The sequence below is a fragment of the Mesorhizobium ventifaucium genome (assembly GCF_935822925.1).
Classification (GTDB): Bacteria; Pseudomonadota; Alphaproteobacteria; order Rhizobiales; family Rhizobiaceae; genus Mesorhizobium; species Mesorhizobium ventifaucium.
Map to the genome: position 1 here is coordinate 57,026 of NZ_CAKXZS010000002.1, position 53,742 is coordinate 110,767.

Consider the following 53,742-nt stretch of genomic DNA (forward strand, 5'->3'; position numbering starts at 1 on the left):
GGTGTCCGCCAGCGGACACGCGTCGTGAGAGGAAACTTGGGTCTAACATAGGGATGGCGCCCTTCATTGCCAAGCAGAACAGCATGTCGCGGTTAAGCTTTCGCCCATGATCAACCGGCAGTGTGGCCGCCGAAAGGCGGGGCAGGAAGTCGCGGCGCGGAGATCAGCGCGGCGACGGTTCCAGCCGGCGCCAGGTCGAAGGACGGCAGGAAGCGGGCAAAGGGCGCGACGACCGGGCCTACCGCCATTCCCGGCAAGTCCGGGCTGTCCTGCGACGAACTAGAGCATTCGCCGGGATGTTCGCTTGTGCGCCACAGCACCGGCTCGGCCGCCAGAGCCGCGCGGACAAGGCTTGGCGGCGTGCCGTTTTCGGCGATCGCCAGTCTTGCGGCACCAGCCGCGCCGAGCGGCGCGATCAAAAATTCACCCGGTTTGTCGCCCAATGTGATCCTCCGGCGGCCGTCCCAGAGGGCATTGTCCAAAGCAGGAGCAGCGGGCGGCAGGTTGCGGGTTTCGCGGCGCAGGAAGATGCCGGCACGCTGTGCATCGACCACCGTCCGCGACAAAGTAGCGCAAAACGGGGCAGCCAAAAATGGGGTTGTGCCAGGTGGTCCGGGCCTCAGCCGGTTGAGCAGCGCCTCGCTGCGAGCCTGGTCGGGCAGAAAGGCAACGCCGCCGACAGTCGCCAGCAGGACGCGGAGCGCGTAGACGGCCGCCGCCGCCTCGCCGGCCGTCACAAAGCCCGGATCGAGACGGACAAGGCCGGCGGCGGGCCTGCTGGCAAAGCCACGGATCAGCGCGGCGGCGTGATGGCCAAGCTGTTCGCGCTCCACCGCAGCCCGCGTGGCGAGCGCCAACGCGTCCTCCACACGCTGCGCACCATTGCGGTCGGCAAGCGCTGCGCGGATGCGCGGCCTCTCGAAAGCTTCGTCTTCATTGGTCGGGTCTTCGGCCCAGCCGACATTCGCGCGCCGCAGGACTTCGCGCAGCGCAGCACGCCGTGTGCCGAGAAGCGGTCGTGCGATCCAGATTCGCCAGTCATAGAGGGTGGCCGGCGCCATGCCGGCCAGACCTCGCCCATCGTCGCGTACCCTATGGCTGCGTGCTTGCCGCATCAGCACGGTCTCGGCCTGGTCGTCGGCTGTGTGGCCGGTCAGGATAAGGCCGATACCTTCCGCCTGCGACGCGTCGGCCAGCAGCCGGTAGCGTGCCTCCCGCGCGGCAGCCGGCAGGCCGGTCGACGGCTTGCGCCCGGACCAGACCAGGGTGCGGTGGGCAATGCCGCGCCCGGCGCAAAGCCTGGCCACGGCTTGCGCTTCCGCTGCCGAGCCCGGCCGCAGGCCGTGATCGATCGTCACCGCCAACAATTTCGTTGCCGGCGCGGTACGGTCGAGGTGATCTTTGAGGAGAAGGAGAAGGGCGGTCGAGTCGCTGCCGCCGGACACGGCCGCAACAGCGCCGCTGGTAAAGTCGATTTGCGAAAAAACCGAACGGTCAGGCTCGGTATCGGGCGTCAAAGCATGTCGCCCAAAAGTCGCCCCGGGGCAACGACATGCAAGAGAAAAACTAACACGCCGCGAGCGCCCTTTCCTGCTTGACGCGTTCCTTGAGCGCCCCGGAAACGTTGGGGTAGCGCTTGCCGATCTCGCCGAAAGTGGCGCAGGCCACGTCGCGCTGGTTCAATCCGACCAGCGACACACCGAGCTTCAGCAGCATGTCGGGAGCCTTCTTGGCTTTCGGATAATCCTTGCTGGCGGCGAGGAAAGTCTCGGCCGCGTCGCGGTACTTCTGCTGGCCGAGCAGCGACTCACCCAGCCAGTAATGCGCGTCCGCCGTCTTGGCGTCCTTGGGGAAGCGGGCGATGTGGTCGCGAAAACCCTGTTCGGCAGTGCCGTAGTCGCCCGACAGGATGAACTGATAGGAATTGCGGTAAAGCTCCTCCGGGTCGTCGGTGGCGGGCAGCGCCGCGACCACCGTATCGTCGGACTTGCCGGCCTGCGTGCCAGCGGCCGGGTCGCTGGGGGCGGGGGCGGTGTTCTGTGCCGGTGCATGTGCCTGCGTCTTGCCGTCTGCGTCGATCACGTTGCCGTTCTTGTCGACCGTGATGGTGCCGAACGTCTTCGGCGGCGTGCCCGGGATCACCGCGCCGGGTTCGCCTGTCGGTGATTCGACGATGACCTCCTGGCCGCCGGCGGGCGGTGTGCCCGCATCGGCCGGCGCATGCGTCGCCGGAGCCTCGGCGACGCTGCTGTCGGTGTTGGTGGCGTCCGACTTCTTCTGCTCGCGTGGCTGCTGCGCGCCTTGCGAGCCGCCCTCCAGCTGCTGGAAGCGGAACTCGTTGTCTTCCTGCTGTTTGCGGATCTGCTCCTGCATCTGCAGCACCTGGAAGTTGAGCTCCTCGATCTTGCCGTTCATTTGCCGGAGCTGTTCCTGCAGCGCCGTAGAGCCGGTGCCATCCTGTGCATATTGCACCTGATCCGGTTTCTTTTTCTCACCGAAAATGCCCGGCTTTTCACCGAAAATGCCGAGCGTCGGCAGGCGGAAGGAAAAACCGCTCTTTTCCGTGCCTTGCTCATTGCCTACTGCCGGGGCAGCGACGCTTGATACGAGCAGCAGCGCAAGCGTGCCGCCCAAGACCGATCTGAAATGCATGTGCCTCTCGCAGTGGATTGTTTGCCTGTTGCATGCCTTCCGATCGGAGTGGACCGTCAGGCGCCTCGGTTCTTACCAAGGACGCAGGACTTCGGCCAAATTTTGTTTCAAGTCCCACCATCCGGGCACCGGACATGAAAAAGGCGGCCGCAGCCGCCTTTCGCACGTAGGTGTTGCATTTCTGCCGATCGGAAAATTGCCGATCAGGAACCGGCACCGCTGATCGTGGTGACGGCGCGGCGGTTCTGCGACCAGCAGGAGATGTCGTCGCAAACCGCAACCGGACGCTCCTTGCCGTAGGAAATGGTCTTCAGGCGCTGGGCGGAAACACCCCTGGCGACGAGGAAGTCGCGGGTGGCGGCGGCGCGGCGGGCGCCGAGTGCCAGATTGTATTCACGCGTGCCGCGCTCGTCGGCATGGCCTTCGATGACGATGGCATACTGCCTGTACTGGTTCAGCCATTGCGCCTGGCGCGAAAGCGTCGTCTGCGCGTCGGCGCGGATCGAGGACGAATCTGTGTCGAAGAAGATGCGGTCGCCGATGTTGACGGTAAAATCCTGGGCCGATCCGGGCGTTGCCGCCCCGGCACCGCTGAGACCGAGATCGGCGGCGCTGTTCAGGTTCTTCTTCGAGGCGCAACCGGCGATGGCGAGCAACGCCACCAGCGCGATCATCGCCGGGTTTCTGGTAAGTGCTGCGATACGACCCATGCCGCCTCTCCTTCGCAATTCGAGTGATTTCGTTGATCGTCCAGTAACCACGTTTGGGTTAACCGGCGTTCAAGAAACACGGTTAAAATTTGGTTTCGGCTGCCGTCCGCAGCCGTTTTGCCAGAAGTCCCACCAGAGGTGGCCCCCAGAGGGGCAACAATGCGCGCGGACCGTAGGCGGAAATGCGGCTGAAACGCGACCAAGCCGTGGAAAGAGCGAATTGAAGAATTGAGGAATCCCGTTTTCTTCTTCTCTTAAATTCTTCATTTCTCGAATTTCTCCGATTCCCCTCACTCGAGCAGCGGCGACCAGGCCGGGTCCGACGCGAAATTCGCGGTCGGGATCGACTGTTCGTTGCGGCCGGTGAGATCGACTGAAACGAGTTTCGGGCCGCCGGCCGAATCGCGGAAGAACATCAGCACCCGGCCGTTGGGCGCCCAGGTCGGCCCCTCCTGCTGGAAGCCGGTTGAAAGGATGCGCTCGCCCGAACCGTCGACGCGCATGACGCCGATCTGGAACTCGCCGGCAGTCTGCTTGGTGAAGGCGATGAGATCGCCGCGCGGCGACCATACCGGCGTCGAATAGACGCCGTCGCCGAAGGAGATGCGGGTCTGGCCCGAACCGTCGGCGCCCATCACATAGATCTGCGCGCGACCGCCGCGGTCGGAGGTGAACACCACCTTGCTGCCATCCGGTGAATAGGACGGCGAGGTGTCGATGGCCGTCGAGTTGGTGAGCCTGGTCGTCGAGCGGCTTCTCAAATCCATGGCGAAGATATTGGAATTGCCGTCTTCGCGCAGCAGGCTCATGATCACCTTCTGGCCGTCGGGCGAGAAGCGCGGCGCAAAGGTCATGCCGGGAAAGTCGCCGACCAGTTCGCGCTGCCCGGTCTCGATCTGCAGCAGATAGACCTTCGGCTGGCCGCTTTCGTAGGACATGTAGGTGATTTCCTGCCGGTTTGGCGAGAAACGCGGAGTCAGCACGATCGACCTGCCGTCCGACAGATAGCGGATATTGGCGCCGTCCTGGTCCATGATGGCGAGGCGCTTCTTGCGCGCGTTCTTTGCGCCCGATTCGTCGATGAAGACGACGCGCGTGTCGAAATAGCCCTTCTCGCCGGTCAGCCGCTCATAGATGGCGTCGGCGATGATGTGGGCGACGCGCCTGGTGTTGGCGTCGTTGGCGAAGAACTGCTCGCCGGACATCTGCTGGCCGGCAAAGGTGTCCCACAACCGGTACTGGGCGCGGACGCGGCCATCTGCCTCCTTGCTGACGCTGCCGGTGACCAGCGCCTGGGCGTTGATCACCTTCCAGTCCTCGAAGCGGGGCGTGGCATCGGGGTTGGAGATCTTTTCGATGAAGGCGCTCTTGTCGATCGGCGCGAACAGGCCAGAGCGTTTCAGGTCTGCGCTGACGATGCCGGAAATCTCCGCGCCCAACGCATCGCCGCCCTGGAAATCGGTGATGGCGATCGGCAGCGGTTCGACATTGCCTTTGTTGACGTTGAGCTCAACGAGCGCCCGCGCCGGCAAGGTGGCGGCGGCAGTCATGCCCAGCGCCATCGCTACGATCATCAGGAGCGGCTTGAGGATGGATTTCATATCTTCTCGCTTCTCTTCAATGTTTCTACGGGCGACGCCAGGCTCATAAGCCCAGCATCTCCCTCGGATCGAACGTGACCCGGACATCGGCCCAGATGTCTTGTTTGCCTGCGGGAACCTGCAGGCCGGCCACATCGCATTTCTGAACAGCGCGCACGGCACTTTCGTCGAACGGGCGGTTTCCGCTCGACTGTTCGACAGATGGCCGTCCGTCCAGCTTGCCGGAGGCGTCGAGGTTGAACCGAACTACAACGATGAAATTCTCCGAACCCTCGAGCCCTACCGGCAGGGTCCAGCAACCGCCAAGCTGGGCCTCCAACGCACCCTGTTCCGATCTCGAGAGCTTCTGGCCCTGATTCTTGTCGCCGCCGAGCGACGCCTGCTGGGTCGAGCGCTTGGCGCCGCCGCCGGATGGCTTGCGCTTGTCGAGCAGCGCCGAAATCTCGTCGGCGTTGAACTGCTTGTCTTCCGATTTCGGCCTGGACGAGGCTTCCTTCACCGGCTTGTCGGCGTCCTTGCGCTCCGGCGCCTTGGCGCTTTCGGCCTGGGCCGGCTGCGGCTTCGGCCGCGCCTGCGGGGCGGGCGCAGAGTCCGGAAGCTGCGTCTCCTCGGTTGGCGGCTCCTTGGCAATCGCTTCGGCGACGGCATCCGGCTTGACCTCAGGCTTCGGGTCGATGGCGGCGGTCTTGTCCTGCGGCGGCGTCGGCGCCGGCTCCTTGGCCGGTGTCGGTTTTGGCTCCGCCTGCTTGACCGGCTCGGGCTTGACCTCTTCCTTCGGCTGCGGCACCGGTGCGACCTCCGTCGCCGGGACAGGCTTCGGCTGCTCCTTCGGTTTCGGCACGTCCTCGGGCTTCGGCTTTTCCTTCGGCGTCGGCGCGGGCGGCGGCGCCTCAGCCTTATCGACTGGCTGTGGCTTGGGATCCGGCGTCGGCGGCTTGTCGGTATCGACGCTGTTGTCGCCGACCGTCTGCGCATCGGCCACGATGTCCGGGCGCTGGGTCGGCAGTGGCGCCGGCTTTTCGCTCACCGCAGCTTTCTTATCGCCTTTCTGTGTCTGTGCGATCGCCTCCATCGGCACGATTTCGACCGCCAGCGACTCGGCATCGGACGCCGGCAACGCCGCCGGCGCCGACAGCGTGAACAGGCCGAAGCCGATCGCGACCGCATGCAAGATCACCGATGTGGTGAGGCCGGTTCTCATCTAGCGTCTACTGATCCTGTTTCGGCAGTGAAAGCAGCCCGATGTTCTTGTAGCCGGCGTCCTGTATGAGACCCATCACTTCCATCGCGGCGCCATAGTTGGTGGTCCTGTCGCCGCGGATGAAGAGGCGCTCTTCGTAGCCGGTCTTGGAAATCGCCTGCAGCTTGGCGACCAGCTCTTCCTGCGGAATTTCGGTTTCCTGCAGGAAAATCTTGCCCGTGCCGTCGATCGTAATCGTGATCGGCTGGGTATCGGCGTTCATCGCCTTGGCCTTCGTCTCCGGCAGGTCGATCGGCACGCCGACCGTCAGCAAGGGTGCGGCGACCATGAAGATGATCAACAGCACCAGCATCACGTCGACCATCGGCGTGACGTTGATTTCCGATATCATCGCATGATGGCGGCCGCGCCGCCTGTGGCCGCGACCACCGCGTCCTCCGCCACCCGCGCCTACAGACATTCCCATGATTGTTCCTCAGGTCTTCTGCGCGACTTTTTCATCGATTTGGCGCGAGAGTATGGCGGAGAACTCGTCCGCGAACCCTTCCATGCGCACGGCGATCTTGCTCGCGTCCGACGACAGCTTGTTGTAGGCGATGACCGCGGGGATAGCCGCGAGCAGGCCTATTGCCGTGGCCAGCAGCGCCTCGGCAATGCCGGGTGCGACCACCGACAGGCTGGTATTCTTGGATGCGGCGATCGCCTGGAACGAGGTCATGATGCCGATCACGGTGCCGAACAGGCCGATGAAGGGCGCCGCCGAGCCGGTGGTGGCGAGAAAGCCAAGCCGCCCTTCCAGTTTTTCCATTTCGCGGGTCAGCGCCAGGTCCATCGCCTTGTCGATGCGGGTCTGCAGGCCAAGCGGCGATTTCGCCCCCTTCTCGAAGCTCTTCTTCCATTCGCGCATGGCGGCGACGAAAATGGCGCCCATGCCTGACGTCTTGCGGTCGGCGAGCGTGCGGTAGAGCTCTTCCAGCGACTGCCCGGACCAGAACACCTGTTCGAAGCGATTGAGCGCGAGCCGCATGCGGCCATAGGCGACGAGCTTGTCGACGATGATCGCCCAGGTCCAGATCGAGGCGCAGAGCAGCCCGATCATGACCAGCTTGACCACCCAACCGGCCTGCGTGAACAGCGCCCAAATCGACAAATGCGCGCCCGGTTCGGCGAGTGCGATATTTTCCATGGTTACGTCCTTAAGAATTTTCGGGCACGGCTGGCGGCTGGCCCATAGGCATCCCTTGTAGTCCGTTCGCGCAACGCTTGCGGAATAACCCCAAAATGCACCGTTGGCGGCCTTTTCAGGGCAAATCTTGGTGAAAGGAAGGCGCTGGATTCCTCCAATCTTCACCACTCTCTTCATGAACCGTTATGGTTAAGGATGGGTTAGGACGGACAGCGCGGCGCATTGCCGCGCCCTGGGCGAGCCGCCTGGCATCGTCAGCCGATCATTGGGGTCGGCAACTTACCGATTTGAACTATCGATTTGTGTTGGGCATGAAGGCTGCGATCCATTCCTTCGGAAAGCGCCTTGGCCGGCCGTTCTCGCCGATGATCGCCGCCTCGACCCGCGCCTCGACCAGCACCTCGCCGCCGCGCTTCAGCTGCTGCGCCATGATGATGCGGGCGCCCGAAATGTCCTCGGTGCGCGTCTCGATGGTCAGGATGTCGTCCATGCGGGCGGAGCCGCGAAAGTCGATTTCCATGCGCCGCACCACCCAGATTATTCTTTCGCCATGCTTGCCGTCGGCAAGCTCGGTGTGGTGGACGCCGGCAAGCCTGAGATAATCGGAACGGCCGCGCTCGAAGAATTCGAGATAGCGCGCGTGATAGACGACGCCGGAGAAATCGGTGTCGGCATAATAGACCCGCGCCATCAGCCGGTGGCCGAATTCCGTCAGCGCGCCGGAAAGCCCGGCGCAGAGCGCCGCCGATTCACCATGATCGTCCATCGCGCTTTCCTTTTTGGGCCTGATCGGGCACCTGAAGCGCGACGCGCTTCAGGTGGTTGTTTCCGGCGCGTCGTCGTCGCAAGACCGCTGCACAGTTTTGAGCGACACGCATTAACTTGGCGCATGAACCCGATGGCACTGTTGACGGCGATGATCAAGACCTCAATAGCGGCGCTGGTTGTGCTGGCCGCGCTGGTGCTGCCAGGCCAGGCGGCGAGCTTTTCGATGAAGCGCGGCCTCAATCTCGACCAATGGACGACATGGCCGGGCGAGGACAAATGGGGCGACCGGCGGGCAATCCTGCCCTATCCGGAATGGCGCAAATTCCTCAACGACGACGACCTCAAGGCGCTGAAGAGCGCCGGCTTCGATTTCCTGCGCATGCCGGTCGATCCGTCGCCGTTCCTGTCCGGCGAGACGCTGGCACTGCGCGACGAACTCTATGCCAGCGTGCTGGGCTCGGTGCGCACGATCAACCGTGCCGGACTGAAAGTAATCGTGGACATGCATCTGATCCCCAGCGGCAGCAGCCGCAAGATCGGCATGGGCGAGGTGATGGACGATCCACAAATGTTCGACGCCTATGTCGAAATGGTGCGCAAGATGGCGCGCACGCTGGCCGATGAGGATCCGCGCCAGGTCGCTTTCGAGCCGATGAACGAGCCGGTCGTCGACTGCGACGCCGACGGCGCCGACCTGTGGCCGGAGCGCCAGCAGAAACTGTTCGCGGCGGCGCGTTCGTCGGCCACCAAGCTCACCCTGATCCTGACCGGCGCCTGCTATTCCAGTGCGGCATCGCTGGCAAAGATCGATCCAAAGGCGATCGCCGACGACAACATCATCTGGACCTTTCACTCCTACGAGCCATTCCTGCTGACCCATCAGGGCGCGACCTGGGCCGGCGACTTCATCCCCTATGTCACCGGCCTGCCCTATCCGCTCAGCGCCGTCCCGCGCGCCCAGCTGGAGGCGGCGCTCGATACGATCCGCGCAAGGATCAAGGCCGAGGCGCCGTGGGCGCGCCAGAGCGGCCTGCTTGCCTATCTCGACGAGCAGATCACCAGCCTGGACACGGATGAGAAGCTGCGCGAGACGATGGATGCACCGTTCACCAGGGTCCAGGGCTGGGCCAAGGCCAACGGCATCAGGCCGGAGAATATCATGCTTGGCGAATTCGGCATGATCCGCCAGGAATATGGCAATGCCTATGTGATGCCGGCCGAATACCGTGCCGCTTATGTCAGGGACATGATCGCGCGCGCCGAAGCCCATGGCTTCTCTTGGTCGGTCTGGAGCTATGGCGGCGCCTTCGGCATCGTCGATGCGTTTGCTGGCGACAAGGCCGAGCCCGATGTGATGAATGCGATCAGGTCACTTCATTGAAGCGCTGGCCCCAGTTCGATCGAAAGAATCTCTGGGCGCATCCCGAAACGCACCGGCAGGATGCTGAAGCCGAGACCCCCGGAGACGATCAGGTTGCGGTTCTCCTCCACGACATGGCCGTACGCAAAACGGTTGCCGAAGCGGGATGGCACGACCGGAGAATAGCCGAGCAACCGCACCTGTCCGCCATGGGTATGACCTGAAAGCGTCAACGATACCCGTGACGGGACCTTCGGGAATATGTCCGGCTCATGTGCGAGCAGGATAACGGGAGCCTTGTCGCTCACCTTTGCCAGCGTGCCGTGCAGGTCGTCCAGTCCTTTGAACCTGCTGCGGCCCCAGGCCTTGCCCGGCCGCAGCGCAAGTTGGTCGGCAAGTCCGGCGACCCAGAAGCCATGCCCGTCTTTTTCCAGGCGCACCGCATCGTTTTCCAGGACCGGTATGCCGGCGCTCTCGAGCGCCCGGCGCGCCACCGTCGGCCCCAACCCGGCCTTCTGCGCGGAAAGGTCCTCCCACCAGTCGTGATTGCCAAGGATTGACCACACGCCGAGCGGCGCCTTCAGTCCTGACAAGGCCGGCGCCCATTCGGAGCCAGCCACCCAGTCCGTAACCAGGCGTGTGCCGGCTGCATAGTCGCCAAGCAGGACAATCAGATCCGGTTGCAGGGCGTTCGCCCGTTCGGCAAGCGACCTGATCCGCTCCGGCGTCATCCATGGCCGGCAGGCATGAATATCGGCGAGAGCGACGACGCGAAGCCGCAATCCTGCAGGCCAGTTTGGCGGCGTCAGTGAATAGCGCTTTACATGCGTCAGCAACATCGGCTCGAGGCCAACCGCATAAGCACTGAGCGACACGGCAGATAGGAAGGAACCGCCGATGAGGCGCAGGAAGCCGCGTCTGGTGATCATCGCTCAGCTCCGTCGTTCGTGGAACCGACGGTCCCCACAGCTCGGAGCGTTAGAGCCGGCAAATGCGCCGGCAAGCTGACCAAGATGAGGAGATTTTGCGCAGGGATGACGGCCGCGCGGCTACTCTTCCTGGAACAGGCTGATCTGCTGCTGCGCCAGGTCCTTCGGCGCATCGAGGCCGAGATGCCGCCAGGCATTGGCGGTCAGCACGCGGCCGCGCGGTGTGCGCTGAATAAAACCCTGCTGGATCAGATAGGGCTCGATGATGTCCTCGATGGCGTCGCGCGGCTCGGAAAGCCCTGCCGCGATGGTCTCGATGCCAACCGGCCCGCCGCCAAAATTCCGCGCGATCATCGAGAGATAGCGGCGGTCGAGCGCGTCGAGGCCGAGCGCATCGACCTCGAGCCGCGTCAGCGCCTCGTCGGCGATCTGGCGGTCGACGTGACCGTCGCCGGCGACGGAGGCAAAATCGCGCACGCGGCGCAACAGCCGGCCGGCGATGCGCGGCGTGCCGCGCGCGCGCCGCGCGATCTCCAGCGCGCCATCGTCGCCGAGCGGCATGGCAAGAATGCGGGCGCCGCGGCGCACGATCTGCTCCAGTTCCTCGACCGAGTAGAAATTGAGGCGGACCGGAATGCCGAAGCGGTCGCGCAGCGGATTGGTCAAAAGGCCGAGCCGGGTGGTGGCGGCGACCAGGGTGAAGCGGGCAAGATCGATCTTGACCGAGCGCGCCGCCGGCCCTTCGCCGATGATCAGATCGAGTTGGAAATCCTCCATCGCCGGATAGAGGATTTCCTCGACCGCCGGGTTGAGCCGGTGGATCTCGTCGATGAACAGCACATCGCGGTCTTCGAGATTGGTGAGCAGTGCTGCGAGATCGCCGGCCTTGGCGATGACCGGACCGGAGGTCGAGCGGAAATTGACGCCGAGCTCGCGTGCCATGATCTGCGCCAGCGTCGTCTTGCCGAGGCCGGGCGGGCCGACGAACAGCACATGGTCGAGCGCCTCGCTGCGGCCCTTGGCCGCCTCGATGAATACTTTGAGATTGGCCCGCACCGCCGCTTGGCCGACGAAGTCGCCGAGCGTCTGCGGCCGCAAGGTCTGCTCGGCATCTTCGCCGCGCTTGTCGGGAGCAATGAGGCGTGGCGAAAGGCTCATGCCGCCTTCCTTGCACAGGGCAGAGAACGGGACAAGCGCAGTTTCACCGCGCCAGTTCCTTCAGCCCGAAGCGGATCAGCTTCGACGCATCCGCGTCCTCGCCGGCGCTTTTCAGCGCCGCCGCCACAGCATTGGCGGCGGTATCGCGCGAATAGCCGAGATTGACCAGCGCCGAGACGGCGTCGGTGATCGGCGCCGGCGCGACGCCGTCGCCAAGCTCCTGCTTCAGGCCGATGGTGCCCGAGGCAGCGCCCGCAAACGCCGGCGCCTTGTTCTTCAGTTCGGTGACGATGCGCTCGGCCACCTTCTTGCCGACGCCGGGCGCGCGGCTGACCATGGCAATATCTCGCAGCGCGATGGCATTGGCGAGTTCGGCCGGTGCCAGCGTCGATAAAATGGCCAGCGCCACCTTGGCGCCGACGCCCTGCACGTTGCTCATCAACAGCCGGAACCACTCGCGCTCCAGCACCGACTGGAAACCGTACAGCCTCAACATGTCCTCGCGCACATAGGTCTCGATGAACAGCACCACCGCCTCGCCGGGGGCCGGCAAGGCGGCCAGCGTGCGCGTCGAGCAGTGGGCGACATAGCCGACGCCGTGCACGTCGATGATGCAGAAATCCTCGTCGATCTCGTCCAGCGTGCCCCTGAGCTTGCCGATCATATCAGCTTGCCGATCATGCCAAAGCTCTCATGGATACAAGACTCTCATGGATACAAAGCGTTCATGGATAAGGGCGCCCTCATGGATAGGTTTCGGGAGAGATGATGTCGAGGTCCGGGAAATAGTTGCGATAGCGCGCGGCATCGCGTGTCAGCAAACGATGTCCAGCAACGACGGCGTGGGCTCCAATAAAGAAATCCGGCAGCGTTCGTTCGCGGAGACCGCCTGCGCGGCGATAGCGGGAATGCGTGACGCCGGCAAGGAATGCCGCTTCCCAAGGCAAGAGTTCGCGATCCATCTTGAGCGTCTCGACTGCCTTACGAAGGGCGGGCTCAGTCGCTATCAGCGGCGCCAATTCGGACCAGACGATTGTGTTGATAACGAGTGCGCCATCGCGCCGGCATTGGGTCATCGCCGACGCCGACCACTTCGTATCCCGTCCGGCGGGACCCCAAACGTCAATCAGGACATTTGTGTCAATCAATGTCGAGATCTTCACGTGGACCCCTCAGCCACTCCATATACTCGTCCGTCGTCATGCCTCCCAAGTCCAACGTACCGGCCATATGATCGAGCAGTTGGCTGAATTTGCGAGAGGCCTCTTCTTCGGAAATGTTCTCGTTGACCGCAACCACGCGGACGCCGTCCTCGGTAGGCAAGAACTCCACCTCCGAGCCTGGGCCGATACCCAGGCGATCCCGTATCTCTTTCGGGATCGTCACCTGTCCCTTGGTTGTCACCCGCATGGTAATACCTCACAGGTATTACTTACTGTAGCTCCCGAGAACAAGTCAAGAACAAACTTATAGCATCGGCGCGAAAATCGGAATCGATTTTCGTAAAAGCACGATGCGTAGAATCAAAGTGCTAGAGCGTACTTTATGCGTCCAAATGGACGCACGTCGCTCTAGCCCAACGCTGCCAACCTGTAGACAACACTCTGCCGGTGATGCGCGTGGCAGATGGCAATGGCCAGCGCGTCGGCGGCATCGTCGGTGTCGAACGTCGCCATCGGCATCAACACCTTGACCATCATGTGGATCTGCTTCTTGTCGCCATGACCGACGCCGATCACCGCCTTCTTGACGGCGTTGGGGGCATATTCGGCGACGACCAGGCCGGCCAGCGCCGGCACCAGCATGGCGATGCCGCGCGCCTGGCCGAGCTTCAGCGTCGCGGCCGCATCCTTGTTGACGAAGGTCTGCTCGACCGCCGCCTCGTGCGGCATGGTGGCATGCAGGATCTCGGCGAGCCCGTCATGCAACTGGCAAAGCCGCGTCGCCAGGGCCGCCTTGTCGTCGGAACGCACGGTGCCGGAGGCGACGAAGCGCAGCGAGTTGCCGAGGCTCTCGACGATGCCCCAGCCGGTGCGCCTCAGCCCCGGATCGATGCCGATGATGCGAATCGTTTCCCCCATCCGCCAAGTCTACCCGTGGCGGACAGCGATGCCAGCGAAATGTGAACAAACCAGAAACAGGCTCTGGCTACGTCCAGGAGAGGCTCTACAAGACCGTTTCGAAAGTCGCTCCGGCGAGTCATATAGTGGTGGTTTCGAGAACCGGAGCGGAGCGGACATTTGGGTCCGTGAGCATCGGAAGCCGAGGAAACCGCGGCAGGTGTCCGTCAGAATAGCATATATCAGCCGCCGGGTTGGGTACTTTTGACCCAAAGGCGATCTTCGTGAGACGCTAACCGTGTGGCGGCTTTGCGCCTGATGTCCGCCGTTGAGATCAGCATTGCCGCTTCCTGAAAGCCGCCATTCCAACCGACCACGCTGAGGGTCGTGGTAGCGCCATTTCCAGACATTCCCGACGCTTTTCGGGAGCGGACCTTCGCTTATCGTCCGAAACCGACCCTTTGCGGACCTTAGCGGATTGCAAAGTGTTTCTTGCGACGATGCGGTCACCAGAGGATTTGGAGACGCTTTCATGTCAAAACGCACGCCCCCGCCGGGTATTGGGTCACATAATGGCCGCGAATTGGAAATTATGCTTCGGGGCGAGAAGCCGATGGCTTTGTTCGCAGCGGAACCCGGTATGGACGCCGAAGATATTGGTGACGCGCATTTCCAGCCCTATGTCGCTGAAGGCTATCTTCTCAAGTTCTCTCACCTTGATCCTGCAACCTCTGTAGAAGAACGCTGCTACTGCCTGCCAACAGAGGAATGGCGCTGCAAACTCTGCCTGCTCATCTCCCGAATGTGCCGCAGCGGACAAGCCTTCGACGTTTTTACGTCGAATGATTTAGCGAGGCTAGAAGGCACTCTTCTCGGCTACCCAAAGGTGGATATTGAAGTGTTCATTGCACATGCTGCGTCCCGAACATCTTCCAGAACAGATTGAACGGCCGCTTCCCACCCAACCTAGTCCTCCAACGGCTTCTTCCGCGTGCAGAGCGGTTAAAAGCACGGGTCGCCTCGATTGCGCCATTTCCAGACATTCCCGACGCTTTTCGGGAGCGGACCTTCGCTTATCGTCCGAAACCGACCCGTTGACGACCTTGGGCGTTGCAGACTTGAACCTCCAAATCGAGGTCGGGAACCTGACCTTCAGCGCAAGAGCATTCGGGAGTGCGCTCGCGTAAGGTAATTCACCACATTTGGCGGCACCCGCAGATGCTTTTTCGTGTTATGATGGGCTTGCAACGCGCGTAATCTCGACCTCGGCAATATGGCAGAGGTCGAAAGCTATTGCCTTGGCACAGGAAGCTTTCGCCCCAGCACTTGATCGCCTCCGAAACGCTGGGTGTGCTGCTTTCCCTGACTGACCCCGGGGCGAGGAGGTTGTCCATGTCCACGAGTAGTGCTGACCGCCCGCTGCAGCCGGGCGACCGGGCACCGAATGTTGTGCTCAATGCGATCTCACGCGAAGGCAAGATCGCGCTCGATGATTTTCGAGGCCGTAGCCCGTTGTTGATCGGTTTGTTCCGAGGCCTGCACTGTCCGTTCTGCCGGCGCCATGTCGCGGCGATGGCGCAACTCAAGCCGGCCCTGCGTGAGAAAGGCGTCGAATGCCTGGCTGTGGTCAATACGCCGGTCGAGCGGGCGCGGCTCTATTTCCGTTACCACCCGGCACCCGATCTTCTCGCCGCATCCGACCCGGAGCGAGCCTCGCACCGTGCTTTCGGCTTGCGCGAGGTCGGGATGGACACGGTCATGGCGATACCGTTCCATCTCCCGGGCGAGTTGCCCGAGCCTATGGACGTCATGGCAATGAATGAATTTCTTAACAAGAAGGAAGGATATGAGATTACGGAAGTCGATCAGCAGGCGATGGCTTCCAGCCAGGCGCAGCTTGTCGGTCAGTTCCTAATCGACCGGGCGGGCATCGTACGCTGGAACTTCACTGAAGTTCTGGAGGATGGCCTCAACACCTTCAGAGCGCTGAATCCCGAGGAATTGATGTCGGCAGCTTCCCAAGTTGCACATTAATAGGCTGCGGAAATGGGCTGCTGAAAACTCGCTCGACGGCCACCGTCCTGTGGTGATTCTTTGGATTTAACAATCATCGAAATGCTCAGCGCAGGAGGCTAAGGTCTGCCCGTGGGCTTCGTAGCGATTTCGATTCAACGGTCTGCGGACCGCCCCGACGCTAGAGTGAGCAAGCCGCATAGGCGGGGCGACGTCCGCTCCTTGCCGCAATCACGTCGTTCCGACAGGCGCGCATACGGCAAGTTTCCACCCAACCTAGTCCTCCAACGGCTTCTTCCGCGTGCAGAGCGGTTAAAAGCACGGGTCGCCTCGATTGCGCCAGAACCGGCCATTCAGTTGACACAAGTCCAACGGCGGGAGTTGACCTCTTAGCGGAAGTTAGAACCACTGCCCCTCAAGAATGCGCAAGCAGCCTCCTAGCCGCCAAAATTGACACGGCAACGCAACTCACGACGCTGGACGAGTTGTCGGCGTTAGATGGGGCTGGTCAATCGGACCTGTTCACTCTCCCATCGTCTTTAGAGCCCGGGCGTGATTTTATTCAAAGCGCATGTCGATCCGCCGGGGACTGGTTCGTCGACTTATTAGCGAGACTGTTCAGCGGTCATCACGTCCGCGGCTCGCCTCAGGAGGAGTTCTCAAATGCGCTTCATGTCGTTCGTCACTTCCGCCCACGCCGGACCGCCAACGGCGGAACTCATCGAGGCGATGAACAAGCTCGCCGACCGGGAAATCAAGGCCGGCCGCATGGTCGACATGGGCGGGCTCACGCCGGTCGCGATGGGCGCGCAGGTGCGCATCGCCGATGGGAAGCTCAGCGTCATCGATGGCCCGTTCGTCGAGGCGAAGGAGGTCATCGGGGGCTACGCGATCATGGAGTTCCGGAACAAGGAAGAGGCTGTGGCATCGGCGGTCGAGTTCATGCAGCTCCACAAGGATTTCATGCCGGATTGGGAGGGCACGTGCGAGGTCCGTGCGTTTGCCGGCCCTTGAGGCGACGTTCCTGCAGACGTGGTCGGCGGCCATGACGGTCGCCGACGCCCATCGCACGATCCTCGCCGTATGGCGGATCGAGCAGCCCCGGCTGATCACCAGTCTGGCGAGGATGCTGCGCGATGTGCCGTTGGCCGAGGATTTGACGCAGGAAGCCCTGCTGGCCGCCCTTGAGCGGTGGCCCGCCACAGGCGTTCCCGAAAAACCCGGCGCGTGGCTGATGGCGACCGCCAAGCGCCGGGCCCTGGATCATCTGCGCCGCAGCCGGATGCTCGAGCGCAAGCACGACATTATCGCCTGGGACATGGAGGAGGCGCAGCAGGCCATGCCCGACCTCGACTCGGCCCTGGACGACGACATAGGCGATGAACTGCTTCGGCTCATCTTCACCGCCTGTCACCCGCGACTGTCGCACGAGGCGCGCGCGGCGCTGGCACTGCGGATGATCTGCGGCCTGACAACCGAGGAGATCGCCAGGGCCTTCCTGCTGCCGGAGGCGACAATCGCCCAGCGCATCGTGCGCGCGAAGCGGACCCTTTCGGAATCGGGGCTGGCCTACGAGACCCCAAGCGGCGAGGAGCTCTCAAAGCGGCTCTCCTCGGTGCTGGAGGTCGTCTACCTCATCTTCAACGAAGGCTACACCGCGGCGCGCGGCGAGGACTGGCTGCGCCCCCGGCTCTGCAATGAAGCGCTTCGCATGGGCCGCGTGCTCACCTCCATCGTGCCGCACGAGCCCGAAGCCCATGGACTGCTCGCTCTGATGGAGCTGAACGCCTCGCGCACGGCGGCGCGTACTGATGCAGGGGGCGAGCCAATCCTCATGCTGGACCAGAACCGCGCACTCTGGGACCAGCTCCAAATCCGGCGCGGGATGCAGGCGCTCGGGCGAGCACGCGAATTAGGCGGAGCCGGCGGCATTTACGTCCTCCAGGCGACGATTATCGCCTGCCACGCCCAGGCGAGGACGGCGGGCGATACCGACTGGTCGCGCATCGCCGGACTTTATTCGGAACTGGCGGCTGTCGTGCGCTCGCCAATCATCGACCTCAACCACGCGGTTGCCGTCGGCATGGCCGAGGGCCCAGAAGCGGCACTGGTGATCGTGGACCGCCTTGCGCGCGAGCCGGCGCTCAAAGGCTATCACCTGCTGCCGAGCGTTCGCGGCGACCTACTCCACAAGCTCGGCCGTTACGAGGAGGCGCGCGCCGCGTTCGAAGCGGCCGCGGCGCTGGCGGGCAACAGGCGGGAACATGACCTGCTGAGACGGCGCGCCGCCGAGGCGGCCGACGCAGCGATGGCATCATAGTCCCTGATCAGACAAGGACATGGTCGACCCCGGATCGACCGCTTCCGGGGCTTTTGTCATTTCCCTATGCAAGGTCTGACGTGGATGTGGCTGAACGTCCGCTGTCCCACCGAGCCGAAGTCCCAAGGTGGTTCCGTGAAACGGCAGCTTAGGGTCAAAGCGGTGAGTTCCGCTCAAGGTCGCTATCCGGGAGAAAATTTGAGCCTGGAATGTCCGACTAGGTCAGCTCACGACGATGCCCACGCCGACATGAATGTCCGCTCTTGAAGATCCGCAGCCTGAAGCTGCCAGTCCGCTGTCGGGCCCCATTTCGGCCCAAACACGACTTGAGGATTGGCCCGCACAAGGACGCTCCTGGCGTTTAGCGGAGAACATCGAGCGGCCTGTCAGCCGCGGGCGAAAGCCGTGTTGAGCAGCGTGATCTGATCGGAAACCGGATTGATGCGGCGGTCGGATGGCGCGACCTCGGCCACGGCGCCGCCGTAGATTTCCTCGTCCATGCGACGCACCAGCGCCTGCAGGCGCAGCGAGCGGTCGATGAGGTCAAGAAAATCCTTGGGCAGTTCGACCCAGCCTGCGGCATCGTTGTTGGCGGAAGCGGTATCGAGACGCACCTTGGATTTTTCGGAAGCAACCTGATCGCGAGTCATCTCGCCGGAATTCGCCGCGCGCTGCAGAAGCAGCCAGGAGGCGACCTGCATCAGCCTCGTGGTCAGTCGCATCGACTCGGCCGCATAGAGCGTCGCCGCCAGCCTGGACAGTTTCTTCGCCTCGGCCCGGCCCTTGCCGTCCAGATATTCGGCCGCCTGCTCGACCAGGCCCATGCCTTCCTGGTAGAGCGGCTTGAAGGATTGGGAGAAAACCCGGCGCTCCGCCAGCTTGATGGTTTTTGCGCTTCCCTTCGAAGGATCGTTCATCGATACGCCCTGCACTTGCCCACAGCCGGCCGAATCGGCGTCATCGCCGTCACGCCTGCACCCTATATGACCGAGGCTTGAAAATGCGCTTCGGCGCCGGTGAAGGCAAGCACATGTTTAACAAACGGTTAACGGCGGCGCAGCGGCGCAGGCGACCGGCAATCCGGATCGCGGACAAAAAAAGAGCCGCGGATAAGGCGGCTCTCAGGAGTTTAACAGGGAGGCGTCAAACAAAGTGGCTCCAACCACTCGGTAAGAATCCAGATCACTGGATGCACATAGTAAACGCCTGTAAAGCTTAATGATGCCTTAACGGCGCGGATATTTTTTGAACAAGCGTCGTCCGCCTGTGCCGTAACAGCACAATGCAGACCTTTGGACTCAGGCCTTTTGCGCCTCAGGATGCCGCTCGGCTTTCCACACCACCGGCAGCGCGATGTAGGCGAACAGCAGCAGCCCCGCGTAAAAGACCATCGAGGATGTTGCCACCAGCGGCTCGATCGCCGGGTTGCCGGCAAGCATGATGTAAAGGCCGATCAACAGGCCGGTGCCACTGATTGCCGTCAACCAGAAATGGACGGTGGCAAGCGTCTTTTCCGCGACTGCCGGAAACAGATGGTAGAAGAAGGCAAACACCGCCGACATCAGCCATCCGGCCACCATGATGTGGGCGTGGGTTGGCATCTGCGCATGATCTTTGCTGATCGCCATCTGTAGGCCGAGCGCCATCCCGACCAGTGCGTAGACGACGGCCAGCGTGAAGAAGTTTCGTGCTACCTTTTGCATGTTTTGCCCCGATTTGCCTTTTCCCGTCATGGGAATGGGTTGAGATCAGGCGGTCGCCCCGCCACCGGGTCCCCGGCATCGACGCATTAGCATCGGCAATGTTTCTGGACGATGTCGCATCGCGCCCGACCCTTCCCCGGCGCTGCCAGGATAGCAGAAGACGGCGTGACCCGCTTGCGCAATCCTTGAGCGCCGGCGACTTCCATCGGCTGGCAATCTAGAGAAGGCCGGCGATCCCGTCCCACAGGAGCTTGACCGCGACGACCGCTACGGTCGCATAGGTGAAGGGGTAGAACAGTGCCGGTCGCATCCTCCGCACCAGCCAGGCGCCGGCGATGGTCGAGAGCGGCGCCATCGGTACCAGAACCGCCGACGCGGTCAGGTTGGTGGTGTCGAACTGTCCGAGCGCAAAATAGGGGATAAGCTTCAACGCGTTGGTGGCGGCAAAGAAGATTGCAGCGGTTCCCGACAGCACTTTCGGATCGAGACGGATCGGCAGCGCATAGACCTGAAAGGGCGGGCCGCCGACATGGGCGACGAAGCTGGTGAAGCCGGCGACCGTCCCCCAGAAGGCGGCAGCCGCGCGGTTGGGCTCGGCTGAGTGGCTCGCACCGTGCCGCATCTGTAGATAGACCCAGCGAAGCACGAAGATAATCGCCACGGCGCCGACGATCAGCCGCACCATTTCCGCTGTCACCAGCGCCGCGGTCAGCCAGCCGAGGCCGATGCCGATCACCGCCCCCGGCATCATGTCCGCAAGCACCTTGCGGTCGTAGACACCCCACCATGTCCACACCGAGACGATGTCCATCAGGCACAGTATAGGCAGCAGGATGGCGGCTGCCTGCACCGGCGGCATGGCCAGCGCCATCAGCGGCACGCCGACGAAACCGACCGCACCGCCAAAGCCGCCCTTGGACAGACCGACCAGGATGACGGCTGGAATGGCGGCGGCATAGAACCACGGATCGAGAAGCAGGCCTGACATCGACGGGGAGCGGTTGGAGGGAAAGCGTGTAGACGCTGGAATAGCCGATAAACTTTCGCGCCGCGACTGCAAATGCGCACACGACGCTGTGCGTCGTTCGTGCTGAGGTCTGTTACGGATTTGAGATGGCGGTTGCGGCGAGCGGCGGTGGGCGCCTGCGGATCGGCTGCGCCTTGATGATGGCTGTGCTCGTTTCGGCCTTGTCGGCGATACGGTCGAGAAGCTTGTCGAGGTCGCCGATCGAGCGCACGAAGAGCCGGGCAACAAAGCAGTCGTCGCCCGTCACCTTGTCGCATTCGCCAAACTCCGCAATCTCCTCGATCAGCTTCTGGACAATATGCAGCTTGCCCGGCAAGGGCCGGATGCGAACGATCGCCTGCAAGGTGTAGCCGAGCGCTTGGGGATCGATTTCGACGGTGAAAGCCCTGATAACGCCACGATCCTCCAGCCGACGCAGGCGTTCCGCGACACTCGGCGACGACAGTCCTACCTGCTGGGCCAGGTCCTTCAATGAGGTTCGCGAATCCTTGATCAGGATTTCGAGAAGGCGTCGGTCCAGATCGTCCAGCATTTGACATTCCCAGGTAAAAAGCCGCCTTGACCTTATTTAATTAGGCATAGCTAGCATATCACCTAGCGCAAATTATAGAAAGCGCTGATGTGGCATGGGATTATCAACCCTCAGCGTTTCGAGAGGCAATATTCATGGACAGCACGGTGCGTGGCACGGTCGAAATGACGGCCGCAATGGTGATCCTCGGCACGATCGGATGGTTCGTCGTCATGTCGGGCGAGCCCATCATGGACGTCGTCTTCTGGCGCTGTGCCTTCGGCGCGATAACGCTGCTGATCATCTGCGCTGCCCTGGGGCTGCTGCGCGGCAGGCTGTCGTTGCGCATTGTGGCGATCTCGGCTCTCGGAGGTGCTGCCATCGTCGTCAACTGGCTGCTGCTGTTCAGCTCGTTTTCCCGCGCCTCGATCTCGATCGCCACGGCTGTTTACAACACGCAGCCCTTCATGCTGGTCGGCTTTGGCTCGCTCTTCTTCTCGGAGCGGCTGACCCTGACAAAGCTGGCCTGGCTTGGCATCGCCTTCGCCGGCTTGCTGCTGATCGTGCAAGGCTCGCCTGATGCGGGCTCCGATGCAGGCCCCAATACAGGTAATTTCGGCACGGATTATTTTATCGGCATCGCGATGGCGCTGGGTGCGGCTTTCTTCTGGGCCGTCGCCGCCATCGTCACCAAGAAGCTCAAAGGCACACCGCCGCACCTGATCGCCCTGATCCAGGTCTGCGTCGGCGTCGTCATCCTGGCACCCTTCGCCAACCTTTCCCACCTTCCCGCCGACGTGTGGAACTGGAGCATGCTGGCGACGCTTGGCGTCGTCCATACCGGTCTGATGTACATCCTGATGTACGGCGCCATTCAGAAACTGCCAACCTATCTGCAGGGGTCGCTGTCGTTCATCTACCCTGTGGTCGCGATCCTGGTCGATGTCGTCGCCTTCGGCCACCGGCTGCATCCGGCCCAGATCGTCGGCGGCGCCGCCATCCTGGTCGCCGCCGCAGGCATGAATCTCGGCTGGACGCTGTGGAAATCGAAGACCCCAGCCGAGAGCACCCAGGCAATCAAGTGAGGCAACACCGTCGCCGTGCGACAATCATGCGCCAACGGTCCTGACCGCCCGCCTGTTCAAGGCCGGCACTTTGCTCTATGCCGCAATGCAACCATCTTCGCCCGGCATAGGCGAAAACCGGGTCAAAAACCAATGAACGACGCAACGCCTCCAAATCGCTGCCGCATCGTGCTGATCGCGCCGCCAGGCGTGCCGGCTGAGCGCATCGGCGCGGCGTTCGAGGGCGGCGACGTCGCCTCGCTCATCCTGCCCGAAAACGGCATGGACGAAGCCTCCTTCCAGGCCTTCGCCGAACAGGTCGTGCCGGCGGCGCAAGCGGCAGGCATCGCTGTCATCATTGCCGGCGACACCCGTATCGCCGGCCGCGTCCAGGCCGATGGCATCCATGTCGAGGCTGGCAAGGCCGAACTCGCCGAGACGATCGAACGTTTCCAGGCAAAAATGATGGTCGGCAGCGGCGGCGCCAAGACCCGCGACGATGCGTTGGAGCTCGGCGAGCTCAGGCCCGACTACATCTTCTTCGGCCGCTTCGGCTACGACAACAAGCCGGAGCCGCACCCGCGCAACCTGTCGCTGGGGCAATGGTGGGCGGATGTGATCCAGATCTCTTGCATCGTCATGGCCGGGTCCGACATCGCTTCGGTGGAAGCGGTGGCTGCCACCGGCGCCGAATTCGTGGCGCTGTCCAGCGCCGTCTTTGCCGAGGGCATCGACCCAAAGATGGCAGTCGCCAGCGCCAATGCGCTGCTCGACGAAACCGCGCCGCGTTTCGAGGACTGACGTGCCGGTGCGGACAATCCTTTTCGGTGCTTTGCTTGCGCCGCTCACGGTGCAGGCCGCCGTGGCGGAAACCGTCCCGTTGCCGCAAGCCAATCCCGACATCGCTGCAAACACGGACAAGCCGATCGCCACGCCGCTGCCGCAGCCCGCCACCACGGCGCCGCTGCCTTCGGCCGACGCCATTAATCCCGACCGCTTCGGTGCCAAGCCGTCGGATTCTGCCTATGGCGCCTTCCAGCGCGGCCTTTACAAGACGGCCTACAACCTCGCTTTGGTTCGCGCCCAGAACGGCGATCCGGCGGCGCAGACATTGATCGCCGAGATATTGTCGCGCGGCCTTGGCGTGCCGGTCGACGCGGCAGAGGCGGCGAAGTGGTACGCGCTTGCCGCCGAGCAGGGCATACCCGAATCGCAGTTCCAATATGCGCTGATGCTGCTCGACGGCCGCTACGTCAAGAAGGACGAGAAAGGGGCCTACGCGCTGATGCAAGCCGCCGCCGAGGCTGGCAACCGTCTGGCACAGTTCAATTTCGCGCAGCTGCTGGTCCAGCAGGATCCCGGCGATGCCGGCATCGCAAAGGCCGTGTCCTACTATCAGCGCGCCGCCGCAACCGGCCTTGCCGACGCGCAATATGCGATGGCGCAGGTCTATGCCAATGGCGTCGGCGGCAAGCCGCGCGACGATGCCCAGGCGCGCGGCCTGCTGGCGCAGGCAGCAAGGCAGAACTACGATACGGCGCAGATCGATCTCGCCGCCTGGATGATCGAAGGGCGCGGTGGCGCCCGCGACCTGAAGTCCGGCTTCGGCTGGATGAAACAGGCCGCCGAGGGCGGCAATGTCGCCGCCCAGAACCGCCTCGCCAAGCTTTACATGGCCGGCATCGGCACCGATCCGGATCCGATCCTTGCCGGCGCCTGGTACGTCGTCGCACGCCGCGCCGGGCTGATCGACCCGCAGATGGACGATTTTCTGCAGGGCCTGACCGACGACCAGACCAAGCAGGCGCTGCAGAAGGCCAACCGCCTGCCGTAAGGCGTCGCGGACAGTGAATTATCTGGCATTGGCGCGGGTTGGATGCTGGCGAGGGGATGGCTCCGCCCCCCACTCCCTCTCATGCCACCCCTTGTCCACTCCCTTGCCTCTCCTGGCGATTTGTGGTCTTGGAGGCGCCAAATCGCTTTCGTCGCGAAAATCTCATTCCGGATCACATCATCATGGCCAAGATCAATGGCAACGAAATCCGTCCCGGCAATGTCATCGAGCATGATGGCGGCCTGTGGGTGGCGGTCAGAACCAACACCGTCAAGCCCGGCAAGGGCGGCGCCTACAACCAGGTCGAGCTGAAGAACCTGATCAACGGCACCAAGCTCAATGAGCGTTTTCGCTCGGCCGAGACAGTCGAGCAGATCCGACTCGATCTAAAAGACTTTTCCTTCCTCTACGAGCAGGGCGAAGCGCTGGTGTTCATGGATACCGAAAGCTACGAGCAGCTTGAATTGCAGAAGGATTTCGTCGGCGATCGCGCTGCCTTCCTGCAGGACGGCATGATGGTGACGGTCCAGCTCTATGACGAAAGGCCGATCGGCATTTCGCTGCCCGACCAGGTGACGCTGACGATCACCGAGGCCGACCCGGTGGTGAAGGGCCAGACCGCGGCCTCGTCCTACAAGCCGGCGATGCTGGAAAACGGCATTCGCGTGCTGGTGCCGCCTTTCATCGGCTCGGGCGAGCGTATTATCGTCGACACCAACGAAATCACTTACGTGCGCCGCGCCGACTAAGGCATGATCCCAAAAAGTTTGCAGACTTTTTGGATAAGATCATGCTTCAAAGCAAATAGGCATGATCCCAAAAAGTTTGCAGACTTTTTTGGAGAAGATCATGCCTCGAAGCAAATAGGCCCGGCAGCAGGAAGAAGCGCAGCAGGAAGAAGTACAATGGCGCGTTCCGCGATCCTCAATGTCATGGTCCAGGCGGCTATGAAGGCCGGTCGCTCGCTGTCGCGCGATTTCGGCGAAGTGCAGAACCTGCAGGTCTCGATGAAGGGACCGGCCGACTATGTCAGCCAGGCCGACCGCAAGGCCGAAGACATCCTTTTCACTGAACTGTCGAAGGCGCGGCCGGGCTACGCCTTCCTGATGGAGGAGCGCGGCCTGATCGAAGGCGACGACGGCCAGCACCGCTGGATCGTCGACCCGCTCGACGGCACCACCAATTTCCTGCACGGCATTCCGCTCTTCGCCATCTCGATCGCGCTGGAGCGCCAGGGCCAGATCGTCGCCGGTGTCGTCTACAATCCGGCGATGGACGAACTCTACACCGCCGAGCGCGGCGGCGGCGCGTTCATGAACGACCGCCGGCTGCGGGTCGCCGGCCGCACCAAGCTGATCGACACGGTGATCGGCTGCGGCGTGCCGCATCTCGGCCGCGGCCAGCATGGCAATTTCCTGGTCGAGTTGCGCAACGTGATGGCCGAAGTTTCGGGCGTGCGCCGCCTCGGCTCCGCCTCGCTCGATCTCGCTTATGTCGCTGCCGGCCGCATGGACGGGTTCTGGGAAACCGGCCTGTCGGCCTGGGACATCGCCGCCGGCATCCTGCTGATCCGCGAGGCGGGAGGCTTCATCTCCGACTTCGCCGGCGGGCAGAACATGCTGGATGGCGGCTCGATCGTCGCCGGCAACGAGATCATCCAGCGTGCGCTGTTGAAGACCGTCAGGAAGCCAGTGACGCCGCGCTAGACTATGATCCCGAAAAGCATGAACCCGGACTTGGCGCGCTGAACCGCCGCAGTCGCAAAACCGCAACGAAAGCTTGAAATGCTGTCCGGCATCCGCCCAAATAGGCGGATGCAGGATCGTTCATGACGCATATCGGCCCGAAATCCCAGATCGAGATACCCCAGATCGAAATCCCCTTCATGGGACGCTGGCACTATTCGCGCGCCGAAATGATCGCCGACGGCATCGTCCATGCGGTGGGCATCGTGCTTGCCATTGCTGCCGGCTCGACGCTGCTGGCGCTGGCCGCCTTCCATGCCGGTCCGGTCGAATATATCGCCGCCGCATTCTACGTGATTTCGCTGCTCACCGTGCTGTCGGTGTCGCTGGCCTATAATCTGTGGCCGGTGTCGTCGCCAGCCAAGTGGATATTGCGGCGCTTCGACCATGCCGCGATCTACCTGCTGATCGCCGCCACCTACACGCCTTTCCTCGCCCAGCTCGACGGCTCGCCGCTGGCCATCTCGGTGATCGTCCTGGTCTGGGTCGCGGCAGCGATCGGCATCGCCATCAAAGTGGTTCTTCCCGGACGCTTCGACCGGCTGGCGATCGTCTTTTATCTCGCCATCGGCTGGAGCGGCATCGTTGTTGTCGAGCCGCTCGTCCAGACATTGCCGACGACATCGATCGCGCTGATCGTCGCCGGCGGCATTGTCTATTCCTGCGGCGTCATCTTCTTCGCCTGGAAGGGCCTGCGCTTCCACAATGCGCTGTGGCACGGCTTTGTCGTCACCGGCGCCGGCCTGCATCTTGCCGCCATGGCGGACTGCCTGGTCATCAACCGACTCTGACGCCAAGGGCTTGGCAATATTGCCAAGCGCCATTCAATTTGGTCACAATTGCGTTTAGAGTCACCGTCAAACGTGAATTGGCGGCGGCGGCGGCATCGGAAACGGGGCACGGATGGCTTTTTTCAAATCCTTCGGCATGGGCAGGCGCTCCGACGTGCTGATGTACGATCCGCACAAGTTGTCGAGCCCGCAGGTCTTTCTCTTGACCATGGTCATCTTCCTGATGATCGTCGCTTTCATCGCCGCCATCCTGACCCGTCAGATATCGACAGCCTTTGCCACCAATCCCGGTCTCAACGGCCTGATCGTCGGCGTGCTTGCGGTCGGCATCCTGCTGGCCTTCGCGCAGGTCGGCCGGCTGTTTCGCGAAGTGCGCTGGGTCAACTCTTTTCGGGCCGGCTCCGAAACCACGGAACCGGTGCTGCTGGCGCCGATGAAGGCGATGATCGGCCGCTCGCCGACAATCGCCTTCTCGACCAGCTCGATGCGCACCATGCTCGATTCGATCGCCACCCGCCTCGACGAAAGCCGCGACACCTCGCGCTATCTTGTCGGGCTGCTGGTGTTCCTCGGCCTGCTTGGCACCTTCTGGGGCCTGCTCAACACGATCGGCTCGATCCGCGAAACCATCGATTCGCTCGATCCCGGCACTGGCGATGCCGCCGCCGTGCTCGAATCGCTGAAGGCCGGGCTCTCCGCGCCGCTGGCCGGCATGGGCACCGCCTTCTCGTCCTCGCTGTTCGGCCTGTCCGGTTCCCTGGTGCTCGGCTTCCTCGACCTGCAGGCTGGCCGGGCCCAGACACGCTTCTACACCGAGCTCGAAAACTGGCTGTCCTCGGTCACCGACCTGTCCTCCGACATCGTCGTCGCCGAACCGCCCAAGGTCGAGTCTTCCGACGAGATCCGCGTCCTGTCGGAAAGACTGCGCAGCTTGCAGGAGAACGGGGGCGGCGCCAATCCGCGTGTCGCGACCGCCATGGCCAACCTTGCCGACGGCATTTCGGGCCTGGTCAAGAACATGCGCTCGGAGCAGCAGATCATGCGCGACTGGGTCGAGGCCCAGTCGGACGAGCAGAAGGCGATGCGCAACACGCTGGAGAAGATCGCCGATGCCCTGAAGAAGACTGGAGTCCACTAGCATGGCTCTCGCCAGGACCCGGCGTGCCGATCGCCGTATCGATTACTGGCCGGGCTTCGTCGACGCGCTGTCGACGTTGCTGCTCGCGATCATGTTCCTGCTTACCGTCTTCGTGCTGGCACAGTTCCTGCTCGGCCGCGAAATCTCCGGCAAGGACACGGTGCTCAACCGCCTCAATTCGCAGATCAACGAACTGACCCAGCTTCTGGCGCTGGAGCGCTCGACAACGCAGGACAAGGAAGATTCGCTCGCCAATTTGCAGGCGTCGCTGTCGGCGTCGGAGGCGGAAAAGAGCCGGCTCGAGCAATTGCTGGCGCAAGGCGCCGGTGCCGGCGACGCCGCCAACCAGCGGGCCACGGCGCTTTCGGGCGAACTCGACAACCAGCGCCAGATCAGCCAGCAGGCACTGAGCCAGGTTGAAATCCTCAACCAGCAGATCTCGGCGCTGCGCAGGCAGATCGGAGCGCTCGAAGAAGCGCTCAACGTGTCCGAAGCGCGCGATCGCGAGTCGAACACCAAAATCGCCGATCTCGGCCGCCGCTTGAACGTCGCGCTGGCGCAACGCGTGCAGGAACTGAACCGCTACCGGTCCGACTTCTTCGGGCGCTTGCGCGAAATCCTCGCCGACCGCGAGAACATCCGCATCGTCGGCGACCGTTTCGTCTTCCAGTCGGAAGTGCTTTTCCCGACAGGCTCCGAAGTGATCAACGATGCAGGCAAGGACGAGATGAAGAAGCTCGCCGACGCCATCATCGACCTGCAGAAGGAGATCCCGCCGGAGATCAACTGGGTGCTGCGCGTCGACGGCCACACCGACGACAAGCCGCTGTCGGGCACCGGCCGTTACCGCGACAATTGGGAATTGTCGACGGCGCGCTCGACCTCGGTGGTGAAGTTCCTGATCGAGAACGGCGTGCCGGCCAACCGCCTGGTTGCCGCCGGCTTCGGCGAATTCCAGCCGCTCGACCCCGCCGACACGGAGGACGCACGCAACAAGAACCGCCGCATCGAGCTGAAACTGACCGAGCGCTGATCGCCCCGGCTTCAGGCGGCGGCCGCATTTAGGGCGGCAATGCGGGCTGGCAACGCCAGAAAAGATTACCTTTTTTTGATTACATTTTGCCGAGGATCGCTCCTCGCTCTGTCACGGGGCCGAGAACCGCCGGCGGTGGAAGCGTCCATCGCGGCCCGACGGAACCGACGGCCCACGGCCCACGGCCGGAAGGTGGCCCCCCAATCGCCACCTCCCCTGTAAAAGGAGACGCAACATGCGCTCTTTCACTCCCAAAACGCTCGGGCCCAAGACCCTTAGGACTGCAACGCTCGCCGCAGTTCTCGTCACCGTTCCGTTTGCTGGCGCCTACGCCGGCCCGCGTGAGGCAGCTTTGATCAACCAGATAGAGAGCGTGGATTCCGGTATCCGAGCCGCCATGCAGGCGAACAGGATCAAGCCGGACGAAGCGCGTGACTTTGCGCACGCAGGTCGCTCAACTTGATCGGGCCGCGCAGAGGGCCGCGCGAGATCGAACGATGCCGGCCACGCAATATCAGGACGCGAAGTCGTCTGGCAACTTTCCTCGGATACCGTTCCGTAGCTGAGGGCTTCAAGCAGGCGCATTAGAATTATCCGCGAAGAAATTGCCGACCCGAAAAGGGGCATAGGCCGCGCCTCATTCTTGACGCTTTTGCTGCCATCTCCCCAGTCACGTCGGCCTGCCCGTGCCCCCGTCAGCGGCCGCCGGCCACGCAGTTCGAGATCAGCCCACGTCAGGCCGAAATGATCGCCCACAACTGTGTCACCCCCATCGCAAGGATGAGGATGGTGCTTGTTCCGGTGAACAGCGCCGTAGGTATCTGCTTAAGGTGAGCGCCGAAGCTGCTGCCCGAGAAGTCGTCGACTGCATCGTCCAGCATTGCCTTTAAGTCATCCAAGGCGGCCTTGGCTGCCAAGACTCCGTAAGCCGTGATTGAAACCACAATCGTCGCGAGCGCGAACCTGGCAGCTAGTCCCGCTGATGATGCGTATGCAAGGATCGCGAACATGGTCGCGATGCTGGCGAAAAAAGTGATCGCGTAGGTCTGCGTCACATGGGCAAGTCGCGCAGCCGTCGCCGTTACGTATTGATCAGCGGTGAGTTTCGCCATGTGCTCCTCCGGCAAGTGACCCGCTTGGGTACCGAGTTGCAAATGCTAAAGAGAGGAAAGCGAGCTCTTTCTTCCCTCGTTAAAGGCCGCCAGAACGGAAGCGAAATTCCCCGTTCTGTTCGCACCTCTCCATCCCAACAACTTAGCACAAGTTGAAGGTAACTTCAGCAGCTCCTAAAGAATAATCGTGGGTCGTGCCCGGCCTGTGAATGTCCGAAAATGGTGCGCATCGCGACCGTTCGTCGTGATCGAGCGGGCGTCTGCTCGCCACCATAAGCGGGCTTACGGCCCCCGGCGTCGGGATTACTGGCTTAAAGCGAGCGCGACCAGAGCAACCGCAGCCGGCACGGTCTGGATGTAGAGGATTTTCCTGCCGACCGTCGCCGCGCCGTAGAGGCCGGCGATGGCGACACAGAGCAGGAAAAACACCTTGATCTGGAAACCGGCCTCGCCGAGGTAAAGCCCCCAGATCAGCCCGGCTGCGAGAAAGCCGTTGTAAAGCCCCTGGTTGGCCGCAAGCACTTTCGATGCGCTGGCGAATTCCGGCGTCAGCTTGAACGCCTTATGGCCGCGCGGCGTGTCCCACAGCACCATCTCCAGATAGACGATGTAGAGGTGGATCAGCGCCACCATCCCGACCAGCACGTTGGCGATCATGCTACGTCTCCCCATTGCGACATGGCGCCGCCTCGCGATATTGATCACGCACGCCACCGGTCCCGCAAGACCGATTCCGGCGTGCATCCCGGCCGGCAGTCAATGTGCCCATCGCCGACGGCCTTCAGGGTTGCCAATATCAGCGCATTGGTATCTTTTCCCGCCGTTCAAATTCATCGGAACCCACAATGTCGTTTCAAAAACTCGACGACCTCGGCCACAAGCTCGAAGCACTGGAGCATGCGCTCGCCATTCTCGGCGCCGACGAGGCGACCCATATGGCCGTCGGCGGCGGCGAAAAGCGCGCCGAGGCGATGTCGGCGCTGGCCGGCATGCATCACGCCAGAGCGACCGCGCCGGAGATCGCCGACTGGATCGCAGCGGCGGAACAGGAAACGCTGAACGAACAACAGCAGGCAGCGGTCAGGGAGTTCCGGCGGCAATACACCAACCTGACCTGCCTGCCGGTCGAATTCGTCGAGCGCCAAACCACCGCCCGGATGCGCTCCGAGCAGCTGTGGCGCGACCTGCGCGCGAAAAACGACTGGGCCGGGTTCTTGCCGGCGCTCGAAGGCGTCGTCGCGCTGGTGCGCGAGGAAGCAGCACTTCGCGCCGACGTGCTCGGCCTTGATCCGTATGACGCGCTGATGGAGCAGTACGATCCCGGCAACCGCGCCGCCGACATCACGCCGGTCTTCGCCGAGTTGAAGACCTTTCTCAGGGATTTCGTGCCGGAAGCACTGGCGGTGCAGGAAAAGCGGCTGGCGAAACATCCGCTGAAGCCGCTTTCGGGCAGCTATGCGATCGAAAAGCAGCGCGAGCTTGGCCTCGCCATGATGGCGGCGGTCGGCTTCGATCTCACCCACGGCTCGCTGTCGGTATCGCATCATCCGTTCTGCGGCGGCGTGCCGAGCGACGTGCGCATCACCACCCGCTACAAGACCTCCGACTTCCTGTCGGCGCTGATGGGCGTGCTGCACGAGACCGGCCACGCGCTTTACGAACAGAACCTGCCGCGGGCGTGGGCGCACTGGCCGCTCGGCAAGGCGCGCGGCATGGCTGTGCATGAAAGCCAGAGCCTGTTCGTCGAAAAGCAGATCGGCCGCAACCCCGAATTCTGGCGCTGGGCGCTGCCGGTGGTCGAAAAGCACCTCGGCGAGACCTGGTCGATCGAAGACATCCTGCCGCATGTACACCGGGTCGAGCGCGGCCTAATCCGCGTCGACGCCGACGAGGTCACCTATCCGCTGCACGTCATCCTGCGCTACGAGCTGGAGCAGGAGCTTGTCTCGGGGCGGCTGGAGACCGCCGACCTGCCCGAGGCCTGGGACGCCAAGATGCGTGACTATCTCGGCCTGTCGACCATCGACAACCCGGCCGACGGACCGATGCAGGACGTGCACTGGCCGGGTGCTGCCTTCGGCTATTTCCCGTCTTATACGCTGGGCGCCATGATGGCGGCGCAGCAATGGGCGGCGCTGACCAGAGATCATCCTTCGGCCGACGAAGACCTCGCCAAGGGAGATTTGGCGGCGATCAACGACTGGCGCCGGCAAAAGATCTGGTCGCAAGGCTCACGCTGGTCGACGCCCGAACTGCTCGAGCGCGCCACCGGCGAGAAGCTCAACGCCACGCATTTCACCGAGCATTTGCGCAAGCGCTATGGGGAGGTGCTGAAGGGCGCCTGACATATCTTCAAGCGCATCGAACGCGGCGGCACTTTCGTCATTGCCGACCAGCGCCATTTGCAAAAAACGAAGCCGTTTGGCATGGCAGCGTCGTCCTACTACTCCGCGGCACCCTTGAAAGCATTCGCCCCGGTTTCGAACTGCAGCTTGGCCAGCCGCGCATAGATGCCACCCTTGGCGACGAGGCTCTGGTGGGTGCCTTCCTCCACGATGCAGCCGCCATCCATGACCAGGATCCGGTCAGCCTTCAGCACCGTCGCCAGCCGGTGGGCGATGACGATCGTGGTGCGGTCCTGCATCAGCCGCTCCAGCGCCGTCTGCACCAGCGTCTCGCTTTCGGCGTCCAGTGCCGAGGTTGCCTCGTCGAGCAGAAGGATCGGCGCATCGCGCAGAATCGCGCGGGCAATCGCCACGCGCTGGCGCTGGCCGCCGGACAAGGTCACGCCGCGCTCGCCGACCTGGCTGTCATAGCCTTTCTCAAGTTTCAGGATGAACTCGTCGGCAAGCGCATCCCTGGCCGCCGCCTCGATCTCCGCCTGGCTGGCGTCCGGACGGCCGAAGCCGATATTGTCGCGCGCGCTGGCCGCGAAGATGGTGACGTCCTGCGGCACGATGGCGATGCGCTCTCGGATGGCGACGGGGTCGGCCTCGCGCACATTGACGCAGTCGATCATGATCTTGCCGGTCTCGGGGTCGTAGAAGCGCAGCAGCAGCGAAAAGACGGTGCTCTTGCCAGCGCCGGAGGGGCCGACGATCGCCACCGTCTCACCGGGCTTGACCTGGAAGCTCAGGCCGTGGACGGCAGCGCGGTCGGGCCCGGCCGGGTAGGAGAAGGACACGTCGTCGAAACTGATTGCGCCTCTGGCCGTCGCCGGCAGCGGTTTCGGATGCGCTGGGGCCTGGATCGCGGGCTTCTCGGCCAGGATCTCGGTCAGCCGTTCGGCAGCGCCCGCCGCCTGGGAAAGCTCGCCCCACACTTCCGACAGCGCGCCGAGCGCGCCGGCGGCGAACACCGAATAGAGCAGGAACTGGCCGAGCGTGCCAGGCGACAGCGTGCCGTCGAGCACGTCGCGCGAGCCGAACCACAGCACCGCCACCACCGAGGAAAAGATCATGAAGATGGCGAAGAAGGTGAGGAAGGAGCGGGCAAAGATCGAGGACCGCGCCGCCGCGAAAGCCGCTTCCACCGCAGCTGAAAAATGCCCGGTGACCAGCTTCTCGTTGGTGAAGGCCTGCAGCGTGCGCACCGCGCCGATCTGCTCGCTGGCATAGGCCGTGGCGTCGGCCAGCGTGTCCTGCGCCAGCCGCGATTTGCGCCGCACCGAGCGGCCGAAGGCGACCAGCGGCAGCACGATCACCGGGATGGCGGCGATGACGAGGCCCGACAGTTTCGGGCTGGTGAAGACCATCATCGCCACGGCGCCGAGCCCAAGAATGACGTTGCGCAGCGCCACCGACGCGGTGGCTCCGACCGCCGACTTGACCTGCGTCGTGTCGGCGGCTAGCCGCGAGACGATCTCGCCCGACTGTGCAGTGTCGAAGAAGGATGGCGACAGCGTCGTGACATGGCGGAACACGTCGCTGCGGATGTCAGCGACGACGCGCTCGCCCAGCGTGATGACGAAATAGTAGCGGCTGGCTGACGCCGCAGCGAGCAAGGCAGCCATCACCACCAGCATGGCGAAGTACTCGGCGATGAAACTGGAATCGGAAGCGGAAAAGCCGTGATCGATCATGCGCCGCACGGCCAGCGGCAGCGCCAGCGTCGTCGCCGCAGCGATGGTCAGCGAGACGACCGCGCCAATGACCATTTTCCGGTAGCGGGTGATGTAGGGGAACAGGCGCCGCAGCGGCTTGAGCGAGCGCCTGCGCTCGTCTGCATCGCCGCTGGTGTGCGCCATGACCGTTTCCTCTGGCTCTTCTGGGCATGCGCCTCAATATGCGCTTACCGCGGCCTTGTGATTCAATTCCGGCTGATGTATAGGCTCGCCGACCGTTTTAAAAGCCGTGGCTCCTCAATAGCTGCGGCTTCGAGTTTTAAAAGGGGCGCATCGACGCAGGCTTTATGCCCGTCAGCAGCGCCGGCGAACCAGGAATAGCACAATGAAGACCGATATCCATCCCGACTACCACACCATCAAGGTCGTCATGACCGACGGCACCGAATACATGACCCGTTCGACCTGGGGCAAGGAGGGCGACACGATGAACCTCGACATCGACCCGACCACCCATCCGGCCTGGACCGGCGGCCAGCAGACCCTGCTCGACCGCGGCGGCCGCCTGTCGAAGTTCAAGAAGCGTTTCGAAGGTTTCGGCCTCTAACCCGCAGGCCTTTTTCGGATCAGAAGAAACCCGCCCTCGTGGCGGGTTTTTTTGTTGCGAGAATGCGGCCCTATTCGCCGACCAGTTCGCGCAGCGCCATCCGCTTATAAGCGGCGACCAGGTCGTCGCCTTCCTTTCGACCGACCGAGATCGCCAGCCGCATGGTGGCCTCGCCCATCTGCCAGATGAGAAGCGCCGTCGTTTCCAGCGCCGCCGGATCGGCAGCAGGCCGCAGCTGCTTCAGTACGGCGGTGAGGAATTCGGCGTTGGCCCGGCTGTCGGCAAGCTCGAGTTCGCGCAGCGCCTTGTCGGCCTGCGTGCCCGACCAGATGTCGCGCATCACCGGCTCCGCCAGGAACAGCCCGTAATAGATATCCACCAGCTCGGAGAATGCCCGCCGCAGCCCTTCGGCGTCGCTGACCTCGCCAAGCGCTGCCGCGATGCAGGCCTGGCTTTCGGCGGTGTAGCGCTCGGCCAGCGCCCAGATGATCGCCCGCTTGTCCGGGAAGAATTGGTAGAGCGAACCGATCGACACGCCGGCCCGTTCCGCCACTTCGCCCATGCGCATGGCATCGCTGCCTTGCTCGGCGATCAGCGCTGAAGCGGCGGCCAGCATCCGCTCGACCCGCTCGCGGCTGCGTTGCTGGCTTGGCGCCCGGCGCGGCGATGCGATCTGGCCATCCTGTGAACCCGCTACGCTCGAGCCTTCCATCACCGTCTCCTGGCGAATGATCAACAAATTGGCTTGACTCCTAAAATAAGAGGACTTATCACGTTTTGCAAATGTGAGGATTACTCATGTTCGAAACGAAAGGAAAATCACCATGATCGACGCGACACGGAAACCGATATTGATCCTCGGCGGCACTGGCAAGATCGGCCGCCGCCTCAACGAGCGACTGACAGCGCGCGGCCTGCCGGTGCGGATCGGCTCCCGTTCCGGCACGCCATCTTTCGACTGGGAAGACAACGCGACCTGGGGCCCGGCAATGCAAGGTGTGGGCGCCGTGTATATCAGCTACTATCCCGATCTTTCCGTGCCCGGTGCGGCCGAAGCGGTCGGCGCCTTCGCCAACCTTGCCGTGCAAAACGGTATCACACGGCTGGTGCTGCTATCAGGGCGCGGCGAAACGGAAGCGCAACGCGCCGAAGAGATGCTGAAAGCCTCAGGCGCCGACTGGACGATCCTGCGCTGCGCCTGGTTTGCCCAGAATTTCAGCGAGAGTTTTTTCCTCGATCCGCTGCACGCCGGTGAGGTGGCTTTGCCGGTCGGCAATGTCGGCGAACCGTGCATCGATGCCGACGACATCGCAGACGCCGCCGTTACGGTGCTTACCCGGCAAGGCCATATCGGCCAGCTGTACGAGCTGACTGGACCAAGGCTGCTGAGTTTCGCCGACGCGATCGCCGAGATCGGCAAGGCAGCTGGCCGCAACATCGGCTTCAAGCAGATTTCCCATGCCGAGTTCGCCGCCGCAATCGCCGCGCACGAGCTGCCGGCCGAGTTTGCCTGGCTGCTCACCGAACTGTTCACCGAGGTGCTCGACGGCCGCAACGAGGCGCTGGCCGACGGCGTCCAGCGCGTGCTCGGCCGCGCCCCAAAGGACTTTTCCGCCTACGCAACCGAAACCGCTGCTACGGGCATCTGGAGTGACTGACATGATCATGAACCTGCTTCCCACCCTAACCTTCATAGGCGCGCTCGGCTCGGGCGTCGTCGCTGGTGTCTTCTTCGCCTTTTCCAGCTTCGTCATGCCGGGCCTCGCCCGCATGCCGACCGCGGGCGGCATCGCCGCCATGAATTCGATCAACGTCACTGCGGTGACGCCGATGTTCATGACCGCGCTTTTCGGCACCGGGCTGATCTGCCTTGTGCTTGCCGTCGGCGCTGTCATCGGATGGGGCCAACCGGGCTCGTTGTGGCTTCTCGCCGGCGCCCTGACCTATCTCGTCGGCAACCTGATCGTGACGATGATCTTCAATGTGCCGCTCAACAACGCGCTGGCCGCCGTCGATCCGGCGAGCGCCAACGGCGCCGCTGTGTGGACCAGCTATCTCAGGGACTGGGTGATGTGGAACCACGTCCGCACCATCACCGCCATCGTCGCGCTGGCCTGCTTCATTTTCGCGTGGCGGTGAATGCAGGGGCAGAAACGCGAAAGACCCTGCGTCAGGCAGGATCTTTTGACTTGTGGCCCTTGCGATCGGCATGGCCAAGATCGCGGTCCGGATCGATCACGTCGCGGACCAGTTGCTTGAGCTTTGCGGCATCGGGAAAGCCGCCGTCGCGCTTGCGCTCCCAGACCAGCGTGTCGTTGCAGCTGATGGCGAATATGCCGCCGGTGCCGGGCACCAGCGTGACTTCGCCCAGATCCGTTCCGAAGGTCGACAGCAGCTCCTGTGCCATCCAGCCGGCACGCAGCAGCCACTGGCACTGCGTGCAATAGGTGATGCGGACCTGGGGCTTGTCTGACACGCTCATGTCTGGCTGAGCTCCGCTCATGCCGCGCTGAGCTTCGCCATGGTCTCGTCGTCGACCTCGAAATTGGCGTAGACGCTCTGCACGTCGTCATCGTCCTCGAGCGTGGCGACCAGCTTCATCAGCGACTGTGCCCGCTCCTCGTCGACCGCAATGTTGGTCTGCGGCTTCCAGATCGGCTTCACCGATTCAGCCTCGCCGAGCGCGCCTTCCAGCGCCTTCGAGACCTCGCCGAGATTCTCGAAGGCGCAATAGATCGTGTGGCCTTCCTCGTCCGACTGGACGTCGTCGGCTCCGGCCTCGATCGCCGCGTCCATGACCTTCTCGGCGCTGCCGACCGACGCGGGATAGAAGATCTCGCCGACACGGTCCCACATGAACGACACCGAGCCGGTTTCGCCCATCGCGCCGCCGGCCTTGGTGAAGGCGGCGCGCACATTCGACGCCGAGCGGTTGCGGTTGTCGGTCAGCGCCTCGACGATCAGCGCGACGCCACCCGGGCCGTAGCCCTCGTAGCGCACGGCTTCATAGGTCTCGGCATCGCCCATCGACGCCTTGTTGATGGCGCGCTGGATATTGTCTTTCGGCATCGACACCGCCTTGGCGTTCTGCACGGCAAGACGAAGGCGCGGGTTCATCGACGGATCCGGCGTGCCGCTCTTGGCGGCGACGGTTATTTCGCGCGCCAGCTTGGAAAACATTTTCGACCGCACCGCGTCCTGGCGGCCCTTGCGGTGCATGATGTTCTTGAACTGTGAATGGCCAGCCATGGAACCCCTGTCGTCTTATTGGCAGAGCATCCTGCAGCGAGGCAGTCACCTCGCCTTTGCCAAAATGCTCGAATTCAAAATTTCAGAACGTCCCTGCTGCGTCCGGATGGACGTACGGCGCTCTATCTCGGAATGGCCGGCTTATAGATAAATCGGCTCAATTCGTCCAGCCGCGCCGTAAAGGTGGTGCGCACGCGCCTGCCAGCTGCATGCCTGCGGCCGCTCACCCTTCCAGATCGGATTTCAGCCGGTCGAGAATGCTGATCGCATGCGTGGCGTACTGGCTGATCCAGCGGTCATGGATCTGCTTGATCGGCAGCGCATTGAGATGGTTCCAGCGTTCGCGCCCCTCGCGCCGCGCCACGACCAGGTCGGCTTCCTCCAGCACTTTCAGATGCAGCATGACGGTGCAGCGGTCCATGTCGGGAAAGGCATCGCACAGCATGCCGGTGGTCCGCGGCGCGTCCTTCAGTTCGTCCAGCAGCGCACGCCGGCGCGGATGCGCCAGCGCCTTGAAAACATTGTCGTCCTGCGTTTTGCTTGACATGTTATATTTTTATAACATAATACCGATCTGATCAAGGAAGGAGCTGTGGATATGTCTCTTGGATTCAGAGTTTCGGGCCGCATCGGCAAACCGGTCGCCGAAGTCTTCGATGCGGTCGTCAATCCGAAGAAGCTCAGCGGCTATTTCACCACCATCGGCGGCGCCAGTGCCCCGCTGGTGGCCGGCGCCAAGGTCGTCTGGTGGGGCAAGGTCCCGGTCGAGGTCGACGAGGTGGAGAAAGACAACCGGATCGTGCTGCGCTGGGACGCCACCGACGCCGACGGCAAGCCGGCTTACAAGACCCGCATCGAGATGAATTTCGAGCCGCTGGACGACGGCGGCACCTTCGTCACCATCGCCGAGGCCGGCTGGCACGAGGACGCGGTCGGCCTGAAGAAGTCCTACCTCAATTGCGAGGGCTGGTCGCAGATGCTGGCCTGCATGAAGGCCTATGTCGAATACGGCATCAATTTGCGCGACGGCTACTATCGCAGCGAGATGAAGGGTGAACCCGCGAGCGAAGACAATATCTGAGAAGACGGAGGAAAGAATGGCTGCGAAGATCACCGGCGGCATCAACATCGCCATGATAGAAATGACGGACCCCGCCGCAATCAAGCCGCCCGCGCCGCGCCCTACTGGTCTGCTCGGTCACGAGCTTGACGCGCAATCTCAGTCCAAGACCGGCCTATTCGGCGCTTTGCCTTTATCAGTCGGGCCACGATGGCAACTGCCAAGGTATTCAAGGCACCTGGGCGCAGTGCTTGCCGAATAAGCACGGCAGCCAAGACCACTAGGCCCATGAAGAAAATAAGCGCGAGGGCGTCTCTCCACACTGAAGAGTCCACAGACTGGGCGTACGCTGGCGATGCGCATAGTAGGCAAATAATTGAGAGAAGCTGGCGGCGCACGTTTCGTCCCTTCCTGATGTGGCCGCCATCTTAGGCCGGGGTGGGTCCGCAAATCCATAGAGCATGGTCATCTTTGCGGCTCTTTTGGCGAACGCGCTCTGGCGGTCCTACGCACAGCGTTCTGGTGGTGTTTGATGAAAGTCCCGGAGAGGGCTTTGAGCTTGGGGCAATGGGTTCACCTGGGTGGCGACCTGACCCTCTCCGAGGAGGCTGTCCTCAGCCGATAGATGGCTGGGGGGTGGTGCTATATGCCGAGGTCGAGGCGCATCTTGGCAGCGGCCTGAGCATGTCGGGTGAGCAACGCCCAATCCCCACGCACAACGGCCCGCCTAAACTCTGACAACTCGGCTTCGTCGATGTGTTCGGACCAGCTTTCGAGGGTCAGCCCGACCGGCGCAAGGACGCTCCGAACAAGCCGCTGGGTAAACGCCGCCTCGACCACTTGGGCCTCCAACTGGTCCACGCCCGCCGCTTCAAAGTCGATGACGCCCGTTTCCGCGAAGGTGTCCACCACGGCCTGTTGAACCTCAACCGGCTGCGCTTCCGCCCAGCGGTTCAACGCCCTGTCAGCGCCATCAGAAAGCTCTTGATGCGTTTTCTGGGCCTTCTGTTCCGGTGTCAGATCGTCATCTTCAAGGTCTTGGTCGTCGTCTTCCTGCTCAATCGCCACCTCCGGGGTCTCCCCCGAAAGCTGTTCTTGGACAATTGAGCCTAGCGGAAAGACCCGTAGCCGTAGGGTGCAACAGCCAATTCCACCGCAGCCGCATAGTCCTTGGCGCTGATCTCGCCAGCCTCGACCATCTGGCGGGCCTGCTTAGGGCCAAGCTGAATGCCGCCGATGGTCACCGGAAGGCTGTCGACCAGTGCGCGGGGCGGGACGGCAAAGGCGCTGTCCGACGGGTCCGCCTTGGCGTTGAGCTGCTCCACGGTCGTCTTGCCATTGCTGATCGAAACCCGCTGGCTAAGTTCGCCACGCTGCTGGGCCTGATACCACTGGTTGCCGGCTAAGGAGACCTCAGTCGCCGCTGCGACCTGGGCCTTCAGTCGGGCCTCTTTCTCATTGTAGGCTGCCACAGCCGAAGCATGGCGCAACTTGTCGATGTGCGTCTCTCGCTCGGCTTGGGTCATGTTCATTATCGCCAACTCGGCTGTGGTCGGCGCGGCTGCGGGCTTGTGGCTGGCGGTCTCGTTCATCTGGTCTTCGCTGTATCTGGACAATTGGTCGTTCCTTTCAAGGTGATGGTCCCCGCGACGGAATTGTTGCAGGGGGGTCGGGGTAGTGTTGGGTAGCGGGGTGGGTGTTTAGGGCCTCAGCGGCGCGGCTGAAGGCCATAGCTGTGGTCTGGTGGGGTCCGACTGCGGTCGGCCTCTGGGGGCGCTGTGGCTGGGCCTGGGGTGGCCTTGCGGGGACGCATGTACATCTCGGCCATTCGCCTCGCCAAGTTGGCGGCTTCAAGCTCGCGATAGCCATAGACGGCGTAGCATCGTTGGGCGACGATCAGGGCTTCGGGGATGCCGGAAAGACGGTCCAGTTCGGACGGTCGACCTTCCTCCATTCTGTCCAAAGCCGCGATGATGGCGAGGGCTTGTTCCCGTGTCGGCCACTCTGCGAGGGCGGGTAGGAACTGCCTCACATTCCCTCCCGCATGTGTTGTATCAAAGGGGTCCTGGGGTGCGCTTTAGCGGTCCCGAAGCGGAAGAGGTGATCGAGGTGCTGGCCACCATCGCGCCCGTCATCGTACCGGCCAAAGTCCCGGTTAGCGTCCCATCTCGGGCCAATCCAAGCCAGCGACTTGCGGACTAGGTCGAACTGGTCACGCTTGGCCTGACCCAGCCGGCTCCATGCGAACTGGTCGTAGTGGATGGCAACACCTAACTCCCGCCGCTTCTCACGCCGGTCTGCCGCAGCCTTGATAGAACTGGTGCGGGCTTGCTTGGTTCGGAAGGGTAGCTTGGCATTGGGGATGTTGCGATAGCCGGGAGCGTTGACAAGGCCCTGTTTCCAGTCGACGCGGTCACCCTGGGATGCCCTCAGCGCTGTCTTGTTCTGCCGCTTGGCCGTGGCTGTCGCGATGACAAGGGCGCTGTCGTCATCGTCGGGGTCGTGGTCATCAGGCGGTGCCTGTCGCTCGTGCAGGAACAAGGCCCTGTCGAACGGTCGTTTGTCGTCTGTCATGTCATGCGGTTTCCTTTCTCTGGTGCTGGTCATTTCCTGTGTTTCGTCAGGGGGGATGTCACGAAACAATCACCCTCAACGCCTTGCTGGATATGGGTTTGTGTCTCTCTAATGTGGCACATTGGCGAAATGACCACAGGCCACCCTCAGACCCCCTTCCGGTCCAACATCTTGGTCAACCTGTCGACCTCCTGTCGAAGCGCCTTGAGGGTCTCTGTGTGGTCAATCAATCGGATCAAACGGCTAACTTCAGCAACCGCCTCAGCCGCCTTCCGTCCCCGCACAGTGTCCACGTTGAACTTCCCCTTGATCGGCTCTGCCGGTTCATCTTCCGCTGCCGTCTGGTCGGCCTCAAGATGGCCTTCAGGGTGTTCGGCGCGTATTTCGCAAGGTGGCGGCTGACGGTCTCGTGGTGCATCCCGCCAAGGTCCCTCCCGATTTCCCTGAGGGTCTTGAATGGGCCATTCGCTCGACCCCCACGCGGTCCCCTGTGTCGATGCTGAAGGGCCTTGACGTAATACCGGAGCGATGCCGCCTTCTCCGCGTTGGTCAGCTTCAGGCCCGGCGTCAGGTTCGCCTTAAGGGCCAGCCAGCACATCTCGTCGACATCGCCCGGCTTCTCCATGAAGACCTCGAAGGCCTCAATCAGGGTCTTGCCGAGCGACCTTGCTGCGGTCACCCGGTGCCAACCGTCCACGACGATGTAGACTGCAGCGATCCCCGCCGATCCCTTCTGCCGATAGACCTTGATCGGCTGGAAGCCGCACACGATGGGACCGTCTGTCGGATCATAAGCGAACATCGCCGCCCGATATTCCTTGACCGTCTCAGGATAGGTCTTAGCCCTGATCTGTGTCGTTTCATCCATCTGGATGTCGACCAGCGGGATCGTCAGGACGTTGCCCTGGGTGATTATTGACATGGGTGTTCGCTGTTCATCGTTGTGTCCTGTCGCTTGAAAGGGGGGCGGGGGCGTTTCTGTACTTTCCACTGAATAGTGGAAAACTCGGCTGTCGCTTCGGCAAAATATCCCCTCGGGCTGTCCTTGCGGTGCCGTTGGGGTCGACTTGGGGTGCAGTTGGGGTGTGGTGGCTGGAACTTGAGGCGCTCGTGGACTTTGCCATCGGCGACGGTAATCTTAGCTGCCCTGTTCGAGGAACGCTGCTTCACCTGTCGCCTCGAAACAACATAGACCCGCAGACGAGCGAGCGAACATTCCCCCGGAGGGTACAGGGCGGGCAGCGGGAGAACGCTGGATAGATCGGAAGGTGAGAAGCCGTGAGGAAAGGGTGCTTTCATCCGAACAGACGGGCCTTATCAGACCAAGTAATATTTATCGGCCGCGTTGAGCATCCCTGATGATTTCCTGAACTTCTCCGAATAGTTCTTTCTCGCTCTTCTGAACGCTCTTCCTGTCATCTGGTATGTTTACCGGGACAAAACGGTCCTCTATTTCCTCAATACTATCGCCCATGCCGGGATGTCTTCCGTCGTGCTTCTGGTACTCGGAGGTCCCTACTGCAAAGCTCCGTGCGGTTACTCGATTGAGTACCATGCGCTGTATCTCAGCCAATGGCCGTTTGGCCTTCACCATCTCGTCAATCTCGGTCACCATCGGCGTGTAGACTTCCCAGTCAGCGGTCCAAGTCCGAAGCTGCCCGCGCGCCCAGTACCGGAGCGCCTTCCGTATCCGCTCGCGTTTCACCGCGCGGCTTTCGTCCCCGGTCTTCGGGAACTTGGCTTTCACGACATCCTTGAAGTCCCAGCCGTCGTGTTCCCAGCCCGCTTGGAACCGCTTCCGCCCGTCGTATTCGTTGCGACCAGTCTTGCCGCCGAGGAACTTTCTCCCCTTCTTCACTGCATTCTCTCCTGTGCTATTGCCGCTGGGGCTGTTTTTCCTTGAGGACGCTCTGCACGGTTGCTGTGGAGTATCCCACGGCGGCAGCAATGGCCCTCAGGGATGCCCCCTCGGCCCGCATGTCGCGTACTCTTTGTTCAATCTCTTGGGTCACCGTCTTGGGCCTGCCAAGGTGGTCACCTCGGGCCTTCGCCTTGGCGATGCCTTCCATCTGCCGTTCCTTCCTGAGGGCAGTCTCAAACTCTGCGATGCTGGCGAGGACGCCAAACATCAGCTTGCCGTGCGGCTTGGTCGTATCCAGTGACGGGTCGTTCAGCACCCGGAACCCGACCCCCCGCTTGTCGAGGTCTTCCACGATCTGGTGGAGGTGCGCCGCTGATCTCGCCAGCCGGTCGACCTTCGTGACCACGAGCGTGTCACCCTTCCGAACGAACCTCAGCGCCTCAGCCAGCTTCGGCCTGCCATTGTCCAACCCCGAGAGGCGGTCTTGAAAGAGGTGGTCATCGGTCACCCCTGCCGCCTTCAACTGGTCGATCTGAACTGCTGTGTTCTGGTCGGTCGTGCTGACCCGTGCGTATCCAACGATTGCCATGGTGTGAACTATCTCCTTAGAGCCAATGTTCACAGACATTACCTCACGCTAAGTTCACAAGTCAACGGCTATGTGAGGAAAAGATTACCTTAGTTCACGCGCGGTGTGTTGTCTCTGCCGCCCCCAGCCCACGGTTGGTGTCGCGAGGGTGCAATGCCCAGCCACCCCGTCGAACGGCTCTGGCGCGTCAACCGCACGGCAAGGCGAGGCTGTTTAGGCGTTCCTGAGGGTGGCTGCGGTGGAACCGAAGGGGGCACGGGGGGTGATCCCGCGCTGCCCTATATCTGATCGGGGTCAGAGAAATCTGTCCCAAATTATTCCGGCGCTGCCCACCTAGAAGCCGATGCGGGCGTCTCTGTAGGACCAATTCAATTCGGTTACTGGAATGCCGTTCACAACCCCAACGCCACTGTCCAATCCAGTAACCGACCAGCAGGTGCCGTATCTCGTTTGCGGACCTATTACCTTGTCGTCACGAACGTCCTGACGGACAACTATGTCAGAGTGGCCTTGTCGGCGCGCAATGATCTCCAAAGTCAACTCTGTGACAGTAGCACTGGAATTATTACTTAGAACGATATGTATCGGGTGATCTGGAGAGCACTGCACCACATCGTATGCAAGTTCGATGCCCATCCTTGCCAGGATTTTTTCACTTCGATTGTTCGATTGTACGACTGAAGCGATGGCCCAGACGATAAGTCCAACAACAATCAAAACAATAAGGCCCATCGCGCGTGGGAACAGAACGACGAGGAGTATACCCCCTACCACTATGGCCAAGACGTGCATTGCTGAAGCCCCCCCGAGTTCATGCCGTGTAGTAATGCCTCAGGGTACAATCCAACGCAATCGCTGTCGCCTCGGGGAAACGCCTTCCGCATCGCCCTCGCTGCCCCCCTCAGGCCGCCTCTTTGGGCCACGCATAGTTCATCCTCGACACCTCGCCCGGTGCGTGTCTCCAGTGAAATTCAAGGTCACCCTGCGGCCAATTTACGGTCACCCGATCGAACAGCCGCCGCATCGTTGCGTTGATCGCCGGCACGTCCCGCACGGGGGCTTCCAAGCCCTCAATCAGCCGCTCCACGGTCTGCTGGACCCGGTTGGTCAGTGACGCGGTGACGCGCTCCCCCATCACGATAAGCCTCTTGTTGATCTCCGCTCGGTCTGCCTCAAGTTCCCTCAAGGTATCGAGAAGGGCCGCTGAGTGTCCCACCGCCTTGATGGCGTCCATAATCCGACCAATCTCATCCTGGTGCGCCTCGTCGTCATTCTGTAGCCGCTGCCACTCGATCTCCAACCCGGCGTCCGGTGACGGCACCCCAATGGCGAACTCCACAGCCTTCTCAGCGATGGCATCCTCGATATCGTGAAGGGGCACGGACTTGTAGCCGCACCCCGCTCCTCGCTTCGCATTGACACACACCAAATAAGTCCGCCGCCTTGTCGCCGTGGCACCGCCCTTGTTCACTCGGGTCATCGTACCGTCACACATCGGACACACCGCCAGTCCCGCCAGAAGGTTCGCCGTAGTCGACCCCTTCGGTGGCACAACTGCCGCCCCAGCGCCACGGCCCTTGATCTCCTGCACCTGCTCGAATGTCTCGCGGTCGACCACCGCCGGGTAGTAGTCCTCAATCGGTTCACCAGCGGCCACCCTCACAAGCCCCTCATGTCGCATTGGCTGGAAACGCCCGATTGTCGCCGGGCTCCTTAGAACCTTGGCGACGTAAGCCGCTATCCAGTGCTTGCCTCCTCTGAACACCGGGATACCCTCTCGGTTGAACATCGCCGCTATGGCGTGTTGTCCGGCTCCCGCCAAGGTCATCTCGAACATGCGCTGAACGACTTTGGCCCGCTCATGTATCAGGTCGAACGCTAATCGGTCCTCCCGCAGCCGGAGCCAGCCCGGACACCTTGCCGTCATAATCTTGCCGGTCTCGACCATCTTCCGGCGCTTCCCTATCCAGCTATCCCGGATGAGTTGCTGCTTCCGTGCGCTCTCATCATTCGCCCGGATGAAGCCCATGATTATTTCCATGATGGCGAAGGGCTGCTTGTTGATGCTCTCTCGGGAATAGGCTCGCTCGTCAGTCAGGGTGACCAGCGTGATCCCGGAGTTAATCAGCATAGTAAGTGTCGCCATGGCCTCGGTGACCACGTCTCGGCTGATACGGTCGATGTTCTCAGCCAACAGGAAGCTGCCCTTGGGAATGTCGCCGTGCTGCACAAGAGACAGGAAGTTCCCCAGCGCACCCATGGTCACATTCTTACCCATGAACGCCGAAATGCCCTCGTCAAACATGTTGAGCTTGTCGTCGAGGATCAGGCCGTGCTTTGCCGCGTAAGCCGCCGCCTTCTCGGTCTGTCGCCTGTAGCTATCGCCCTTGGCTTGTTCAGGTGACGAGAAGCGCACATAGGAGTAGGCGCGAGGGCGGCTCACGGTGGTCATAGGCTGTCGGTCTCCTGCTCGGTGTCGAGACCTTGCAGTAACACCTCCTGATGGCGGGGTCCATCATTAACATAATAGCCATGAAAGTGCCGCCACACCAATACCAGGAGACGATCACCTTCTACCGTGATGTCGTCGGCCTAAAACCGTTCACGGCCAAGGCGCCGGCCGTTGGTTTCGAACTCGGTCCCAATCGCCTGTGGATCGACGAGGCGCCGATGCTGAGCCAGGCCGAGGTCTGGCTGGAATTGTTCACCGATGATTTTCCGGCCGCCGCCGATCATCTCGCCAAGGCCGGCGTTGTGCGCTGCGACGCCATTGAGGCGCTCGGCGAAGGTTTTCGTGGCGGCTGGATCACCAATCCGGCCAACATCATTCACCTGGTGCGCGAACCCGACGCATGGTGACTGAGACCTGTTCGGAAGGAGGACGAAATGGACATCCGTGAGATACCGACCGCCGAAGCCGGCATGCTCATCCGGAGGCCGGTCGCAGAAGTGTTCGAAGCCTTCGTCGATCCGGCGATCACGACGAAATTCTGGTTCACCCACGGCAGCGGCAGGTTGGATAACGGCAAGGACGTTCGCTGGGAGTGGCGGATGTATGGCGTTTCGACGCCGGTCACGGTCAGCGAGATCGTCAGGAACGAAAAGATCATCATGCAATGGAGCGATCCGCCGACAACGGTGGTCTGGACCTTTACCGAACTGCCGGGCGGCACGACCTTTGTCGAGGTTCGCAATTTCGGTTTTGCCGGCAGCCCCGATGAACAGGTCAAGCAGGCGATCGGCTCGACCGACGGCTTTGCGCTGGTGCTCGCTGGCGCCAAAGCTTGGCTGGAGCAAGGCCTGACGCTTGGTCTGATCGGCGACCGTCACCCGAAGGGTGTGCCGACCGCTTAGCTGAAGCGCTCAGGACCGCCGCTTTTCCTGCTCCGTCACATGACGACGGAGCACGCGATTGATCTCAGTTTGATAACCGCCACCCTCGACATGTTCCTTGAACCAGGACAGCACATCAGCGTCGAGTCGAATGGTCACCGGTTGCTTGAGCGGTCGATAAAGATGACCGCGGCGAGCGTGAACCCAGTTCTCGGTCGGGGCTTCCGGAATGTCGGAAGTATCGATTTCGTCGTCAGGCAAATCAGCGAGCTTGGCAAGCTGGTCGCGCTGATCCTGGCTAAGCTCCTTCCTGCTCATAGCGCCTCCTTTCATGCGGCTTTTCGGACGCCGATAATCCGAACCCGTTCTTCATCTTCGAGATCAGGGTATGTATGCACGACGAGCAAAACCACCAGCATCTCGATCATCCCAATCGCATGCCATCGTTGCTCCCCATCTTCGAACCGGTCAGGCACGATGAGATGAAGTGGATCGTCGAAGATGCCCTTTGCGAGATCGAATGCGACACCGTGCTTGGCAAGATTGCGCTTGGCCTTTTCAGCATCCCACTCGAACTGCAACGCCGCACCATTATTTACAATATTGTACGTACAATTTCGTAAGAGTCAAGCGTCGATGACTCAGTGCCCAGCGCCGGCCTTTGCTTTTCTTCGACGTCGCGCCAGCATGTTGAGGCCCTCGACGAGGGCGGAAAAACCCATGGCGGCGTAGATGTAGCCCTTCGGCACATGGAAGCCCATGCCGTCGGCGATCAGCGTCATGCCGATCATCAGCAGGAAGCTCAGCGCCAGCATGACGATGCTGGGGTTCTTGGCGATGAAGTTGGCGAGCGGCCCGGCCGCCAGCATCATCACGGTGACCGCCACGATCACGGCGATGTACATGATGGCGATCTCGTCGGTCATGCCGACTGCGGTGATGATCGAATCGATCGAGAAGACGAGGTCGAGCAGCAGGATCTGAAAGACGGCGCCGGCCAGCGAAAGCTGCAGCGCCTCGCCTATCATCGTGTCCTGGTGATCCTCGAGATCGACCGTGTGGTGGATTTCCTTGGTCGCTTTCCAGACGAGGAACAGGCCGCCTGCGATCAGGATCAGATCGCGCCAGGAGAAACCATGGCCGAAAGCGGTGAACACCGGCGCCGTCAACTGGACGATGATCGAGATGGTGGCAAGCAGCACCAGCCGCATGATCAGCGCCGCAGAAATGCCGATTCGCCGGGCGCGAGCCCTCTGCGCCTCCGGCAATTTGTTGGTCAGGATCGAGATGAAGATCAGATTGTCGATGCCGAGCACGACCTCCAGCACGATCAGCGTCAGCAACGCGACCCACGCGGTCGGATCGGAGACAAAGGCGAAATGCGGCGCCAGGAATTCGATGAGCTGCATGGAGGTCGTCCCCTCTTACGATCTAGAGCAGTGTCGCCGGCAATTAGGTATCGCAGGCGTTGATATCAATGTCACGACCAGAACGATGGCGCGGTTTCTTCGAGCCGCGGCCCGCGGCGAAACGGCGCAATCCGCTCGGTCAGGCCGCTGCGATCTGAAATGTCGACGCCGACGCCGCACAATGTCGCCGGGCCGCTCGCCGCCTCGAAGCGCCCTTTCGGCACCTTCGACAGAAACCGGTTGAGCGGCTCCTCCTTATCCATGCCTAGCGAAGAATCATAGTCGCCGCACATGCCGGCGTCTGAGATATAGCCGGTGCCGCCATTGAGGATATGGTGGTCGCCGGTCGGCTGATGTGTATGAGTGCCGACGACCAGGCTGGCGCGGCCGTCGACGAAGTGCGCAAAGCACATTTTCTCAGAGGTCGCCTCGGCATGGAAATCGATGACCGCGGCATCCGCCTGCTCGCCGAGCGGGCAGGCGGCAAGCTCGCGCTCGCCGGCCTGAAATGGATCGTCGAGTTCGGGATGCATGAACACCCGGCCCATGATGTTGGCGACCAGAACGCGCGCGCCGTTCCTAGCGATGTAGACGCCGGAGCCCCGCCCCGGCGTGCCCTTGGGGAAATTGGACGGACGCAGGAAGCGTTCCTCGCGCGGCGCGAAAGCCAGCGCATCGCGCTGGTCCCACACATGGTTGCCGGTGGTGACGACATCGGCACCCGCCGAGATCGTCTCGCGAAAGATCTCTTCGGTGATGCCGAAGCCGCCGGCGGCGTTCTCGCCGTTGACGATAACGAAGTCGAGTTTGAAATCCGAGATCAGGCCGGGCAGTTGTTCCCACACCGCCGTGCGTCCCGTCTTGCCGACCATATCGCCGAGGAAGAGAAGTCTCATCTAAACATGATCCCGAACCGAAGGTCAGCGAAGCAAAAAGCTGCATGACTTCCGGAAAAGACCATGCGTCCAGGAACTTATCTACAATTTCGGCGCGAACCGGCGCAACCCGCTCTCGGTGAGTATTTCCGGAATGGTCACGTCATGCGGCTCGTCCGGCACCAGCGCCACCTCCTGGCAGTCGAAAGCAATGCCGATCAGCCGCGGCGGCTGCCCCTTGTCGACCAGCCGCGCGATGGCACGGTCGTAATAGCCGGCGCCGTAGCCGATACGATGGCCGCGCGCGTCGAAAGCCGCGAGCGGCACCAGCATCACCTGGGGATCGAGCACCTCGGCCTCTTCATGCGGCCCGACGGTGCCGAACCCCATGTCGATCATCGGTGCGCCGCGCACCAGTTCGCGAAAGACGATGGTGGTCTTGTCAAGAATCGCTGGCAGGCAAAGCCGTGCCCCGTTTTCGCGCAGCGCGAACATCAGCGGCCGGACGTCGACTTCCGAGCGCATCGGCCAGAAGCCGGAGACGATCTGGCCAGACTCTATCGCAACGCTGTCCCGCGCCGTCTCGGCCATTTCGAGCGCCGCTTCCACCCGCCAGAACGGATCGAGCGCGTCGCGGCGCCCGAGTGCTTCGCGTCGCAAATGTCTTTTCAGGACTTTCGAGGATGTCATGCGCCGACGGTAGAAAAAGTCAGATTTGGATGGAGTTTTAGGAGCGACGCTTTCCACCGCACGGTCCACCGAATTTGAGTGGATCCTTTGCATCGAGTGACGATCCACACAACCGGTGGAGAGAGCGATCCCGGGAACCTACAAAGTAGGTGGGCGCCGTATGAGAAAACCCACGGGTCTTCCCAGGGACAGCTCCCTAGGGATCATTAAGGCCCCGGGGAAAAATGTTCTCCTGCCGGGAAGCGCAGACCGTCTTGCCCAATATAGGCCGACGATCGACCAAGCGCCATAGAGACGGCCATGCTCGGTGGCTTAATTCGTCACAAAGCCCTGCCTGGGAGTTTCCTGGCACAAGGTTTCACCGCGCCCTCGCCGCTGCGCCTTGCGCAGGCTGGACTGTCTCCTTACGGTTGCCATCAAAACCGAGGAGCAAGAATGCGTTTCGAAGGCACGGCGGCCTATGTCGCCGACAAGGATCTGATGGTGGCGGTCAACGCGGCGATCGCGCTGGAGCGGCCATTGCTGGTCAAGGGCGAGCCTGGCACCGGCAAGACCGAACTGGCCAGGCAAGTGTCGGCGGCGCTCGGCCTCGAGCTGATCGAATGGCACGTCAAGTCGACGACAAGGGCGCAGCAGGGCCTCTACGAGTATGATGCCGTCTCGCGGCTGCGCGACAGCCAGCTCGGCGACGAGCGCTTCAACGACATCAGCAACTACATCAAACGCGGCAAGCTGTGGGTCGCCTTCGCGACGGCCAGGAAGGTCGTGCTTCTGATCGACGAGATCGACAAGGCTGACATCGAGTTCCCCAACGATCTGTTGCAGGAGCTCGATAGGATGGAGTTCTTCGTCTATGAGACCGGCGAGACGATCCGCGCCGCTGTACGCCCGATCGTCATTATCACCTCCAACAACGAGAAGGAACTGCCGGACGCCTTCTTGCGCCGCTGCTTCTTCCACTATATCCGCTTTCCCGACGTCGAGACGCTGCATCGGATCGTCGACGTGCACTATCCCGGCATCAAGCAGAACCTGGTGCGCGCCGCACTCACCCAGTTCTACGAGATCCGCGAGGTGCCGGGCCTGAAGAAAAAGCCGTCGACCTCCGAGGCGCTCGACTGGATCCGTCTGCTCGTTGCCGACGATATCGCGCCCGAGGATTTGCGCGCCGACCCGAAAAACGCACTGCCCAAGCTGCACGGCGCGCTGTTGAAGAACGAACAGGACGTGCATCTGTTCGAGCGACTGGCCTTTATGGCGAGAAGGCAGGGGTGAGGAGCGGTCGGCCAAAGCCGACGAAAAACCAACGATTTGGCTTTTCGAGCGACAAACGCCCGAAGCCATAGCGGAGGTCCGGGCATGCGGCGGGCGGACAGCGCTTTCCCGTTGCTGGACCGTTGCCGCCGTCCGGGCACCGGGGCAGCCTGGGCTCGAAGCTTCGGAAGGAAATGAAATGACCGAGATCACCGTCCGCCCACTGGCGCAATCCGACCACGCCGACTGGCAGCGCCTGTGGACTGCCTACCTCACCTTCTACGAAACCAAGCTGCCGGAAGACGTCTACGCCGTCACCTGGAAGCGGCTGTTCACGGTGGGTGAGTTCGAGCCGAAGGGGTTCATCGCCACCCTCGACGGCAAGGCGGTCGGCCTCACCCATTACCTCTACCATCGCTCCTGCTGGTCCGAAAAAAACAACTGCTATCTGCAGGATCTGTTCGCCGACCCGGATGTGCGCGGCAAGGGCGTCGGTGCCGCCCTGATCGAAGCCGTCAAGCAGGAAGCCGGCAAGATCGGCGTCAAGAACGTCTACTGGATGACGCACGAGACCAACACCACCGCGCGCAAGCTCTACGATCACGTGGCGCGGCGGACTGGCTTCATCGAGTATGATTTGATGTGATGAACGGTCGATCGCCCGGCTTGCCGGATGGGATTAGGGAGGAATCATGACGCACTATGTCGGAATTCTTGACGGCGCAGATTATGTCTGGGGAGTGCGGGTGCCCGATCTTCCCGGCTGCCACGGCGGCGGCGCAAGCCCCGAGGAAGCAATTGCCGCCGCGACGTCGGCCACGCACGAATGGATCGAAGCACGTATTGCAAAGCACTTACCCATACCCAACCCAAGTACGGCAGCGGATTTGCTGCGATCCGGCGAAATCGACAGGTCCGGGCGTGAATCCGCCGTGATCATGAGGCACAGATAGCAATTGTTCATCCCCTTCTTCCTCGAACTGAAGGCTGCGCGGGTTCCGGTCTCGCTGCGGGAATATCTGTCGCTGCTGGAAGGGCTGGAGGCAGGGCTGGTCGACTATGACGTCGAGGGTTTTTACTATCTCGCCCGCTCGGCACTGGTGAAGGACGAGCGTCACATCAACCGTTTCGATCAGGTCTTTTCGCACGTTTTCAAGGGCGTTGAAGCGCTGGCAGGCGAAAACCCGGTCGACGTCGAAAACATCCCGGAGGAATGGCTGCGGCGGCTTGCCGAAAAGCACCTGAGCGACGAAGAGAAAAAGCTGGTCGAGGCGCTCGGCGGTTTCGAGAAGCTGATGGAGACGCTGAAGAAGCGGCTGGAGGAACAGAAGGGCCGCCACCAGGGCGGGTCGAAATGGATCGGCACCGGCGGCACCTCACCCTTCGGCGCCTATGGCTACAATCCGGAAGGCGTTCGCATCGGCCAGCATGAGAGCCGCAACCGCCGCGCGGTGAAGGTCTGGGACAAGCGTGAGTTCAGGAATTTCGACGATGCCGTCGAGCTCGGCACCCGAAACATCAAGATCGCGCTAAAACGCCTGCGCCGCTGGGTGCGCGAAGGCGCCGAGGAGGAGTTCGACCTGCCCGGCACCATCCACGCGACGGCCGAGCACGGCTATCTCGACGTGCAGACACGGCCCGAGCGGCGCAACGCCGTGAAGCTGCTGATGTTCTTCGATGTCGGCGGCTCGATGGACGATCACATCAGAAGTGTCGAGGAGCTGTTTTCCGCCGCCCGCGCCGAATTCCGCCAGCTCGAATATTTCTACTTCCACAACTGCCTCTACGAGCGTGTGTGGAAGGACAATCGCCGCCGCCATGCGGAGGTGATTCCGACTTTCGACCTCCTCCACAAATACGGTCCGGACTACAAGGTGATCGTCGTCGGCGATGCCTCGATGAGCCCCTATGAGATCGCGCATCCCGGCGGCTCGGTCGAGCACTGGAACCCGGAGGCCGGCGTGGTCTGGCTCGGCCGCCTGCTGCAGCAATGGCCGAACGCGGTATGGCTCAACCCCGAAAGCGAAAAGCACTGGGGTTTTACCCATTCGATCGCCATGATCCGCGATATCTTTGGCGGCCGCATGTTTCCGCTGACGCTCGCCGGGCTCGAGGCCGCGACGAAGCAGCTTTCAAGGAAGCACTGAATGGGACCACGCAAAACAGGACGGCCGACCTGTTTCCTTTGCATGCAGTGTGGCGTCCAGTTCACGGCGGCAGCCGCGCCGCCGCAACATTGCCCGATCTGCGAGGACGAGCGGC

General features: G+C 62.3%; 64 protein-coding genes and 1 other RNA gene (1 of these 65 running past the window's edge). 27 read left to right on the forward strand and 38 right to left on the reverse strand.

What is annotated here, in order from left to right; translation table 11 throughout:
- Positions 1 to 110: 110 nt before the first annotated feature.
- The 8 genes from tilS to ybgC form a co-directional block, all read right to left on the reverse strand.
- The gene (gene tilS, locus NMG70_RS01470) at positions 111 to 1,517 is read right to left on the reverse strand and encodes a tRNA lysidine(34) synthetase TilS (RefSeq protein WP_254022885.1); all 1,407 of its coding nucleotides are present in this window, start codon (positions 1,515 to 1,517) and stop codon (positions 111 to 113) included.
- Positions 1,518 to 1,566: 49 nt separating this feature from the next.
- Positions 1,567 to 2,652, reverse strand: a complete 1,086-nt coding sequence (ybgF, locus tag NMG70_RS01475) for a tol-pal system protein YbgF (protein WP_254022886.1) — start codon at positions 2,650 to 2,652, stop codon at positions 1,567 to 1,569.
- A gap of 203 nt (positions 2,653 to 2,855) precedes the next feature.
- Positions 2,856 to 3,362 carry a peptidoglycan-associated lipoprotein Pal gene (gene pal / locus NMG70_RS01480; RefSeq protein ID WP_027152911.1) on the reverse strand — a complete coding sequence of 169 codons (507 nt, stop codon included), beginning with the start codon at positions 3,360 to 3,362 and terminating at the stop codon, positions 2,856 to 2,858.
- Positions 3,363 to 3,652: 290 nt separating this feature from the next.
- Positions 3,653 to 4,936, reverse strand: a complete 1,284-nt coding sequence (tolB, locus tag NMG70_RS01485; RefSeq protein ID WP_236369090.1) for a Tol-Pal system beta propeller repeat protein TolB — start codon at positions 4,934 to 4,936, stop codon at positions 3,653 to 3,655.
- A gap of 70 nt (positions 4,937 to 5,006) precedes the next feature.
- Positions 5,007 to 6,164, reverse strand: a complete 1,158-nt coding sequence (gene tolA, locus NMG70_RS01490; RefSeq protein WP_254022887.1) for a cell envelope integrity protein TolA — start codon at positions 6,162 to 6,164, stop codon at positions 5,007 to 5,009.
- 7 nt (positions 6,165 to 6,171) lie between these two features.
- Entirely contained in the window at positions 6,172 to 6,630 is a 459-nt protein-coding gene (tolR, locus tag NMG70_RS01495; RefSeq protein WP_254022888.1) for a protein TolR, read from the reverse strand.
- A gap of 9 nt (positions 6,631 to 6,639) precedes the next feature.
- The gene (gene tolQ, locus NMG70_RS01500; protein ID WP_023799988.1) at positions 6,640 to 7,350 is read right to left on the reverse strand and encodes a protein TolQ; all 711 of its coding nucleotides are present in this window, start codon (positions 7,348 to 7,350) and stop codon (positions 6,640 to 6,642) included.
- Positions 7,351 to 7,642: 292 nt separating this feature from the next.
- The gene (gene ybgC, locus NMG70_RS01505; RefSeq protein ID WP_254022889.1) at positions 7,643 to 8,116 is read right to left on the reverse strand and encodes a tol-pal system-associated acyl-CoA thioesterase; all 474 of its coding nucleotides are present in this window, start codon (positions 8,114 to 8,116) and stop codon (positions 7,643 to 7,645) included.
- Positions 8,117 to 8,248: 132 nt separating this feature from the next.
- Between ybgC and NMG70_RS01510 the strand changes: the two genes are divergently transcribed.
- Positions 8,249 to 9,499: a glycoside hydrolase family 5 protein gene (locus NMG70_RS01510; protein ID WP_254022890.1), complete on the forward strand. Its 1,251-nt coding sequence runs from the start codon at positions 8,249 to 8,251 to the stop codon at positions 9,497 to 9,499.
- Here the strand turns inward: NMG70_RS01510 and NMG70_RS01515 are convergent.
- The 6 genes from NMG70_RS01515 to ruvC all read right to left on the reverse strand — a co-directional run bounded on the left by NMG70_RS01515 (position 9,493) and on the right by ruvC (position 13,646).
- A complete protein-coding gene (locus NMG70_RS01515; RefSeq protein ID WP_254022891.1) occupies positions 9,493 to 10,407 on the reverse strand; it encodes a metallophosphoesterase in 915 nt (304 codons plus the stop codon). The two genes, NMG70_RS01510 and NMG70_RS01515, sit on opposite strands and share 7 nt — an antisense overlap.
- A gap of 120 nt (positions 10,408 to 10,527) precedes the next feature.
- Positions 10,528 to 11,565 carry a Holliday junction branch migration DNA helicase RuvB gene (gene ruvB, locus NMG70_RS01520; protein ID WP_027152903.1) on the reverse strand — a complete coding sequence of 346 codons (1,038 nt, stop codon included), beginning with the start codon at positions 11,563 to 11,565 and terminating at the stop codon, positions 10,528 to 10,530.
- A gap of 43 nt (positions 11,566 to 11,608) precedes the next feature.
- Complete coding sequence (gene ruvA, locus NMG70_RS01525) at positions 11,609 to 12,229, reverse strand: Holliday junction branch migration protein RuvA (RefSeq protein ID WP_254022892.1); 621 nt, start codon at positions 12,227 to 12,229, stop codon at positions 11,609 to 11,611.
- Positions 12,230 to 12,308: 79 nt separating this feature from the next.
- Positions 12,309 to 12,728, reverse strand: coding sequence for a type II toxin-antitoxin system VapC family toxin (locus NMG70_RS01530; RefSeq protein WP_254022893.1), 420 nt, complete (start codon positions 12,726 to 12,728; stop codon positions 12,309 to 12,311).
- Complete coding sequence (locus NMG70_RS01535) at positions 12,706 to 12,975, reverse strand: AbrB/MazE/SpoVT family DNA-binding domain-containing protein (RefSeq protein WP_254022894.1); 270 nt, start codon at positions 12,973 to 12,975, stop codon at positions 12,706 to 12,708. Before NMG70_RS01535 ends, NMG70_RS01530 begins: the two co-directional genes overlap by 23 nt.
- A 161-nt stretch (positions 12,976 to 13,136) precedes the next feature.
- The gene (ruvC, locus tag NMG70_RS01540; RefSeq protein ID WP_254022895.1) at positions 13,137 to 13,646 is read right to left on the reverse strand and encodes a crossover junction endodeoxyribonuclease RuvC; all 510 of its coding nucleotides are present in this window, start codon (positions 13,644 to 13,646) and stop codon (positions 13,137 to 13,139) included.
- Positions 13,647 to 14,157: 511 nt separating this feature from the next.
- Between ruvC and NMG70_RS01545 the strand changes: the two genes are divergently transcribed.
- From NMG70_RS01545 to NMG70_RS01560, 4 genes are all read left to right on the forward strand, one after another.
- Complete coding sequence (locus NMG70_RS01545; protein ID WP_254022896.1) at positions 14,158 to 14,571, forward strand: hemin receptor; 414 nt, start codon at positions 14,158 to 14,160, stop codon at positions 14,569 to 14,571.
- Positions 14,572 to 15,017: 446 nt separating this feature from the next.
- Complete coding sequence (locus NMG70_RS01550) at positions 15,018 to 15,659, forward strand: peroxiredoxin-like family protein (protein WP_254022956.1); 642 nt, start codon at positions 15,018 to 15,020, stop codon at positions 15,657 to 15,659.
- Positions 15,660 to 16,301: 642 nt separating this feature from the next.
- On the forward strand, positions 16,302 to 16,652 hold the full coding sequence (locus NMG70_RS01555; RefSeq protein ID WP_027156019.1) for a YciI family protein: 351 nt from the start codon (positions 16,302 to 16,304) through the stop codon (positions 16,650 to 16,652).
- Positions 16,653 to 16,683: 31 nt separating this feature from the next.
- Complete coding sequence (locus NMG70_RS01560; protein WP_254022897.1) at positions 16,684 to 17,958, forward strand: RNA polymerase sigma factor; 1,275 nt, start codon at positions 16,684 to 16,686, stop codon at positions 17,956 to 17,958.
- 386 nt (positions 17,959 to 18,344) lie between these two features.
- Here the strand turns inward: NMG70_RS01560 and rcdA are convergent, their stop codons facing one another.
- From rcdA to NMG70_RS01580, 4 genes are all read right to left on the reverse strand, one after another.
- The gene (gene rcdA / locus NMG70_RS01565) at positions 18,345 to 18,875 is read right to left on the reverse strand and encodes a protease adaptor protein RcdA (RefSeq protein WP_254022898.1); all 531 of its coding nucleotides are present in this window, start codon (positions 18,873 to 18,875) and stop codon (positions 18,345 to 18,347) included.
- Positions 18,876 to 19,256: 381 nt separating this feature from the next.
- Entirely contained in the window at positions 19,257 to 19,661 is a 405-nt protein-coding gene (locus NMG70_RS01570; protein ID WP_254022899.1) for a cbb3-type cytochrome c oxidase subunit I, read from the reverse strand.
- Between the two features lie 217 nt (positions 19,662 to 19,878).
- Positions 19,879 to 20,649, reverse strand: coding sequence for a sulfite exporter TauE/SafE family protein (locus tag NMG70_RS01575; protein ID WP_254022900.1), 771 nt, complete (start codon positions 20,647 to 20,649; stop codon positions 19,879 to 19,881).
- A 112-nt stretch (positions 20,650 to 20,761) separates the two neighbouring features.
- On the reverse strand, positions 20,762 to 21,220 hold the full coding sequence (locus NMG70_RS01580) for an Lrp/AsnC family transcriptional regulator (RefSeq protein WP_254022901.1): 459 nt from the start codon (positions 21,218 to 21,220) through the stop codon (positions 20,762 to 20,764).
- Between the two features lie 134 nt (positions 21,221 to 21,354).
- Here NMG70_RS01580 and NMG70_RS01585 point away from each other — a divergent pair, with 134 nt between their 5' ends.
- From NMG70_RS01585 to NMG70_RS01625, 9 genes are all read left to right on the forward strand, one after another.
- On the forward strand, positions 21,355 to 22,284 hold the full coding sequence (locus NMG70_RS01585; protein WP_254022902.1) for a DMT family transporter: 930 nt from the start codon (positions 21,355 to 21,357) through the stop codon (positions 22,282 to 22,284).
- Between the two features lie 132 nt (positions 22,285 to 22,416).
- On the forward strand, positions 22,417 to 23,064 hold the full coding sequence (locus tag NMG70_RS01590; protein WP_254022903.1) for a thiamine phosphate synthase: 648 nt from the start codon (positions 22,417 to 22,419) through the stop codon (positions 23,062 to 23,064).
- Positions 23,024 to 24,097, forward strand: a complete 1,074-nt coding sequence (locus tag NMG70_RS01595; protein WP_436798326.1) for a tetratricopeptide repeat protein — start codon at positions 23,024 to 23,026, stop codon at positions 24,095 to 24,097. Before NMG70_RS01590 ends, NMG70_RS01595 begins: the two co-directional genes overlap by 41 nt.
- 182 nt (positions 24,098 to 24,279) lie before the next feature.
- Positions 24,280 to 24,846 carry an elongation factor P gene (gene efp / locus NMG70_RS01600; RefSeq protein ID WP_254016880.1) on the forward strand — a complete coding sequence of 189 codons (567 nt, stop codon included), beginning with the start codon at positions 24,280 to 24,282 and terminating at the stop codon, positions 24,844 to 24,846.
- A 156-nt stretch (positions 24,847 to 25,002) separates the two neighbouring features.
- Complete coding sequence (locus NMG70_RS01605; RefSeq protein WP_254022905.1) at positions 25,003 to 25,803, forward strand: inositol monophosphatase family protein; 801 nt, start codon at positions 25,003 to 25,005, stop codon at positions 25,801 to 25,803.
- A gap of 122 nt (positions 25,804 to 25,925) precedes the next feature.
- Complete coding sequence (gene trhA / locus NMG70_RS01610; RefSeq protein ID WP_254022906.1) at positions 25,926 to 26,633, forward strand: PAQR family membrane homeostasis protein TrhA; 708 nt, start codon at positions 25,926 to 25,928, stop codon at positions 26,631 to 26,633.
- A gap of 112 nt (positions 26,634 to 26,745) precedes the next feature.
- Complete coding sequence (locus NMG70_RS01615; RefSeq protein WP_254022907.1) at positions 26,746 to 27,771, forward strand: MotA/TolQ/ExbB proton channel family protein; 1,026 nt, start codon at positions 26,746 to 26,748, stop codon at positions 27,769 to 27,771.
- Between the two features lies 1 nt (position 27,772).
- The gene (locus NMG70_RS01620; protein WP_254022908.1) at positions 27,773 to 28,804 is read left to right on the forward strand and encodes a peptidoglycan -binding protein; all 1,032 of its coding nucleotides are present in this window, start codon (positions 27,773 to 27,775) and stop codon (positions 28,802 to 28,804) included.
- Between the two features lie 235 nt (positions 28,805 to 29,039).
- On the forward strand, positions 29,040 to 29,267 hold the full coding sequence (locus NMG70_RS01625) for a hypothetical protein (RefSeq protein ID WP_254022909.1): 228 nt from the start codon (positions 29,040 to 29,042) through the stop codon (positions 29,265 to 29,267).
- Between the two features lie 271 nt (positions 29,268 to 29,538).
- Here the strand turns inward: NMG70_RS01625 and NMG70_RS01630 are convergent, their stop codons facing one another.
- Together NMG70_RS01630 and NMG70_RS01635 are read right to left on the reverse strand one after the other, a co-directional pair.
- On the reverse strand, positions 29,539 to 29,916 hold the full coding sequence (locus tag NMG70_RS01630; RefSeq protein WP_254022910.1) for a hypothetical protein: 378 nt from the start codon (positions 29,914 to 29,916) through the stop codon (positions 29,539 to 29,541).
- Between the two features lie 303 nt (positions 29,917 to 30,219).
- Entirely contained in the window at positions 30,220 to 30,573 is a 354-nt protein-coding gene (locus NMG70_RS01635) for a DUF1304 domain-containing protein (RefSeq protein WP_254022911.1), read from the reverse strand.
- 188 nt (positions 30,574 to 30,761) lie between these two features.
- Here NMG70_RS01635 and NMG70_RS01640 point away from each other — a divergent pair, with 188 nt between their 5' ends.
- Complete coding sequence (locus NMG70_RS01640) at positions 30,762 to 32,261, forward strand: carboxypeptidase M32 (RefSeq protein WP_254022912.1); 1,500 nt, start codon at positions 30,762 to 30,764, stop codon at positions 32,259 to 32,261.
- Between the two features lie 98 nt (positions 32,262 to 32,359).
- Here NMG70_RS01640 and NMG70_RS01645 read toward each other — a convergent pair whose 3' ends face one another.
- A complete protein-coding gene (locus NMG70_RS01645) occupies positions 32,360 to 34,162 on the reverse strand; it encodes an ABC transporter transmembrane domain-containing protein (RefSeq protein ID WP_254022913.1) in 1,803 nt (600 codons plus the stop codon).
- 202 nt (positions 34,163 to 34,364) lie between these two features.
- Here NMG70_RS01645 and rpmE point away from each other — a divergent pair, with 202 nt between their 5' ends.
- Positions 34,365 to 34,586 carry a 50S ribosomal protein L31 gene (gene rpmE / locus NMG70_RS01650; RefSeq protein WP_006327661.1) on the forward strand — a complete coding sequence of 74 codons (222 nt, stop codon included), beginning with the start codon at positions 34,365 to 34,367 and terminating at the stop codon, positions 34,584 to 34,586.
- 70 nt (positions 34,587 to 34,656) lie between these two features.
- Here the strand turns inward: rpmE and NMG70_RS01655 are convergent, their stop codons facing one another.
- A complete protein-coding gene (locus NMG70_RS01655) occupies positions 34,657 to 35,298 on the reverse strand; it encodes a TetR/AcrR family transcriptional regulator (RefSeq protein WP_254022914.1) in 642 nt (213 codons plus the stop codon).
- Positions 35,299 to 35,410: 112 nt separating this feature from the next.
- Here NMG70_RS01655 and NMG70_RS01660 point away from each other — a divergent pair, with 112 nt between their 5' ends.
- Complete coding sequence (locus NMG70_RS01660) at positions 35,411 to 36,244, forward strand: NAD(P)H-binding protein (RefSeq protein WP_254022915.1); 834 nt, start codon at positions 35,411 to 35,413, stop codon at positions 36,242 to 36,244.
- Position 36,245: 1 nt separating this feature from the next.
- The gene (locus NMG70_RS01665) at positions 36,246 to 36,725 is read left to right on the forward strand and encodes an anthrone oxygenase family protein (RefSeq protein ID WP_254022916.1); all 480 of its coding nucleotides are present in this window, start codon (positions 36,246 to 36,248) and stop codon (positions 36,723 to 36,725) included.
- A 31-nt stretch (positions 36,726 to 36,756) separates the two neighbouring features.
- Here NMG70_RS01665 and NMG70_RS01670 read toward each other — a convergent pair whose 3' ends face one another.
- The 3 genes from NMG70_RS01670 to NMG70_RS01680 all read right to left on the reverse strand — a co-directional run bounded on the left by NMG70_RS01670 (position 36,757) and on the right by NMG70_RS01680 (position 38,382).
- Positions 36,757 to 37,068 (reverse strand): Rdx family protein, encoded by a 312-nt coding sequence (locus NMG70_RS01670; RefSeq protein ID WP_254022917.1) that lies wholly within the window; start codon positions 37,066 to 37,068, stop codon positions 36,757 to 36,759.
- Positions 37,069 to 37,085: 17 nt separating this feature from the next.
- Complete coding sequence (locus tag NMG70_RS01675; RefSeq protein WP_023800014.1) at positions 37,086 to 37,835, reverse strand: YebC/PmpR family DNA-binding transcriptional regulator; 750 nt, start codon at positions 37,833 to 37,835, stop codon at positions 37,086 to 37,088.
- Between the two features lie 223 nt (positions 37,836 to 38,058).
- Positions 38,059 to 38,382, reverse strand: coding sequence for an ArsR/SmtB family transcription factor (locus NMG70_RS01680; RefSeq protein WP_254022918.1), 324 nt, complete (start codon positions 38,380 to 38,382; stop codon positions 38,059 to 38,061).
- A 51-nt stretch (positions 38,383 to 38,433) separates the two neighbouring features.
- Between NMG70_RS01680 and NMG70_RS01685 the strand changes: the two genes are divergently transcribed.
- Complete coding sequence (locus NMG70_RS01685; protein WP_254022919.1) at positions 38,434 to 38,916, forward strand: SRPBCC domain-containing protein; 483 nt, start codon at positions 38,434 to 38,436, stop codon at positions 38,914 to 38,916.
- A gap of 16 nt (positions 38,917 to 38,932) precedes the next feature.
- Entirely contained in the window at positions 38,933 to 39,157 is a 225-nt protein-coding gene (locus NMG70_RS01690; protein WP_254022920.1) for a hypothetical protein, read from the forward strand.
- A gap of 380 nt (positions 39,158 to 39,537) precedes the next feature.
- Here NMG70_RS01690 and NMG70_RS01695 read toward each other — a convergent pair whose 3' ends face one another.
- The 7 genes from NMG70_RS01695 to NMG70_RS01725 all read right to left on the reverse strand — a co-directional run bounded on the left by NMG70_RS01695 (position 39,538) and on the right by NMG70_RS01725 (position 46,371).
- Positions 39,538 to 39,963, reverse strand: coding sequence for a hypothetical protein (locus NMG70_RS01695; protein ID WP_254022921.1), 426 nt, complete (start codon positions 39,961 to 39,963; stop codon positions 39,538 to 39,540).
- A 41-nt stretch (positions 39,964 to 40,004) separates the two neighbouring features.
- Positions 40,005 to 40,511, reverse strand: coding sequence for a hypothetical protein (locus tag NMG70_RS01700; RefSeq protein WP_254022922.1), 507 nt, complete (start codon positions 40,509 to 40,511; stop codon positions 40,005 to 40,007).
- A gap of 412 nt (positions 40,512 to 40,923) precedes the next feature.
- Entirely contained in the window at positions 40,924 to 41,502 is a 579-nt protein-coding gene (locus NMG70_RS01705; RefSeq protein ID WP_436798327.1) for a hypothetical protein, read from the reverse strand.
- A gap of 202 nt (positions 41,503 to 41,704) precedes the next feature.
- The gene (locus NMG70_RS01710) at positions 41,705 to 42,391 is read right to left on the reverse strand and encodes a ParB/RepB/Spo0J family partition protein (RefSeq protein ID WP_254022924.1); all 687 of its coding nucleotides are present in this window, start codon (positions 42,389 to 42,391) and stop codon (positions 41,705 to 41,707) included.
- A gap of 411 nt (positions 42,392 to 42,802) precedes the next feature.
- Positions 42,803 to 43,327, reverse strand: coding sequence for a hypothetical protein (locus tag NMG70_RS01715; RefSeq protein WP_254022925.1), 525 nt, complete (start codon positions 43,325 to 43,327; stop codon positions 42,803 to 42,805).
- A 16-nt stretch (positions 43,328 to 43,343) separates the two neighbouring features.
- Positions 43,344 to 43,958 carry a recombinase family protein gene (locus NMG70_RS01720; protein ID WP_254022926.1) on the reverse strand — a complete coding sequence of 205 codons (615 nt, stop codon included), beginning with the start codon at positions 43,956 to 43,958 and terminating at the stop codon, positions 43,344 to 43,346.
- An 862-nt stretch (positions 43,959 to 44,820) separates the two neighbouring features.
- Complete coding sequence (locus NMG70_RS01725; RefSeq protein WP_254022927.1) at positions 44,821 to 46,371, reverse strand: recombinase family protein; 1,551 nt, start codon at positions 46,369 to 46,371, stop codon at positions 44,821 to 44,823.
- Between the two features lie 50 nt (positions 46,372 to 46,421).
- Between NMG70_RS01725 and NMG70_RS01730 the strand changes: the two genes are divergently transcribed.
- Positions 46,422 to 46,778, forward strand: a complete 357-nt coding sequence (locus NMG70_RS01730; RefSeq protein ID WP_254022928.1) for a hypothetical protein — start codon at positions 46,422 to 46,424, stop codon at positions 46,776 to 46,778.
- A 27-nt stretch (positions 46,779 to 46,805) separates the two neighbouring features.
- A complete protein-coding gene (locus tag NMG70_RS01735) occupies positions 46,806 to 47,273 on the forward strand; it encodes an SRPBCC family protein (RefSeq protein ID WP_254022929.1) in 468 nt (155 codons plus the stop codon).
- Positions 47,274 to 47,282: 9 nt separating this feature from the next.
- On the opposite strand, the gene NMG70_RS01740 is transcribed toward NMG70_RS01735, so the two are convergent.
- The 6 genes from NMG70_RS01740 to ssrS form a co-directional block, all read right to left on the reverse strand.
- A complete protein-coding gene (locus NMG70_RS01740; protein WP_192360018.1) occupies positions 47,283 to 47,570 on the reverse strand; it encodes a BrnA antitoxin family protein in 288 nt (95 codons plus the stop codon).
- A gap of 11 nt (positions 47,571 to 47,581) precedes the next feature.
- Positions 47,582 to 47,833 (reverse strand): BrnT family toxin, encoded by a 252-nt coding sequence (locus tag NMG70_RS01745; protein ID WP_254022930.1) that lies wholly within the window; start codon positions 47,831 to 47,833, stop codon positions 47,582 to 47,584.
- A 60-nt stretch (positions 47,834 to 47,893) separates the two neighbouring features.
- Entirely contained in the window at positions 47,894 to 48,661 is a 768-nt protein-coding gene (locus tag NMG70_RS01750) for a TerC family protein (RefSeq protein WP_254022931.1), read from the reverse strand.
- Between the two features lie 71 nt (positions 48,662 to 48,732).
- Positions 48,733 to 49,557 (reverse strand): TIGR00282 family metallophosphoesterase, encoded by an 825-nt coding sequence (locus NMG70_RS01755; RefSeq protein ID WP_254022932.1) that lies wholly within the window; start codon positions 49,555 to 49,557, stop codon positions 48,733 to 48,735.
- A gap of 81 nt (positions 49,558 to 49,638) precedes the next feature.
- Positions 49,639 to 50,226 carry a 5-formyltetrahydrofolate cyclo-ligase gene (locus NMG70_RS01760; RefSeq protein WP_254022933.1) on the reverse strand — a complete coding sequence of 196 codons (588 nt, stop codon included), beginning with the start codon at positions 50,224 to 50,226 and terminating at the stop codon, positions 49,639 to 49,641.
- 97 nt (positions 50,227 to 50,323) lie between these two features.
- Positions 50,324 to 50,480, reverse strand: a non-coding RNA gene (gene ssrS / locus NMG70_RS01765) — 6S RNA.
- A gap of 181 nt (positions 50,481 to 50,661) precedes the next feature.
- On the opposite strand from ssrS, the gene NMG70_RS01770 reads away from it, so the two are divergent.
- From NMG70_RS01770 to NMG70_RS01790, 5 genes are all read left to right on the forward strand, one after another.
- Positions 50,662 to 51,501, forward strand: coding sequence for an AAA family ATPase (locus NMG70_RS01770; RefSeq protein WP_254022934.1), 840 nt, complete (start codon positions 50,662 to 50,664; stop codon positions 51,499 to 51,501).
- 178 nt (positions 51,502 to 51,679) lie between these two features.
- Complete coding sequence (locus tag NMG70_RS01775) at positions 51,680 to 52,126, forward strand: GNAT family N-acetyltransferase (protein WP_254022935.1); 447 nt, start codon at positions 51,680 to 51,682, stop codon at positions 52,124 to 52,126.
- 46 nt (positions 52,127 to 52,172) lie between these two features.
- Positions 52,173 to 52,433: a type II toxin-antitoxin system HicB family antitoxin gene (locus NMG70_RS01780; protein WP_254022936.1), complete on the forward strand. Its 261-nt coding sequence runs from the start codon at positions 52,173 to 52,175 to the stop codon at positions 52,431 to 52,433.
- Between the two features lie 3 nt (positions 52,434 to 52,436).
- Positions 52,437 to 53,627: a vWA domain-containing protein gene (locus NMG70_RS01785; protein ID WP_254022937.1), complete on the forward strand. Its 1,191-nt coding sequence runs from the start codon at positions 52,437 to 52,439 to the stop codon at positions 53,625 to 53,627.
- Positions 53,628 to 53,742: the 5' end (the start) of an MBL fold metallo-hydrolase gene (locus tag NMG70_RS01790; RefSeq protein WP_254022938.1), read on the forward strand. Its footprint extends 707 nt past the window's final position; 115 of the gene's 822 nt are visible here — the first part of the coding sequence; it begins with the start codon at positions 53,628 to 53,630; its stop codon lies beyond the right edge, outside the window.

Coding starts and splice junctions, on each gene's coding strand:
- NMG70_RS01545 (WP_254022896.1), top strand. CDS start 14,158: ATGTCAAAACGCACGCCCCCGCCGGGTATTGGGTCACATAATGGCCGC.
- NMG70_RS01740 (WP_192360018.1), bottom strand. CDS start 47,570: ATGAGCAGGAAGGAGCTTAGCCAGGATCAGCGCGACCAGCTTGCCAAG.
- NMG70_RS01670 (WP_254022917.1), bottom strand. CDS start 37,068: ATGAGCGTGTCAGACAAGCCCCAGGTCCGCATCACCTATTGCACGCAG.
- efp (WP_254016880.1), top strand. CDS start 24,280: ATGGCCAAGATCAATGGCAACGAAATCCGTCCCGGCAATGTCATCGAG.
- ruvA (WP_254022892.1), bottom strand. CDS start 12,229: ATGATCGGCAAGCTCAGGGGCACGCTGGACGAGATCGACGAGGATTTC.
- NMG70_RS01725 (WP_254022927.1), bottom strand. CDS start 46,371: ATGACCACCGTGAGCCGCCCTCGCGCCTACTCCTATGTGCGCTTCTCG.
- NMG70_RS01620 (WP_254022908.1), top strand. CDS start 27,773: ATGGCTCTCGCCAGGACCCGGCGTGCCGATCGCCGTATCGATTACTGG.
- NMG70_RS01720 (WP_254022926.1), bottom strand. CDS start 43,958: ATGTCTGTGAACATTGGCTCTAAGGAGATAGTTCACACCATGGCAATC.
- NMG70_RS01625 (WP_254022909.1), top strand. CDS start 29,040: ATGCGCTCTTTCACTCCCAAAACGCTCGGGCCCAAGACCCTTAGGACT.
- NMG70_RS01685 (WP_254022919.1), top strand. CDS start 38,434: ATGTCTCTTGGATTCAGAGTTTCGGGCCGCATCGGCAAACCGGTCGCC.
- tolB (WP_236369090.1), bottom strand. CDS start 4,936: ATGATCGTAGCGATGGCGCTGGGCATGACTGCCGCCGCCACCTTGCCG.
- NMG70_RS01550 (WP_254022956.1), top strand. CDS start 15,018: ATGTCCACGAGTAGTGCTGACCGCCCGCTGCAGCCGGGCGACCGGGCA.
- NMG70_RS01665 (WP_254022916.1), top strand. CDS start 36,246: ATGATCATGAACCTGCTTCCCACCCTAACCTTCATAGGCGCGCTCGGC.
- NMG70_RS01605 (WP_254022905.1), top strand. CDS start 25,003: ATGGCGCGTTCCGCGATCCTCAATGTCATGGTCCAGGCGGCTATGAAG.
- NMG70_RS01535 (WP_254022894.1), bottom strand. CDS start 12,975: ATGCGGGTGACAACCAAGGGACAGGTGACGATCCCGAAAGAGATACGG.
- ybgC (WP_254022889.1), bottom strand. CDS start 8,116: ATGGACGATCATGGTGAATCGGCGGCGCTCTGCGCCGGGCTTTCCGGC.
- NMG70_RS01575 (WP_254022900.1), bottom strand. CDS start 20,649: ATGTCAGGCCTGCTTCTCGATCCGTGGTTCTATGCCGCCGCCATTCCA.
- NMG70_RS01515 (WP_254022891.1), bottom strand. CDS start 10,407: ATGATCACCAGACGCGGCTTCCTGCGCCTCATCGGCGGTTCCTTCCTA.
- NMG70_RS01760 (WP_254022933.1), bottom strand. CDS start 50,226: ATGACATCCTCGAAAGTCCTGAAAAGACATTTGCGACGCGAAGCACTC.
- NMG70_RS01595 (WP_436798326.1), top strand. CDS start 23,024: ATGCGCTGCTCGACGAAACCGCGCCGCGTTTCGAGGACTGACGTGCCG.
- rpmE (WP_006327661.1), top strand. CDS start 34,365: ATGAAGACCGATATCCATCCCGACTACCACACCATCAAGGTCGTCATG.
- NMG70_RS01585 (WP_254022902.1), top strand. CDS start 21,355: ATGGACAGCACGGTGCGTGGCACGGTCGAAATGACGGCCGCAATGGTG.
- tolR (WP_254022888.1), bottom strand. CDS start 6,630: ATGGGAATGTCTGTAGGCGCGGGTGGCGGAGGACGCGGTGGTCGCGGC.
- rcdA (WP_254022898.1), bottom strand. CDS start 18,875: ATGAACGATCCTTCGAAGGGAAGCGCAAAAACCATCAAGCTGGCGGAG.
- NMG70_RS01735 (WP_254022929.1), top strand. CDS start 46,806: ATGGACATCCGTGAGATACCGACCGCCGAAGCCGGCATGCTCATCCGG.
- NMG70_RS01770 (WP_254022934.1), top strand. CDS start 50,662: ATGCGTTTCGAAGGCACGGCGGCCTATGTCGCCGACAAGGATCTGATG.
- NMG70_RS01630 (WP_254022910.1), bottom strand. CDS start 29,916: ATGGCGAAACTCACCGCTGATCAATACGTAACGGCGACGGCTGCGCGA.
- NMG70_RS01590 (WP_254022903.1), top strand. CDS start 22,417: ATGAACGACGCAACGCCTCCAAATCGCTGCCGCATCGTGCTGATCGCG.
- ruvC (WP_254022895.1), bottom strand. CDS start 13,646: ATGGGGGAAACGATTCGCATCATCGGCATCGATCCGGGGCTGAGGCGC.
- NMG70_RS01705 (WP_436798327.1), bottom strand. CDS start 41,502: ATGACCAGCACCAGAGAAAGGAAACCGCATGACATGACAGACGACAAA.
- NMG70_RS01660 (WP_254022915.1), top strand. CDS start 35,411: ATGATCGACGCGACACGGAAACCGATATTGATCCTCGGCGGCACTGGC.
- NMG70_RS01755 (WP_254022932.1), bottom strand. CDS start 49,557: ATGAGACTTCTCTTCCTCGGCGATATGGTCGGCAAGACGGGACGCACG.
- NMG70_RS01675 (WP_023800014.1), bottom strand. CDS start 37,835: ATGGCTGGCCATTCACAGTTCAAGAACATCATGCACCGCAAGGGCCGC.
- NMG70_RS01635 (WP_254022911.1), bottom strand. CDS start 30,573: ATGATCGCCAACGTGCTGGTCGGGATGGTGGCGCTGATCCACCTCTAC.
- ruvB (WP_027152903.1), bottom strand. CDS start 11,565: ATGAGCCTTTCGCCACGCCTCATTGCTCCCGACAAGCGCGGCGAAGAT.
- NMG70_RS01750 (WP_254022931.1), bottom strand. CDS start 48,661: ATGCAGCTCATCGAATTCCTGGCGCCGCATTTCGCCTTTGTCTCCGAT.
- tolQ (WP_023799988.1), bottom strand. CDS start 7,350: ATGGAAAATATCGCACTCGCCGAACCGGGCGCGCATTTGTCGATTTGG.
- trhA (WP_254022906.1), top strand. CDS start 25,926: ATGACGCATATCGGCCCGAAATCCCAGATCGAGATACCCCAGATCGAA.
- pal (WP_027152911.1), bottom strand. CDS start 3,362: ATGGGTCGTATCGCAGCACTTACCAGAAACCCGGCGATGATCGCGCTG.
- NMG70_RS01580 (WP_254022901.1), bottom strand. CDS start 21,220: ATGCTGGACGATCTGGACCGACGCCTTCTCGAAATCCTGATCAAGGAT.
- NMG70_RS01710 (WP_254022924.1), bottom strand. CDS start 42,391: ATGTCAATAATCACCCAGGGCAACGTCCTGACGATCCCGCTGGTCGAC.
- NMG70_RS01615 (WP_254022907.1), top strand. CDS start 26,746: ATGGCTTTTTTCAAATCCTTCGGCATGGGCAGGCGCTCCGACGTGCTG.
- NMG70_RS01645 (WP_254022913.1), bottom strand. CDS start 34,162: ATGGCGCACACCAGCGGCGATGCAGACGAGCGCAGGCGCTCGCTCAAG.
- NMG70_RS01690 (WP_254022920.1), top strand. CDS start 38,933: ATGGCTGCGAAGATCACCGGCGGCATCAACATCGCCATGATAGAAATG.
- ybgF (WP_254022886.1), bottom strand. CDS start 2,652: ATGCATTTCAGATCGGTCTTGGGCGGCACGCTTGCGCTGCTGCTCGTA.
- NMG70_RS01680 (WP_254022918.1), bottom strand. CDS start 38,382: ATGTCAAGCAAAACGCAGGACGACAATGTTTTCAAGGCGCTGGCGCAT.
- NMG70_RS01640 (WP_254022912.1), top strand. CDS start 30,762: ATGTCGTTTCAAAAACTCGACGACCTCGGCCACAAGCTCGAAGCACTG.
- NMG70_RS01510 (WP_254022890.1), top strand. CDS start 8,249: ATGGCACTGTTGACGGCGATGATCAAGACCTCAATAGCGGCGCTGGTT.
- NMG70_RS01655 (WP_254022914.1), bottom strand. CDS start 35,298: ATGGAAGGCTCGAGCGTAGCGGGTTCACAGGATGGCCAGATCGCATCG.
- NMG70_RS01775 (WP_254022935.1), top strand. CDS start 51,680: ATGACCGAGATCACCGTCCGCCCACTGGCGCAATCCGACCACGCCGAC.
- NMG70_RS01780 (WP_254022936.1), top strand. CDS start 52,173: ATGACGCACTATGTCGGAATTCTTGACGGCGCAGATTATGTCTGGGGA.
- NMG70_RS01570 (WP_254022899.1), bottom strand. CDS start 19,661: ATGCAAAAGGTAGCACGAAACTTCTTCACGCTGGCCGTCGTCTACGCA.
- NMG70_RS01560 (WP_254022897.1), top strand. CDS start 16,684: ATGACGGTCGCCGACGCCCATCGCACGATCCTCGCCGTATGGCGGATC.
- NMG70_RS01730 (WP_254022928.1), top strand. CDS start 46,422: ATGGCGGGGTCCATCATTAACATAATAGCCATGAAAGTGCCGCCACAC.
- NMG70_RS01555 (WP_027156019.1), top strand. CDS start 16,302: ATGCGCTTCATGTCGTTCGTCACTTCCGCCCACGCCGGACCGCCAACG.
- tolA (WP_254022887.1), bottom strand. CDS start 6,164: ATGAGAACCGGCCTCACCACATCGGTGATCTTGCATGCGGTCGCGATC.